The 57,671-nt window shown below is 58.6% G+C and carries 46 protein-coding genes (2 of these 46 only partly in view); 31 read left to right on the forward strand and 15 right to left on the reverse strand.

What is annotated here, in order from left to right; translation table 11 throughout:
* The 4 genes in view from gyrB to dnaA are tightly spaced (at most 40 nt apart) and all read right to left on the reverse strand, a layout consistent with a single transcriptional unit that may run on beyond the window.
* Positions 1–2,392, reverse strand: the 5' portion of a protein-coding gene (gene gyrB / locus RAC97_RS06525; RefSeq protein WP_375098449.1) for a DNA topoisomerase (ATP-hydrolyzing) subunit B. It extends 29 nt beyond the left edge of the window; 2,392 of the gene's 2,421 nt are visible here — the first part of the coding sequence; it begins with the start codon at positions 2,390–2,392; its stop codon lies off the left edge, out of view.
* 4 nt (positions 2,393–2,396) lie between these two features.
* Positions 2,397–3,503: a DNA replication/repair protein RecF gene (gene recF, locus RAC97_RS06530; protein ID WP_375098450.1), complete on the reverse strand. Its 1,107-nt coding sequence runs from the start codon at positions 3,501–3,503 to the stop codon at positions 2,397–2,399.
* A 15-nt stretch (positions 3,504–3,518) separates the two neighbouring features.
* Positions 3,519–4,622: a DNA polymerase III subunit beta gene (dnaN, locus tag RAC97_RS06535; protein ID WP_375098451.1), complete on the reverse strand. Its 1,104-nt coding sequence runs from the start codon at positions 4,620–4,622 to the stop codon at positions 3,519–3,521.
* 40 nt (positions 4,623–4,662) lie between these two features.
* A complete protein-coding gene (dnaA, locus tag RAC97_RS06540) occupies positions 4,663–6,195 on the reverse strand; it encodes a chromosomal replication initiator protein DnaA (RefSeq protein ID WP_375098452.1) in 1,533 nt (510 codons plus the stop codon).
* A gap of 583 nt (positions 6,196–6,778) precedes the next feature.
* On the opposite strand from dnaA, the gene rpmH reads away from it, so the two are divergent.
* The 25 genes from rpmH to RAC97_RS06665 all read left to right on the forward strand — a co-directional run bounded on the left by rpmH (position 6,779) and on the right by RAC97_RS06665 (position 33,503).
* Complete coding sequence (gene rpmH / locus RAC97_RS06545; RefSeq protein WP_003253163.1) at positions 6,779–6,913, forward strand: 50S ribosomal protein L34; 135 nt, start codon at positions 6,779–6,781, stop codon at positions 6,911–6,913.
* Between the two features lie 13 nt (positions 6,914–6,926).
* A complete protein-coding gene (gene rnpA, locus RAC97_RS06550; protein ID WP_375098453.1) occupies positions 6,927–7,331 on the forward strand; it encodes a ribonuclease P protein component in 405 nt (134 codons plus the stop codon).
* Complete coding sequence (yidD, locus tag RAC97_RS06555) at positions 7,324–7,569, forward strand: membrane protein insertion efficiency factor YidD (RefSeq protein ID WP_375098454.1); 246 nt, start codon at positions 7,324–7,326, stop codon at positions 7,567–7,569. The genes rnpA and yidD overlap by 8 nt, the downstream gene beginning before the upstream one ends.
* A gap of 2 nt (positions 7,570–7,571) precedes the next feature.
* Complete coding sequence (yidC, locus tag RAC97_RS06560) at positions 7,572–9,257, forward strand: membrane protein insertase YidC (RefSeq protein WP_375098455.1); 1,686 nt, start codon at positions 7,572–7,574, stop codon at positions 9,255–9,257.
* A gap of 87 nt (positions 9,258–9,344) precedes the next feature.
* Positions 9,345–10,715, forward strand: a complete 1,371-nt coding sequence (gene mnmE, locus RAC97_RS06565; RefSeq protein WP_375098456.1) for a tRNA uridine-5-carboxymethylaminomethyl(34) synthesis GTPase MnmE — start codon at positions 9,345–9,347, stop codon at positions 10,713–10,715.
* Between the two features lie 482 nt (positions 10,716–11,197).
* Complete coding sequence (gene mnmG / locus RAC97_RS06570; protein WP_375098457.1) at positions 11,198–13,090, forward strand: tRNA uridine-5-carboxymethylaminomethyl(34) synthesis enzyme MnmG; 1,893 nt, start codon at positions 11,198–11,200, stop codon at positions 13,088–13,090.
* Positions 13,087–13,737, forward strand: a complete 651-nt coding sequence (rsmG, locus tag RAC97_RS06575; protein WP_375098458.1) for a 16S rRNA (guanine(527)-N(7))-methyltransferase RsmG — start codon at positions 13,087–13,089, stop codon at positions 13,735–13,737. The genes mnmG and rsmG overlap by 4 nt, the downstream gene beginning before the upstream one ends.
* Positions 13,738–13,755: 18 nt before the next feature.
* Positions 13,756–14,547 (forward strand): ParA family protein, encoded by a 792-nt coding sequence (locus RAC97_RS06580; protein WP_375098459.1) that lies wholly within the window; start codon positions 13,756–13,758, stop codon positions 14,545–14,547.
* A gap of 9 nt (positions 14,548–14,556) precedes the next feature.
* Complete coding sequence (locus RAC97_RS06585) at positions 14,557–15,429, forward strand: ParB/RepB/Spo0J family partition protein (protein ID WP_375098460.1); 873 nt, start codon at positions 14,557–14,559, stop codon at positions 15,427–15,429.
* Between the two features lie 149 nt (positions 15,430–15,578).
* A complete protein-coding gene (locus RAC97_RS06590) occupies positions 15,579–15,986 on the forward strand; it encodes a F0F1 ATP synthase subunit I (protein ID WP_375098461.1) in 408 nt (135 codons plus the stop codon).
* Between the two features lie 16 nt (positions 15,987–16,002).
* On the forward strand, positions 16,003–16,872 hold the full coding sequence (gene atpB, locus RAC97_RS06595; RefSeq protein WP_375098462.1) for a F0F1 ATP synthase subunit A: 870 nt from the start codon (positions 16,003–16,005) through the stop codon (positions 16,870–16,872).
* Positions 16,873–17,017: 145 nt separating this feature from the next.
* Positions 17,018–17,275, forward strand: coding sequence for a F0F1 ATP synthase subunit C (atpE, locus tag RAC97_RS06600; protein ID WP_003097235.1), 258 nt, complete (start codon positions 17,018–17,020; stop codon positions 17,273–17,275).
* Between the two features lie 57 nt (positions 17,276–17,332).
* Positions 17,333–17,803, forward strand: coding sequence for a F0F1 ATP synthase subunit B (locus RAC97_RS06605; protein ID WP_375098463.1), 471 nt, complete (start codon positions 17,333–17,335; stop codon positions 17,801–17,803).
* Positions 17,804–17,815: 12 nt separating this feature from the next.
* Positions 17,816–18,352: a F0F1 ATP synthase subunit delta gene (locus tag RAC97_RS06610; protein WP_375098464.1), complete on the forward strand. Its 537-nt coding sequence runs from the start codon at positions 17,816–17,818 to the stop codon at positions 18,350–18,352.
* A gap of 21 nt (positions 18,353–18,373) precedes the next feature.
* On the forward strand, positions 18,374–19,918 hold the full coding sequence (gene atpA, locus RAC97_RS06615) for a F0F1 ATP synthase subunit alpha (RefSeq protein WP_375098465.1): 1,545 nt from the start codon (positions 18,374–18,376) through the stop codon (positions 19,916–19,918).
* Between the two features lie 48 nt (positions 19,919–19,966).
* Positions 19,967–20,827, forward strand: coding sequence for a F0F1 ATP synthase subunit gamma (gene atpG, locus RAC97_RS06620; protein WP_375098466.1), 861 nt, complete (start codon positions 19,967–19,969; stop codon positions 20,825–20,827).
* A gap of 27 nt (positions 20,828–20,854) precedes the next feature.
* Positions 20,855–22,231, forward strand: coding sequence for a F0F1 ATP synthase subunit beta (gene atpD / locus RAC97_RS06625; RefSeq protein WP_375098467.1), 1,377 nt, complete (start codon positions 20,855–20,857; stop codon positions 22,229–22,231).
* Between the two features lie 44 nt (positions 22,232–22,275).
* The gene (locus RAC97_RS06630) at positions 22,276–22,695 is read left to right on the forward strand and encodes a F0F1 ATP synthase subunit epsilon (RefSeq protein ID WP_375098468.1); all 420 of its coding nucleotides are present in this window, start codon (positions 22,276–22,278) and stop codon (positions 22,693–22,695) included.
* Between the two features lie 121 nt (positions 22,696–22,816).
* Positions 22,817–24,184, forward strand: coding sequence for a bifunctional UDP-N-acetylglucosamine diphosphorylase/glucosamine-1-phosphate N-acetyltransferase GlmU (gene glmU, locus RAC97_RS06635; protein ID WP_375098469.1), 1,368 nt, complete (start codon positions 22,817–22,819; stop codon positions 24,182–24,184).
* 255 nt (positions 24,185–24,439) lie between these two features.
* On the forward strand, positions 24,440–25,216 hold the full coding sequence (locus tag RAC97_RS06640; protein ID WP_375098470.1) for a DeoR/GlpR family DNA-binding transcription regulator: 777 nt from the start codon (positions 24,440–24,442) through the stop codon (positions 25,214–25,216).
* A 2-nt stretch (positions 25,217–25,218) separates the two neighbouring features.
* Positions 25,219–27,054, forward strand: coding sequence for a glutamine--fructose-6-phosphate transaminase (isomerizing) (glmS, locus tag RAC97_RS06645; RefSeq protein WP_375098471.1), 1,836 nt, complete (start codon positions 25,219–25,221; stop codon positions 27,052–27,054).
* A 283-nt stretch (positions 27,055–27,337) separates the two neighbouring features.
* The gene (locus RAC97_RS06650; protein WP_375098472.1) at positions 27,338–28,183 is read left to right on the forward strand and encodes a TnsA endonuclease N-terminal domain-containing protein; all 846 of its coding nucleotides are present in this window, start codon (positions 27,338–27,340) and stop codon (positions 28,181–28,183) included.
* Positions 28,180–30,345 (forward strand): Mu transposase C-terminal domain-containing protein, encoded by a 2,166-nt coding sequence (locus RAC97_RS06655; protein ID WP_375098473.1) that lies wholly within the window; start codon positions 28,180–28,182, stop codon positions 30,343–30,345. The genes RAC97_RS06650 and RAC97_RS06655 overlap by 4 nt, the downstream gene beginning before the upstream one ends.
* Positions 30,342–31,802, forward strand: a complete 1,461-nt coding sequence (locus tag RAC97_RS06660; RefSeq protein WP_375098474.1) for an ATP-binding protein — start codon at positions 30,342–30,344, stop codon at positions 31,800–31,802. The genes RAC97_RS06655 and RAC97_RS06660 overlap by 4 nt, the downstream gene beginning before the upstream one ends.
* An 18-nt stretch (positions 31,803–31,820) precedes the next feature.
* Positions 31,821–33,503: a TnsD family Tn7-like transposition protein gene (locus RAC97_RS06665; RefSeq protein ID WP_375098475.1), complete on the forward strand. Its 1,683-nt coding sequence runs from the start codon at positions 31,821–31,823 to the stop codon at positions 33,501–33,503.
* An 83-nt stretch (positions 33,504–33,586) separates the two neighbouring features.
* On the opposite strand, the gene RAC97_RS06670 is transcribed toward RAC97_RS06665, so the two are convergent.
* The 3 genes from RAC97_RS06670 to RAC97_RS06680 all read right to left on the reverse strand — a co-directional run bounded on the left by RAC97_RS06670 (position 33,587) and on the right by RAC97_RS06680 (position 37,865).
* Complete coding sequence (locus tag RAC97_RS06670; RefSeq protein WP_375098476.1) at positions 33,587–36,019, reverse strand: S8 family peptidase; 2,433 nt, start codon at positions 36,017–36,019, stop codon at positions 33,587–33,589.
* Between the two features lie 24 nt (positions 36,020–36,043).
* The gene (locus tag RAC97_RS06675; protein ID WP_375098477.1) at positions 36,044–37,030 is read right to left on the reverse strand and encodes an AAA family ATPase; all 987 of its coding nucleotides are present in this window, start codon (positions 37,028–37,030) and stop codon (positions 36,044–36,046) included.
* A 250-nt stretch (positions 37,031–37,280) separates the two neighbouring features.
* The gene (locus RAC97_RS06680; RefSeq protein ID WP_375098478.1) at positions 37,281–37,865 is read right to left on the reverse strand and encodes a DUF6088 family protein; all 585 of its coding nucleotides are present in this window, start codon (positions 37,863–37,865) and stop codon (positions 37,281–37,283) included.
* A gap of 654 nt (positions 37,866–38,519) precedes the next feature.
* Between RAC97_RS06680 and RAC97_RS06685 the strand changes: the two genes are divergently transcribed.
* The 3 genes from RAC97_RS06685 to RAC97_RS06695 all read left to right on the forward strand — a co-directional run bounded on the left by RAC97_RS06685 (position 38,520) and on the right by RAC97_RS06695 (position 41,839).
* Positions 38,520–39,341: a MarR family transcriptional regulator gene (locus tag RAC97_RS06685; protein ID WP_375098479.1), complete on the forward strand. Its 822-nt coding sequence runs from the start codon at positions 38,520–38,522 to the stop codon at positions 39,339–39,341.
* A gap of 304 nt (positions 39,342–39,645) precedes the next feature.
* Positions 39,646–41,211, forward strand: coding sequence for a TniQ family protein (locus RAC97_RS06690; RefSeq protein ID WP_375098480.1), 1,566 nt, complete (start codon positions 39,646–39,648; stop codon positions 41,209–41,211).
* Between the two features lie 226 nt (positions 41,212–41,437).
* Entirely contained in the window at positions 41,438–41,839 is a 402-nt protein-coding gene (locus RAC97_RS06695) for an antitoxin Xre-like helix-turn-helix domain-containing protein (RefSeq protein ID WP_375098481.1), read from the forward strand.
* A gap of 510 nt (positions 41,840–42,349) precedes the next feature.
* Here the strand turns inward: RAC97_RS06695 and RAC97_RS06700 are convergent.
* From RAC97_RS06700 to RAC97_RS06735, 8 genes are all read right to left on the reverse strand, one after another.
* Positions 42,350–44,563, reverse strand: coding sequence for a UvrD-helicase domain-containing protein (locus RAC97_RS06700; protein WP_375098482.1), 2,214 nt, complete (start codon positions 44,561–44,563; stop codon positions 42,350–42,352).
* Positions 44,564–44,565: 2 nt separating this feature from the next.
* On the reverse strand, positions 44,566–45,429 hold the full coding sequence (locus RAC97_RS06705; RefSeq protein WP_375098483.1) for a hypothetical protein: 864 nt from the start codon (positions 45,427–45,429) through the stop codon (positions 44,566–44,568).
* A gap of 525 nt (positions 45,430–45,954) precedes the next feature.
* Complete coding sequence (locus RAC97_RS06710) at positions 45,955–50,250, reverse strand: AAA family ATPase (RefSeq protein ID WP_375098484.1); 4,296 nt, start codon at positions 50,248–50,250, stop codon at positions 45,955–45,957.
* A gap of 6 nt (positions 50,251–50,256) precedes the next feature.
* Positions 50,257–51,837, reverse strand: coding sequence for a hypothetical protein (locus tag RAC97_RS06715; protein WP_375098485.1), 1,581 nt, complete (start codon positions 51,835–51,837; stop codon positions 50,257–50,259).
* A 17-nt stretch (positions 51,838–51,854) separates the two neighbouring features.
* Positions 51,855–52,727 (reverse strand): helix-turn-helix transcriptional regulator, encoded by an 873-nt coding sequence (locus RAC97_RS06720; RefSeq protein WP_375098486.1) that lies wholly within the window; start codon positions 52,725–52,727, stop codon positions 51,855–51,857.
* Positions 52,728–53,258: 531 nt separating this feature from the next.
* Entirely contained in the window at positions 53,259–53,573 is a 315-nt protein-coding gene (locus RAC97_RS06725) for a hypothetical protein (RefSeq protein ID WP_375098487.1), read from the reverse strand.
* Between the two features lie 141 nt (positions 53,574–53,714).
* Positions 53,715–54,155 carry a YqaA family protein gene (locus tag RAC97_RS06730; protein WP_375098488.1) on the reverse strand — a complete coding sequence of 147 codons (441 nt, stop codon included), beginning with the start codon at positions 54,153–54,155 and terminating at the stop codon, positions 53,715–53,717.
* 142 nt (positions 54,156–54,297) lie between these two features.
* The gene (locus RAC97_RS06735; protein ID WP_375098489.1) at positions 54,298–54,993 is read right to left on the reverse strand and encodes a glutathione S-transferase; all 696 of its coding nucleotides are present in this window, start codon (positions 54,991–54,993) and stop codon (positions 54,298–54,300) included.
* A 138-nt stretch (positions 54,994–55,131) separates the two neighbouring features.
* On the opposite strand from RAC97_RS06735, the gene RAC97_RS06740 reads away from it, so the two are divergent.
* From RAC97_RS06740 to RAC97_RS06750, 3 genes are all read left to right on the forward strand, one after another.
* Positions 55,132–55,695, forward strand: a complete 564-nt coding sequence (locus RAC97_RS06740; RefSeq protein WP_375098490.1) for a TetR/AcrR family transcriptional regulator — start codon at positions 55,132–55,134, stop codon at positions 55,693–55,695.
* A 105-nt stretch (positions 55,696–55,800) separates the two neighbouring features.
* Positions 55,801–56,775, forward strand: coding sequence for a quinone oxidoreductase (locus RAC97_RS06745; protein WP_375098491.1), 975 nt, complete (start codon positions 55,801–55,803; stop codon positions 56,773–56,775).
* A gap of 21 nt (positions 56,776–56,796) precedes the next feature.
* Positions 56,797–57,671: the 5' portion of a LysR family transcriptional regulator gene (locus tag RAC97_RS06750; RefSeq protein ID WP_375098492.1), read on the forward strand. Its footprint extends 55 nt past the window's final position; 875 of the gene's 930 nt are visible here — the first part of the coding sequence; the start codon lies at positions 56,797–56,799; the stop codon falls past the right edge of the window.

Below are 57,671 nucleotides of genomic sequence, written 5' to 3' on the forward strand. Positions count from 1 at the left end.
CATTGCTTTCGATGAAGTCGCGGCGAGGTTCCACCGCGTCGCCCATCAGGGTGTTGAAGATCTGGTCGGCAGCGATGGCATCTTCAATGGTCACTTTGAGCATGCGACGCACTGTAGGGTCCATTGTGGTTTCCCACAGCTGGTCCGGGTTCATCTCACCCAACCCTTTATAGCGCTGGATGGTATGACGTTTGGAGGTCTCGTTCATCAGCCAGTCCAGGGCTTCCTTGAACTCGGTAACAGCCTTGCGACGCTCGCCACGCTGCACGTAGGCACCTTCGCCGAGCAGGGTGCTCAGCTTGCTGCCCAAGGCCACGACGGTACGGTAGTCATTACTGCCGAAGAAATCGCGGTTGAAGGTGACGTAGCTGGCTAGGCCGTGAGAGGTAACTTCCACTTCCGGCAACCATACGTTGCGCTCTTTGTCTTCGCGCAGGCTGGCCTTGTACACCAGGCCGGACTTCTGGCTCTCGCTCAGGCGCGCCTGGAACTTCAACAACCAGGCCTGCATGACGGCGTGGTCTGCCAGTTGCTCGAGTGTAACCTCAGGCAGGTAGATAAAGTGCTCGGTCAGTTCCTGCGGATACAGACGCGACAGGCGCTTGAGGGTCTTCATCACCCCGCGGAACTCGTTCACCAGGCTCTCCAGTTGAACGCCAGAAACTGCCGGGGCCGACTCGTCCAGGTGCAGGCTGGCGTCTTCCAGGGCCGACTGCGTCATGTATTCTTCCATGGCGTCGTCATCCTTGATGTACTGCTCTTGCTTGCCTTTCTTGACCTTGTACAGCGGCGGCTGAGCGATGTAGATATAGCCACGCTCGACCAACTCCGGCAGCTGACGGAAGAAGAAGGTCAGCAGCAGGGTACGGATGTGCGAACCGTCAACGTCGGCATCGGTCATGATGATGATGTTGTGATAACGCAGTTTGTCGATGTTGTACTCTTCGCGGCCGATGCCACAGCCCAGAGCGGTGATCAGCGTACCGACCTCCTGGGACGAGATCATCTTGTCGAAGCGAGCTTTCTCGACGTTGAGGATCTTGCCCTTGAGCGGCAGGATCGCCTGGGTGCGACGGTTACGGCCTTGCTTGGCCGAACCACCTGCGGAGTCACCCTCCACCAGGTACAGTTCGGACAGAGCAGGGTCTTTCTCCTGGCAATCAGCGAGTTTGCCCGGCAGGCCAGCGATGTCCAGCGCACCTTTGCGGCGGGTCATTTCCCGCGCCTTGCGCGCAGCCTCGCGCGCCCGCGCGGCGTCGATCATCTTGCCGACAACGGCCTTGGCCTCGTTGGGGTTTTCCAACAGGAAATCGGCGAAGTACTTGTTCATCTCCTGTTCAACGGCGGTCTTCACCTCCGAGGAAACCAGCTTGTCCTTGGTCTGGGAGCTGAACTTCGGGTCTGGCACCTTGACCGAGATGATCGCGGTCAGGCCTTCACGGGCGTCGTCACCGGTGGTGGCAACCTTGTTCTTCTTGGCCAGGCCTTCCTGCTCGATGTAGCTGTTCAGGCTGCGGGTCAGCGAGGAACGGAAGCCCACCAGGTGGGTACCACCGTCACGCTGGGGAATGTTGTTGGTGAAACACAGCAGGTTCTCGTTGAAACTGTCATTCCATTGCAGTGCCACTTCCACGCCTACGCCATCGTCGCGCTGGACGTTGAAGTGGAATACCTGGGAGTTCACCGGGGTCTTGTTGGTGTTCAGGTATTCGACGAATGCGCGCAGGCCGCCTTCGTATTTGAAGAACTCTTCCTTGCCGGAGCGTTCGTCCTTGAGCAGGATGCCTACGCCCGAGTTGAGGAACGACAGCTCACGAATACGCTTGGCCAGGATGTCCCAGCTGAAGTGAATGTTCTTGAAGGTTTCAGCGGAAGGCTTGAAATGGATATGGGTGCCGGTGCTTTCGCTGTCACCCACCACGGCCATTGGTGCCTGTGGAACGCCGTGGACGTAGGTCTGTTCCCAGATCTTGCCGCTGCGGCGCACGGTCAGCACCAGTTGCTCGGAAAGGGCGTTCACCACGGAAACACCCACGCCGTGCAGGCCGCCGGATACCTTGTACGAGTTATCGTCGAACTTACCGCCGGCGTGCAGCACGGTCATGATGACCTCCGCTGCGGAAACGCCTTCTTCCTTATGCACGTCAACCGGAATGCCGCGACCATTGTCGCGCACACTGATGGACTCGTCCGGGTGAATGATGACGGTAATGTCGTCACAGTGGCCGGCGAGGGCCTCGTCGATCGAGTTGTCGACCACCTCGAAGACCATGTGGTGCAGGCCGCTACCATCATCGGTGTCGCCAATGTACATGCCGGGACGCTTGCGTACGGCATCCAGCCCTTTCAGCACCTTGATGCTGGAGGAGTCGTACGTTTGATTTTCGCTCATGCCTTCACTCCCGATGGTCGTGGGTCTGGGTGATACGGCCTTGTTCCACGTGGAACAAAGCAACTGGCGTATCCGTCTGCCAGCCTTCCCTCAGTAATTCGTGGTCTACACAGGTGATGAACACCTGGCAGCGTAATTCGTCAAGCAAGCGGCACAGTGCGCGGCGGTGCTGCTCGTCCAACTCGGACGGCAAATCATCCACTAGATAAATACATTGACCGCGGCGAACCTGGCTGACGAGATGCCCTTGGGCAATGCGCAGGGCGCATACAACAAGCTTCTGCTGACCCCGGGACAGGATATCGGCGGCATTGTTGGTACCCAATCGTAGGCGCAGGTCAGCTCTCTGCGGACCGGCTTGGGTATGTCCCATTTGCTGATCCCGGAGAAGGGAACCCGCCAGCACGTCAACGAGTTCGCGTTCTTTGTCCCAGCCCCGGTAATAGCTCAGGGTCAAACCTTCCAGCTCGACCAGTTCATTCAGGGTTCGCTCGAAGACAGGCTTCAAGGCCTTGATGTAATTGCGACGGTATTCATCTATTTCCGCGCTGGCCAGGCACAACTCCCGGTCCCAGGCGGCTTGCGAAGCGGCGTCAAGTGTACCATGCCGCAGCCACGAGTTCCGCTGCCGGAGGGCCTTCTGCAGGCGTTGCCAGGTCGCCATGAAACGAGGTTCCACGTGGAACACACCCCAGTCCAAAAATTGCCTACGGACTTTCGGCGCCCCTTCAAGCAAGCGGAAGCTATCGGGGTTGATCAGTTGCAGCGGGAGTAACTCCGCCAATTGCGCTGCGCTGCGGGCATTCTGACCGTCGATTCGAATGGTGAAATCACCCTGACGTTCCCGTGATATCCCAAGGTTGCTGGTCGCGCCGTCGTCACCGACCTCTACTTGGCCAAACACCGTGCAGGTAGGTTGTTCGTATTGAATCACCGGGTTGAGACGGGTACTGCGGAATGAGCGCGCCAAGCCGAGCAGATGCACAGCTTCGAGCACGCTGGTTTTTCCGCTGCCATTGGCACCGTAGAGGATATTGATGCGAGGAGAGGGGGAGAAGGTCACCGGGTGCAGATTGCGCACCGCGGTGACCGAAATACGTCGAAGGGACATTTGACCTGCTACGGATTACAGACGCATCGGCATGACAACATAGGAGGAGTCGTCATTGCCGGCTTCCTGCAGCAGGGCGCTGCTGTTGGAGTCGGACAGGATCAGGCGGACCTGCTCCGTGGTCATGACGCCCAGCACGTCCAGCAGGTAGCTGACGTTGAAGCCAATCTCCAACGAGCCACCTTCGTAGTCGACGCCAATTTCTTCTTCGGCTTCTTCCTGCTCAGGGTTGTTGGCCTGAATTTTCAATTGGCCAGAAGCCAATTGCAGGCGGATGCCGCGGTACTTTTCGTTGGACAGGATCGCAGTACGGCTGAACGCCTCACGCAGCGCCTGACGGTCGCCGAGCACCAGCTTGTCACCGCCCTTGGGCAGTACGCGCTCGTAATCGGGGAACTTGCCGTCCACCAGTTTGGAGGTGAAGGTGAACTCACCGGTGGTGGCGCGAATGTGGTGCTGGCCCAGGACAATGCTCACCATGCCTTCCGGGTCGGTCAGCAGGCGCGCGAGTTCGAGGATACCCTTGCGCGGAACGATTACCTGGTGACGCTCGGCCTGGCCGATGGGAGCCTGCATGGCGCAAAGCGCCAGGCGGTGGCCGTCGGTGGCGACTGCGCGCAGGGTGTCGGTGGAGACTTCCAGCAACATGCCGTTCAGGTAGTAGCGCACATCCTGCTGGGCCATGGCGAAGCTGGTGCGCTCGATGAGGCGGCGCAGCTTGCTTTGCTCAAGGTTGCAGGTCAGCGAACCCGGGCCCTCTTCCACGGTTGGGAAGTCGTTCGCCGGCAGGGTCGAAAGGGTGAAACGGCTACGACCGGCCTTGACCAGCAGCTTCTGGTCCTCGACCTTGACGTCGATCAGCACATCGCTGGGCAAGCTCTTGCAGATGTCCATCAGCTTGCGCGCTGGTACGGTGATCTCGCCTGGCTCAGCCGGCTCTTCCAGCTGCACGCGACCAACCAGCTCGACCTCCAGGTCGGTACCGGTCAGCGACAACTGCTGGCCCTGTACGACCAGCAGCACGTTGGACAGAACCGGCAAGGTCTGGCGGCGCTCGACGACGCCTGCGACCAGTTGCAGGGGTTTCAACAGGGCTTCGCGTTGAATGGTGAAATGCATGGTCTAGTCCCTTGCCTTCAATAAGCTGCACCGACCCCCTTCAGGTGGTCAGGGTCCGCAGCAGGTTCTTGTAGTCCTCGCGGATGTCCGCGTCGGATTCCTTCAATTCGTTGATCTTGCGGCACGCATGCAGCACGGTGGTGTGGTCGCGGCCGCCGAACATGTCGCCGATCTCCGGCAAGCTGTGGTTGGTCAGCTCTTTGGACAGCGCCATGGCTACCTGGCGCGGGCGAGCGACAGAACGCGAACGACGCTTGGACAGCAGGTCGGAGATCTTGATCTTGTAGTACTCGGCCACGGTGCGCTGGATGTTATCCACACTCACCAGTTTGTCTTGCAAGGCCAGCAAGTCCTTGAGCGACTCGCGAATCAGCTCGATGGTGATGTCGCGGCCCATGAAGTGCGAATGGGCGATCACCCGCTTCAGCGCGCCTTCGAGCTCACGGACGTTCGAACGAATGCGCTGTGCAATGAAGAATGCCGCGTCGTGTGGGAGCTCGACCTTGGCCTGGTCGGCCTTTTTCATCAGGATCGCTACGCGGGTTTCCAGCTCTGGCGGCTCCACGGCAACCGTCAGGCCCCAGCCGAAACGCGACTTGAGACGCTCTTCCAGGCCTTCGATCTCCTTCGGGTAGCGGTCGCTGGTGAGGATCACCTGCTGGCCGCCCTCGAGCAGGGCGTTGAACGTGTGGAAGAACTCTTCCTGGGAACGCTCCTTGCGGGCGAAGAACTGGATATCGTCGATCAGCAGCGCGTCGACGGAGCGATAGAAACGCTTGAACTCGTTGATGGCGTTCAGTTGCAGCGCCTTGACCATGTCGGCGACAAAACGCTCGGAATGCAGGTAGACAACCTTGGCATTCGGGTTCTTCTTCAGCAGGTGGTTGCCCACGGCATGCATGAGGTGAGTCTTACCCAGACCTACACCGCCATAAAGGAAGAGCGGGTTGTAGCCATGCTTCGGGTTATCGGCAACCTGCCAGGCTGCAGCGCGCGCCAATTGGTTGGACTTACCTTCGACAAAGGTTTCGAAAGTGAAGGTACGGTTCAGGTAACTGGTGTGCTTGAGCGCACCTTCGACCTGGACGGTGCGTTGTTCGGCACGACCTGTGGACGCGGGTGCAGACTCGCCCGTGGCGTCAAACCCATCCAGGGCGGACGGCTCCAACGCTTCGACTACCTGCTCGCTGGCCATTGCAGGCACGGTATTGGCCACCGGTTCGCTTGGCGCAACCACTTGTGCGGCTTTCTGCGCCTGGCTCTGTGCCAGCGACGCAGCCATCGCCGCGCTCACCGGTGCATTGGGAGCGGCCCGTGGCGCGGAGCTGCGACGACTACCAATAAGGAGAGAGAGTGCAGGGGCCAGGCCGTTGCCTCGCTCACCCAGCAACTCGAGCAGACGCCCAAGGTACTTTTCATTGACCCAATCAAGAACGAAGCGGTTGGGCGCATAGACGCGCAACTCGTCGCCTTCGGCTTCGACCTGTAGCGGACGGATCCAGGTGTTGAATTGCTGGGCAGGCAGTTCATCGCGCAGAAGCTCCACGCACTGCTGCCAAAGTTCCACTGACACGGATATCCCCTGAGTTGAAAGCCGGATGAGACAAAAACAATCCGCCATTGTACCGGGCGCGTGGCCACTTATCCACATGTGCGGGCAAGATGAGCCACGGTAAATCAGTCATTTAGCGGCACAAACGACATCCATCCCTTGTGAATAAACCCTGTGGATAACGACACATGAGGGGTATGCACAACCCCTGGGTCAGACCTGTGGATAAATCAGCTGTGGATAAGAGGCCTTTTGTTCCACAGCTTTTGACCATGCACAGCACAGTTGCAGCACCCCTTTCCTACACACTTATGATTCTCTGTACATACCGTATTTTCTGGCCTTGACACGCTTATCCACAGAAGGTTATCCACGTAAGAGCTATAAGATCTTCAGAAAAGCTTTCTATATGGTTTTCTTTTTTTTCAATTTCTAGCTCACGGCGAGTCTGCCCCACCTCCTACTGGACTGCCAGCGTGCAGACACCCACTCATAAAGGATCGGTTGGTTGGAAATTGACCTACGGCCTTGCTTTCTCTAGAATCGCCGGTCTCTTAAAAAGGGGGCCATCCCGGCCCGTTGTCGACAACCCAGGTAACACGCCATGAAACGTACTTTCCAACCAAGCACCATCAAGCGCGCGCGCACCCACGGTTTCCGTGCCCGTATGGCCACCAAGAACGGCCGCGCTGTTCTGTCGCGTCGTCGCGCCAAAGGCCGTAAGCGTCTGGCCATTTGATTTTCCGGCACAGGTGGTGAGTCAGGACTTCAGTCGGGATAAGCGACTGCTTACACCCCGGCATTTCAAAGCGGTCTTCGACTCCCCAACCGGCAAGGTTCCAGGGAAAAACCTGCTTATCCTTGCCCGCGAGAACGGCCTCGATCATCCGCGCCTCGGCCTGGTGATCGGCAAGAAGAGCGTCAAGCTCGCCGTTCAGCGCAATCGCCTGAAACGCCTGATGCGCGATTCCTTTCGCCTGAACCAGCAATCACTTGCCGGTTTGGACATCGTGATCGTCGCGCGCAAGGGGTTGGGCGAGGTAGAAAACCCAGAATTGCACCAACATTTTGGCAAACTCTGGAAGCGCCTGGCCCGTAGTCGGCCCTCTCCAGCGGTAACTGCCGACACCGCGGGGGTAGACAGTCACAATGCGTAAACTGGCGCTCGTTCCGATCCAGTTTTACCGTTACGCCATCAGTCCTCTGATGGCCAGTCACTGTCGTTTCTACCCTTCTTGCTCCTGCTACGCGTATGAAGCCATTGAAACCCATGGCCTCTTGCGTGGTGGGTGGCTGACCGTTCGTCGCCTGGGGCGCTGTCATCCGTGGAACGACGGCGGTTACGACCCTGTTCCACCCGCTCCTTCCTCCCGAACTTCTTCGATAGCCGAGTAACCATGGATATTAAACGCACGATCCTGATCGTCGCCCTGGCAATCGTGTCCTACGTGCTGGTCCTCAAGTGGAACCAGGACTACGGTCAGGCAGCCCTGCCGACTCAGAACACTGCTGCCAGCACTTCTGCTCCGGCACTGCCGGACACCGTGCCAGCGGGCAACAATGGCGCCAGCGCCGATGTGCCGAGCGCGAATGCTGAAACCAGCCCCGCCGTGGTGGCGCCGGTCGCGGTCAGCAAGGACCTGATCAGGGTCAAGACCGATGTCCTGGACCTGGCTATCGACCCGGTCGGTGGTGACATCGTCCAGCTGACCCTGCCCCAGTACCCACGTCGCCAGGACCATCCGGACATTCCGTTCCAGCTGTTCGACAACGGCAGCGAGCGCACTTACTTGGCACAAAGCGGCCTGACGGGTGCCAACGGCCCGGATGCCCGCTCAAGCGGTCGCCCGCTGTATGCCGCCGAGCAGAAGAGCTACCAGCTGGCCGATGGCCAGGAGCAACTGGTGGTCGACCTGAAGTTCAGCGAGAACGGCGTCAACTACATCAAGCGCTTCACCATCAAGCGCGGCGAGTACGACCTGACCGTCAGCTACCTGATCGACAACCAGAGCGGCCAGGCCTGGACCGGCAACATGTTTGCCCAGCTCAAGCGTGACGCCAGCTCGGACCCGTCCTCCAGCACTGCGACGGGTACTGCCACCTATCTGGGTGCTGCCCTGTGGACAAGTGCCGAGCCGTACAAGAAAGTGTCGATGAAGGACATCGACAAAGGTAGTTTGAAAGAAAATGTAACCGGCGGCTGGGTCGCTTGGCTGCAGCACTACTTCGTCACCGCGTGGATTCCACAAGGCGGCGAGAACAACGCCGTGCAAACCCGCAAGGACAGCCAGGGCAACTACATCATCGGCTACACCGGCCCGGCCCTTAACGTGGCTGCCGGCGCCAAGGCCGAAACCAGTGCCGTGCTCTACGCCGGTCCAAAGATCCAGTCCAAGCTCAAGGAGTTGTCCCCAGGCCTGGAACTGACCGTCGACTACGGCTTCCTGTGGTTCATCGCCCAACCGATCTTCTGGCTGCTGCAACATATCCACAGCCTGCTAGGTAACTGGGGCTGGTCGATCATCGTCCTGACCATGCTCATCAAGGGCCTGTTCTTCCCGCTGTCGGCTGCCAGCTACCGCTCGATGGCGCGCATGCGTGCCGTCTCGCCGAAACTGGCGCAGCTCAAGGAACGTTTCGGTGACGATCGCCAGAAGATGTCCCAGGCGATGATGGAACTGTACAAGAAAGAGAAGATCAACCCGCTGGGCGGTTGCTTGCCGATTCTGGTGCAGATGCCGGTGTTCCTGGCCCTCTACTGGGTACTGCTGGAAAGCGTCGAGATGCGCCAGGCGCCGTGGATGCTGTGGATCACCGACCTGTCGATCAAGGATCCGTTCTTCATCCTGCCGATCATCATGGGCGCAACCATGTTCATCCAGCAGCGCCTGAACCCGACGCCGCCGGATCCGATGCAGGCCAAGGTGATGAAAATGATGCCGATCATCTTCACCTTCTTCTTCCTGTGGTTCCCGGCTGGTCTGGTGCTGTACTGGGTTGTGAACAACTGCCTGTCGATCGCTCAGCAGTGGTACATCACTCGCAAGATCGAGGCAGCAACGGCCAACAACGCTGCTGCTTGACGGGCTGCTAACCTGGCCTGTGAATAAAAACGCCCCCCTGTGGGGCGTTTTTGCTATCTGTCGTATATGTCGCTAGAGGCTTCGAGCATGAATATTGTGCGTGAAACCATCGCTGCCATCGCTACCGCCCAAGGTCGTGGTGGCGTCGGTATCGTCAGGCTGTCCGGGCCATTGGCCGCCAAGGCCGGCCAGCTCATCACCGGGCGCACGCTCAAGCCCAGACATGCCCACTACGGCCCGTTTCGCGACGAAGACGGGTTGGTACTGGATGAAGGTATCGCGCTGTTCTTCCCTGGGCCGAATTCGTTCACTGGCGAAGATGTGCTCGAATTACAGGGGCACGGCGGGCCTGTGGTCCTCGACATGCTGCTGCAGCGCTGTGTACAAATCGGTTGCCGGCTGGCGCGGCCGGGTGAATTCAGCGAGCGCGCGTTCCTCAACGACAAGCTCGACCTGGCCCAGGCCGAGGCGATCGCCGACCTGATCGAGGCCAGCTCCAGCCAGGCGGCGCGCAATGCCTTGCGCTCGCTGCAAGGCGAGTTCTCCAAGCGTGTACACGGCCTTACGGAAGCGCTGATCGCCCTGCGTATCTACGTGGAAGCGGCCATCGACTTCCCCGAGGAGGAAATCGACTTCCTTGCCGATGGCCACGTGTTATCGATGCTCGATACGGTGCGTGCCACGTTATCCACAGTGCAGCGCGAAGCCGGGCAGGGCGCTTTGCTACGCGATGGCATGACCGTGGTCATTGCCGGCAGGCCAAACGCTGGCAAATCGAGCCTGCTGAACCAGCTGGCGGGGCGTGAGGCAGCGATCGTCACCGACATCGCCGGTACCACTCGGGACATCCTGCGCGAACATATCCACATCGATGGCATGCCGCTGCACGTGGTCGATACCGCCGGCTTGCGTGACACTGACGACCATGTGGAAAAGATCGGCGTGGAACGCGCGCTCAAGGCCATTGGCGAGGCCGATCGGGTGCTGTTGGTGGTGGACTCCACTGCGCCCGAAGCCAGCGACCCCTTTGCCCTGTGGCCGGAATTCCTGGACCTGCGGCCGGAGCCAGGCAAGGTCACCTTGATTCGTAACAAGGCCGACCTCAGTGGCGAGCCCGTGGGCCTGGAGCAGAGCGAGGATGGCCATGTGACCATCACCCTCAGTGCCAAAGGCGATGACCAGGGCCTGCAATTGCTTCGCGATCACCTCAAAGCCTGCATGGGTTACGAGCAGACTGCAGAAAGCGGCTTCAGCGCACGCAGGCGACACCTGGACGCCCTTCGCCAGGCAAGTGCACACCTGGAGCACGGGCATGCTCAACTCACCTTGGCGGGCGCTGGCGAGCTGCTGGCTGAAGACCTGCGCCAGGCTCAACAGGCCTTGGGGGAAATCACCGGGGCATTCAGCTCCGATGACTTGCTGGGCCGGATCTTCTCCAGCTTCTGCATCGGCAAGTAGCCCACAGGCAGACACCGTTAATGAGCCGCTCCAGCAGGAGCGGCTTTTTTTTGACTTGGCGAAAGCAGAAATTTCATCAACAGGAGCAAAAGCGTCGGCAGGAGGTCTGTGGAAAACTCGCCACCAGCCCCGTTGATAACCCGGCGTTTTTGTTGAGGACAAATGCACCTGTGGGTAAACGAGCATTTAATCCACAGGCTGAAATGACTTATCCATAGCCCTCAGGGGCACTTCACCCCAGGGTTTAATTTCCCTGTAAGCCAAACAAATAGAGGCCTACAGAGATTTATCCACAGAAAAACATGTGCATAAGAATAAACATAAAAACAAAGCTTTTTTAACTTTTTCCTTTTTGATTTCTGTTGTCTGCCATTCATCCACAGATTGGTCAAAATTTGCTCAGACGGTTTCACTCAAGGGGCTGAAGTCCCTATACTTGTCCGCTTACCTTCTCTATTTGCGAAACAGGCACGAGGTGCGTGGTGGATTTCCCTTCCCGTTTTGAAGTGATCGTCATCGGCGGCGGCCATGCCGGTACCGAGGCTGCGCTTGCGTCTGCACGCATGGGTGTGAAAACCCTGCTGCTGACCCATAACGTGGAAACCCTCGGCCACATGAGCTGCAACCCAGCCATCGGTGGCATCGGCAAGAGCCACCTGGTCAAGGAGATCGATGCGCTCGGCGGCGCCATGGCGCTGGCCACCGACAAGAGCGGCATCCAGTTCCGTATCCTGAACAACCGCAAAGGCCCGGCTGTGCGCGCAACCCGCGCTCAGGCAGACCGCGCCATCTACAAGGCGGTGGTGCGCGAGATCCTGGAAAACCAGCCGAACCTGTGGATATTCCAGCAGTCCTGCGACGACCTGATCGTCGAGCAGGACCAGGTCAAGGGTGTGGTCACGCAAATGGGCCTGCGTTTCTTCGCCGACTCCGTGGTCCTGACCAGCGGCACCTTCCTGGGCGGACTTATCCACATCGGTTTGCAGAACTACTCCGGTGGCCGCGCCGGCGACCCGCCTGCCAATGCCCTGGCCCAACGCATGCGTGAACTGCCGCTGCGCGTCGGCCGCCTGAAGACTGGCACCCCGCCACGTATCGACGGTCGCTCGGTGGACTTCTCGGTGATGGCCGAACAGCCAGGCGACACGCCGATCCCGGTCATGTCGTTCATGGGCAACGCGCAGATGCACCCGCGCCAGGTCAGCTGCTACATCACCCACACCAATGCCCGTACCCACGAGATCATCGCCTCGAACCTTGATCGTTCGCCGATGTATTCCGGAGTGATCGAAGGCGTTGGCCCGCGCTACTGCCCGTCGATCGAGGACAAGATCCACCGCTTCGCCGACAAGGAAAGCCACCAGGTGTTCATCGAGCCGGAAGGCCTGACCACCCATGAGCTCTACCCCAACGGTATCTCCACCTCGCTGCCGTTCGACGTGCAGCTGGAGATCGTGCGCTCGATCCGCGGCATGGAAAACGCCCACATCGTGCGCCCCGGCTACGCCATTGAGTACGACTACTTCGACCCTCGCGACCTGAAGTACAGCCTCGAGACCAAGGTCATCGGCGGCCTGTTCTTCGCCGGGCAGATCAACGGCACCACCGGCTACGAAGAAGCCGGCGCCCAGGGCCTGCTGGCCGGTACCAACGCGGCACTGCGTGCTCAGGGCCGCGAAAGCTGGTGCCCACGCCGCGACGAGGCGTACATCGGCGTGCTGGTCGACGACCTGATCACCCTCGGCACTCAGGAGCCGTACCGCATGTTTACCTCGCGTGCCGAATACCGGCTGATCTTGCGAGAAGACAACGCCGACCTGCGCCTGACCGAGAAGGGCCGCGAATTGGGCCTGGTCGACGACGCCCGCTGGGCCGCGTTCTGCGCCAAGCGCGAAGGCATCGAGCGTGAAGAACAGCGGCTGAAGTCGACCTGGGTACGCCCAGGTACACCGGAAGGCCAAGCGGTTGTGGATAAGTTCGGCACCCCGCTGGCTCACGAATACAACCTGCTGAACCTGCTGGCCCGACCGGAAATCGACTATGCCGGCCTGATCGAGGCCACCGGCGGCGCCGATATCGACCCGCAGGTCGCCGAGCAGGTCGAGATCAAGACCAAGTACGCCGGCTACATCGACCGTCAGCAGGAAGAAATCGCTCGTCTACGCGCCAGCGAAGACACCCGCCTGCCTGTGGATATCGACTACGCTTCGATCTCCGGGCTGTCCAAGGAAATCCAGGGCAAGCTCGGCCAGACCCGGCCGCAGACCCTTGGGCAGGCATCGCGTATCCCCGGTGTGACCCCGGCGGCGATTTCCCTGTTGCTGATTCATCTGAAAAAACGCGGCGCAGGCCGCGAACTGGAGCAAAGCGCTTGAGTGTCCTGGTCACCCCGCAACACGCCGAAGAGTTATCCACAGGTGCGCGCCAGCTCGGTGTCGAGTTGACCCCTCGGCAGCATGAACTGCTGCTGGGCTACCTGGCCCTGTTGATCAAGTGGAACAAGGCCTACAACCTCACAGCGGTGCGCGACCCGGATGAAATGGTTTCGCGCCACCTGCTCGACAGCCTCAGCGTCATGTCCTTCATCGGCGCCGACACCCAGCGTTGGCTCGACGTCGGCAGCGGTGGTGGCATGCCTGGCATCCCCCTGGCTATCCTGCACCCGCACAAGCAAGTGACGGTGCTGGACAGCAATGGCAAGAAAACCCGCTTCCTGACCCAGGTGAAGATGGAGCTGAAGCTCGACAACCTGCAAGTTATCAACAGCCGTGTCGAAGAATTCCAACCTGCGCAGCCCTTCAACGGCATCATCTCCCGGGCGTTCAGCAGCATGGAGAACTTCACCGGCTGGACCCGCCACCTGGGCGATGGCAACACGCAATGGCTTGCAATGAAGGGGCTGCATCCTGCCGATGAACTGGTAGCATTGCCCGCAGACTTCACAGTGGAAAGCGAGCAGGCCCTGACCGTTCCGGGTTGCCAGGGCCAGCGCCATCTGCTGATACTGCGCCGCAAGGCTTGACTGGGAACACACGCAACAATGGCTAAGGTATTCGCAATCGCGAACCAGAAGGGTGGTGTCGGCAAGACCACCACCTGCATCAATCTCGCCGCATCGCTGGCCGCGACCAAGCGTCGCGTGCTGCTGATCGACCTCGATCCGCAGGGCAACGCCACCATGGGCAGTGGTGTGGATAAGCACGAGCTCGAGCATTCGGTCTACGACGTGCTGATCGGTGAATGCGATTTGGCCCAGGCCATGCACTATTCCGAACATGGCGGTTTCCAGCTGCTGCCGGCCAACCGCGACCTCACCGCCGCGGAAGTGGTGCTGCTGGAGATGCAGATGAAAGAGAGCCGCCTGCGCAATGCGCTGGCGCCGATCCGGGACAACTACGACTACATCCTCATCGATTGCCCGCCCTCGCTGTCGATGCTCACGCTGAACGCGCTGGTCGCTTCCGACGGCGTCATCATCCCCATGCAGTGCGAGTACTACGCCCTCGAAGGCCTCAGCGACCTTGTGGATAACATCAAGCGCATCGCTGCCCGGCTGAACCCGGAGCTGAAGATCGAAGGCCTGCTGCGCACCATGTACGACCCGCGCCTGAGTTTGAACAACGATGTGTCGGAGCAGCTCAAGGTGCACTTCGGTGACCAACTGTACGACACCGTTATCCCGCGCAATATCCGCCTGGCCGAGGCGCCGAGTTTCGGCATGCCGGCCCTGGCCTACGACAAGCAATCGCGTGGCGCACTGTCCTACCTGGCTCTGGCCGGGGAACTGGTACGCCGTCAACGCCGACAAACGCGCACTGCACAGACAACTTAAGGAATCCGCATGGCCATCAAGAAACGCGGTCTCGGACGTGGGTTGGATGCACTGCTCAGTGGTCCGACCGTAAGCGCCCTCGAAGAGCAGGCCGTGAAGGTCGACCAGAAGGAACTGCAACACTTGCCGGTCGAGCTGATTCAGCGCGGCAAGTACCAGCCACGCCGCGACATGGACCCCGAGGCCCTGGAAGAACTGGCGCACTCGATCCGCAAGCAGGGCGTGATGCAACCGATCGTGGTGCGCCCGATCGGCGACAACCGCTACGAGATCATCGCCGGTGAACGCCGTTGGCGCGCCACCCAGCAAGCTGGCCTGGATACCATCCCGGCGATGGTCCGCGAGGTGCCCGACGAAGCGGCCATCGCGATGGCGCTGATCGAGAACATCCAGCGCGAAGACCTGAACCCGCTGGAAGAGGCTATCGCCCTGCAACGTTTGCAGCAGGAATTCGAGCTGACCCAGCAGCAGGTGGCCGATGCGGTGGGCAAGTCGCGGGTGACCGTGACCAACCTGCTGCGGCTGATCACCCTGCCCGAGGCCATCAAGACCATGCTCGCTCACGGCGACCTGGAGATGGGACACGCCCGTGCCTTGCTCGGTCTGGACGAGAGCCGGCAGGAGGAAGGGGCGCGACATGTTGTCGCACGCGGGCTCACCGTGCGCCAAACTGAGGCACTGGTGCGCCAGTGGCTGAGTGGCAAAACTGATCCGGTGCAAGAGAGCAAAGCTGATCCGGACATTGCTCGCCTGGAGCAGCGTCTGGCAGAGCGCCTGGGCTCTTCGGTGCAGATACGCCACGGCAACAAGGGCAAGGGCCAACTGGTTATTCGCTACAACTCGCTCGACGAGTTGCAAGGCGTCCTCGCTCACATTCGCTGAAACAATTCCCGTTGTAGCGCGCAGTCGGAAATCACTACCCGATAGTTGAATAGGGGTTAATCCCCCCCTATACTCTGCGCGCATTTTGTCGGCACAAATTATGCCAAGTCGTTGCTGGCTTGAGGGTCGACTTTCGAGGAGCAGTTCTGATGGAAATCCGCACGCCAAACCGCCTGCCTTTCCATCGTTGGCCGGTGTTCCCGGTGCTGCTGGCTCAATTTGGTGTGTTATTGCTGGCGACCTTGGTGTTGTGGCAGTGGCAGGGCAAGGTCAGCGGTTATTCAGGCCTCTGCGGAGGTTTGATCGCCTGGCTGCCCAACGTGTATTTCGCCTGGAAGGCATTTCGCTTCAGCGGAGCCCGGGCGGCGCAAGCCATCGTCAAGTCGTTCTACGCAGGCGAGGCTGGCAAATTGATTTTGACGGCAGTGCTGTTTGCACTGACCTTCGCAGGAGTGAAGCCATTGGCGCCGTTGGCAGTATTCGGCGTCTTCATGCTGACCCTTTCGGTCAGCTGGTTCACGCCCCTGCTGATGAATAAAAGACTTTCGAGACCTTAGGGCGTTTGAGGCAACCATGGCAGCAGAAACCGCTTCGGGCTATATCCAGCACCACTTGCAGAACCTGACCTACGGTCAACTACCAGACGGCAGCTGGGGCTTCGCCCATTCGGCTGCAGAAGCCAAGGCAATGGGCTTCTGGGCGTTCCACCTGGACACCCTGGGCTGGTCCGTCGGGCTGGGTCTGATCTTCCTGTTCATCTTCCGCATGGCCGCCAAGAAGGCCACTTCCGGCCAGCCGAGCGGTCTGCAGAACTTCGTCGAAGTGCTGGTGGACTTCGTCAATGGCAGCGTGAAGGACTCCTTCCACGGCCGCAGCCCGGTGATCGCCCCACTGGCGCTGACCATCTTCGTCTGGGTCTTCCTGATGAACGCCATCGACCTGGTTCCGGTCGACTGGATTCCTCAGCTGGCCATCCTGATTTCCGGTGATCCGCACATTCCGTTCCGCGCCGTGCCGACCACCGACCCGAACGCGACCCTGGCCATGGCCTTCAGTGTCTTCGCCCTGATCATCTTCTACAGCATCAAGGTCAAGGGCCTGGGCGGCTTCCTCGGCGAGCTCACCCTGCACCCGTTCGGCAGCAAGAACATCTTCGTTCAGATCCTGTTGATCCCGGTGAACTTCCTGCTGGAATTCGTCACCTTGATCGCCAAGCCGATCTCCCTGGCACTGCGACTGTTCGGCAACATGTATGCCGGCGAGCTGGTGTTCATCCTGATCGCCGTGATGTTCGGCGCCGGCATCCTCTGGCTGAGCGGCCTGGGTGTCGTGCTGCAGTGGGCGTGGGCTGTGTTCCACATCCTGATCATCACGCTGCAAGCGTTCATCTTCATGATGCTGACCATCGTCTACCTGTCGATGGCCCACGAAGATAACCATTAAGACCGCCTGGCGTGTCTGATAGTCTTCCCCGCCTGCCTGGGGGGAGGGCTTAAAAAGTCCGCAAGGGCAGCTGTACCAAAACGATTTGTTTTACCGCTTCAAACTAAAAAACCTAACCAATACGACGTAAAAGTCGGGAGGAAAGATGGAAACTGTAGTTGGTCTGACCGCTATCGCTGTTGCTCTGCTGATCGGCCTGGGTGCTCTGGGTACCGCCATTGGTTTCGGCCTGCTGGGCGGCAAGTTCCTGGAAGGCGCTGCTCGTCAGCCTGAGATGGTTCCGATGCTGCAGGTCAAAATGTTCATCGTTGCCGGTCTGCTCGACGCCGTAACCATGATCGGTGTTGGTATCGCTCTGTTCTTCACCTTCGCGAACCCCTTCGTTGGTCAGATCGCCGGCTAATCACTCGTTCCCACGAGTTGATTGGTGTGATGGACAAAGACCGAGCGAGGTATTGGCGTGAACATTAATGCAACCCTGATCGGCCAATCCGTTGCTTTTCTGATTTTTGTGCTGTTCTGCATGAAGTACGTATGGCCTCCGGTCATCACTGCCCTGCAAGAGCGCCAAAAGAAGATTGCCGACGGCCTGGATGCTGCCAACCGCGCAGCTCGCGATCTGGAACTGGCCCAAGAGAAAGCGGGTCAGCAACTGCGCGAAGCGAAGGCACAGGCAGCCGAAATCATTGAGCAAGCGAAGAAACGCGCTGCTCAGCTTGTCGAGGAAGCCCGTGATCAGGCCCGCGTCGAAGCTGACCGTGTGAAAGCTCAGGCTCAAGCCGAGATCGAACAGGAACTGAACGGCATCAAAGACGCCCTGCGTGCCCAAGTGGGTGCCCTGGCCGTTGGCGGTGCTGAAAAGATCCTTGGCGCCACAATCGATCAAAACGCGCATGCGGAGCTGGTTAACAAACTGGCCGCTGAAATTTAAGCGAGGGCGATCATGGCAGAACTGACCACGTTGGCCCGACCTTACGCTAAGGCTGCCTTCGAGCATGCCCAGGCCCATCAGCAACTGGCCAATTGGTCAGCCATGCTCGGCCTGGCTGCTGCGGTGTCGCAAGACGGCACCATGCAGCGCCTGCTCAAGGCCCCGCAACTGACTAGCGCAGACAAGGCCGCCGCATTCATTGAAGTGTGCGGTGACAAGTTTGACGCCCAGGCACAGAATTTCATTCATGTTGCCGCGGAAAACGACCGTCTCCTGCTTCTGCCGGAGATCGCGACTCTGTTCGACCTGTACAAGGCCGAGCAAGAGAAATCCGTGGACGTGGAAGTCACCAGTGCTTTTGCGTTGAACCAAGAACAGCAAGACAAACTCGCCAAGGTTCTCAGTGCACGGCTCAGCCGGGAAGTACGCCTGCACGCGACGGAGGATGCCAGCCTGATCGGTGGCGTCGTGATCCGCGCCGGCGACCTGGTAATCGATGGCTCGGTTCGCGGCAAGATCGCGAAACTGGCCGAAGCATTGAAATCTTGAGTTTGAAGGGGCAGCAGAGCAATGCAGCAACTCAATCCTTCCGAAATTAGTGAAATCATCAAGGGTCGCATCGAGAAACTCGATGTCGGCTCCCAAGCCCGCAACGAAGGTACCGTCGTCAGCGTTTCTGACGGTATCGTGCGGATCCACGGTCTGGCCGACGTCATGTACGGCGAAATGATCGAGTTCCCTGGCGGCGTCTACGGCATGGCACTGAACCTGGAGCAAGACTCCGTAGGTGCAGTTGTCCTGGGTGCGTACACCACCCTGGCCGAAGGCATGAGCGCCAAATGCACCGGTCGTATCCTGGAAGTTCCAGTCGGCAAAGGCCTGCTGGGCCGCGTCGTCGACGCTCTGGGTAACCCGATCGATGGCAAGGGTCCTCTGACCACCACCGAAACCGACGCAGTCGAAAAGGTTGCACCGGGCGTTATCTGGCGTAAGTCGGTAGACCAGCCTGTACAGACTGGCTACAAGTCGGTCGACGCCATGATCCCGGTTGGCCGTGGCCAGCGCGAGCTGATCATCGGTGACCGTCAGATCGGCAAGACCGCCATGGCGGTCGACGCGATCATCAACCAGAAGAACAGCGGTATCTTCTGCGTCTACGTCGCCGTTGGTCAGAAGCAGTCGACCATCGCCAACGTCGTGCGCAAGCTGGAAGAAGCCGGCGCCCTGGCCAACACCATCGTGGTAGCCGCCAGCGCCTCGGAATCCGCCGCACTGCAGTTCCTGGCACCTTATGCCGGCTGCACCATGGGCGAGTTCTTCCGTGACCGCGGTGAAGATGCCCTGATCGTCTACGATGACCTGTCCAAGCAGGCCGTTGCCTACCGTCAGATCTCCCTGCTGCTGCGCCGTCCACCAGGACGCGAAGCTTACCCAGGCGACGTGTTCTATCTCCACTCCCGTCTGCTGGAGCGTGCATCGCGCGTTTCGGAAGAGTACGTCGAGAAGTTCACCAACGGCGCAGTCACCGGCAAAACCGGTTCCCTGACCGCTCTGCCGATCATCGAAACCCAGGCTGGCGACGTTTCCGCGTTCGTTCCGACCAACGTGATCTCCATCACCGACGGTCAGATCTTCCTGGAATCGGCCATGTTCAACTCGGGCATCCGTCCTGCAGTGAACGCCGGTGTTTCGGTATCCCGCGTAGGTGGTGCCGCTCAGACCAAGATCATCAAGAAGCTCTCCGGTGGTATCCGTACCGCCCTGGCTCAGTACCGTGAACTGGCTGCATTCGCCCAGTTCGCGTCCGATCTGGACGAAGCGACCCGCAAGCAGCTGGAGCATGGTCAGCGCGTTACCGAGCTGATGAAGCAGAAGCAGTACGCGCCAATGTCGATCGCTGACATGGCCCTGTCGCTGTACGCCGCTGAGCGTGGCTTCCTGACTGACGTAGAAGTCTCCAAGGTCGGCAGCTTCGAGCAAGCGCTGATCGCCTTCTTCAACCGTGATCACGCCGAACTGATGGCCAAGATCAACGTGAAGGGTGACTTCAACGACGAAATCGACGCTGGCATGAAGGCCGGTATCGAGAAGTTCAAGGCCACCCAGACCTGGTAAGCCGCAGCGGGGGCCCCGGCCCCCGCTTGCTAACCTGATAGGTGATACATGGCAGGCGCAAAAGAGATTCGCAGTAAGATTGCGAGCATCAAAAGCACGCAAAAAATTACCAGCGCCATGGAGAAAGTGGCGGTCAGCAAAATGCGCAAGGCACAACTGCGCATGGCTGCTAGCCGTCCTTACGCGGAGCGTATCCGCCAGGTGATCGGTCATCTGGCCAACGCCAACCCGGAATACCGCCACCCGTTCATGATCGAGCGCCCTGTAAAGCGCGCCGGTTATGTCGTGGTGACGAGTGACCGTGGTCTGTGCGGTGGCTTGAATACCAACCTGTTCAAGGCCCTGGTCAAGGACATGAACGAAAACCGCGAACAGGGCGTGGAAATCGACCTGTGCGTAATCGGCAGCAAGGGTGCGACTTTCTTCCGCATCTTTGGCGGCAACGTCGTAGCCGCGATCAGCCACCTGGGCGAAGAGCCATCGATCAACGACTTGATCGGCTCCGTCAAAGTGATGCTGGACGCCTACCTCGATGGCCGTATCGATCGCCTCTCGGTGGTTTCGAACAAGTTCATCAACACCATGACCCAAAAACCGACGGTCGAGCAGTTGGTACCGTTGGTGGCAACCCCGGATCAGGAACTCAAGCACCACTGGGACTACCTGTACGAACCCGACGCAAAAGAGCTGCTGGACGGCTTGATGGTGCGTTACGTGGAGTCGCAGGTGTACCAGGCGGTGGTCGAGAACAACGCTGCTGAACAAGCGGCCCGGATGATCGCCATGAAGAACGCCACAGACAACGCCGGTGACCTGATCAGCGAACTCCAGCTGATCTACAACAAGGCGCGTCAGGCTGCGATCACCCAGGAGATCTCGGAAATCGTCGGCGGCGCTGCCGCGGTTTAACGGTTCACATATTCAGAGGATCCAGCTATGAGTAGCGGACGTATCGTTCAAATCATCGGCGCCGTCATCGACGTGGAATTCCCACGTGACGTCGTGCCGAGTGTTTACAACGCGCTGAAAGTTCAAGGCGCGGAAACCACCCTGGAAGTTCAGCAGCAGCTGGGCGACGGCGTGGTTCGTACCATCGCGATGGGCTCGACCGAAGGTCTGAAGCGCGGTCTGGACGTCGTCGACACCGGCGCGGCCATCTCCGTCCCCGTCGGCAAGGCCACCCTGGGCCGTATCATGGACGTCCTGGGCAACCCAATCGACGAAGCCGGCCCGATCGGTGAAGAAGAGCGTCGCGGCATTCACCGCGCTGCCCCTTCGTTCGCTGAGCAGGCAGGCGGCAACGACCTGCTGGAAACCGGCATCAAGGTTATCGACCTGGTCTGCCCGTTCGCCAAAGGCGGTAAGGTTGGCCTGTTCGGTGGCGCCGGCGTCGGCAAGACCGTAAACATGATGGAACTGATCCGTAACATCGCCATTGAGCACAGCGGTTATTCCGTGTTCGCCGGTGTGGGTGAGCGTACTCGTGAGGGTAACGACTTCTACCACGAGATGAAGGACTCCAACGTTCTCGACAAAGTAGCGCTGGTCTACGGTCAGATGAACGAGCCACCAGGAAACCGTCTGCGCGTAGCGCTGACCGGCCTGACCATGGCCGAGAAGTTCCGTGACGAAGGTAACGACGTTCTGCTGTTCGTCGACAACATCTATCGTTACACCCTGGCCGGTACCGAAGTATCCGCACTGCTGGGCCGTATGCCTTCGGCAGTAGGCTACCAGCCGACCCTGGCCGAAGAGATGGGCGTTCTGCAAGAGCGTATTACTTCGACCAAGGAAGGTTCGATCACCTCGATCCAGGCCGTATACGTACCTGCGGACGACCTGACCGACCCGTCGCCAGCCACCACCTTCGCCCACCTCGACGCCACCGTCGTTCTGTCCCGTGACATCGCCTCCCTGGGTATCTACCCAGCGGTCGACCCACTGGACTCGACCTCGCGCCAGCTGGACCCGAACGTGATCGGTACCGAGCACTACGAAACTGCCCGTCAGGTCCAGTATGTTCTGCAGCGCTACAAAGAGCTGAAGGACATCATCGCGATCCTGGGTATGGACGAACTGTCCGAGACCGACAAGCAGCTGGTTGCTCGCGCTCGTAAGATCCAGCGCTTCCTGTCGCAGCCGTTCTTCGTGGCCGAAGTCTTCACCGGTTCGCCAGGCAAGTACGTTTCGCTCAAGGACACCATCGCTGGCTTCAGCGGCATCCTCAAAGGTGACTACGACCACCTGCCAGAACAAGCGTTCTACATGGTCGGCGGCATCGACGAAGCGATCGAGAAAGCCAAGAAACTGTAATCCCGGCGCCCCGCGAGGGGCGCTAATCAGGTTGAGGCAAGCAGATGGCTATGACAGTCCATTGCGATATCGTCAGCGCGGAAGGAGAGATCTTCTCCGGTCTGGTCGAGATGGTAGTAGCGCACGGCAACCTGGGCGATCTGGGTATCGCTCCAGGCCACGCGCCGCTGATCACCAATCTCAAGCCAGGCCCGATCACGCTGACCAAGCAGGGTGGCACTCAGGAGGTGTACTACATCTCCGGTGGCTTCCTCGAAGTGCAGCCGAACATGGTCAAGGTTCTTGCCGACACCGTGCAGCGCGCTGCCGACCTGGACGAAGCACAGGCTCAGGAAGCCCTCAGGGCTGCCGAGAACGCGTTGAACGCTAAAGGCTCGGACTTCGACTACGGCGCTGCTGCCGCACGTCTGGCCGAGGCTGCAGCCCAGCTGCGTACTGTCCAGCAATTGCGCAAAGGCAAGTAATTCGGCTTTGGCCGGACACTTTCGCTGCGATTGAGTTAAAGGGTAGCCTCGGCTACCCTTTTTCTTTTCTGAATTTCTCTTTTGGTCAAGTCCCTGACCGCCCAGGATTGGTAGCCAGTCAATGTCCCTCGATATCGTCATTCTCGCCGCAGGCCAAGGTACCCGCATGCGCTCCGCGCTGCCGAAGGTGCTGCACCCGGTCGCCGGCAACTCCATGCTCGGCCATGTTATCCACAGCGCGCGCCAGCTGCAGCCCAAGGGAATCCACGTGGTCATTGGCCATGGTGCCGAGCAGGTGCGCGAGCGCCTGGCTGCCGACGACCTGAACTTCGTCATGCAGGACAAACAGCTCGGCACCGGCCACGCTGTCGCCCAGGCGCTGCCGGCGATCACTGCCGACACCGTGCTGGTGCTCTACGGGGACGTGCCGCTGATCGAGGTGGAAACCTTGCAACGCCTGCTGGCCAAGGCCAACGCCCGGCAACTCGGCCTGCTGACCGTGAATCTGGCTGACCCGACCGGCTATGGCCGTATTGTTCGAGACGCCCAGGGCCAGGTCGCGGCGATCGTCGAGCACAAGGATGCCAGCGACGCGCAGAAGGCGATAAAGGAAGGCAATACCGGCATCCTGGCGCTGCCAGCCAGCCGTTTGGCGGACTGGATGGGCCGCTTGTCCAACAACAACGCCCAGGGCGAGTACTACCTCACCGACGTAATCGCCATGGCTGTGTCCGACGGCCTGGTGGTGGCCACCGAGCAACCGCACGACCCAATGGAAGTGCAGGGCGCCAACGACCGTCGCCAGTTGTCCGAGCTCGAGCGCCATTACCAACTGCGCGAAGGCCGCCGTCTGATGGCCCAGGGTGTGACCCTGCGCGACCCGGCGCGTTTCGACGTGCGTGGCGAGGTGACCGTTGGCCGGGACGTGCTGATCGACATCAATGTGATCCTCGAAGGCAAGGTGGTCATCGAAGACGACGTGCAGATCGGCCCGAACTGCGTCATCAAGGACAGCACCCTGCGCAAGGGTGTCGTGGTCAAGGCCAACAGCCACCTCGAAGGCGCCGTGCTGGGCGAGGGCAGCGATGCCGGCCCGTTCGCTCGCCTGCGTCCGGGCAGCGTGCTGGAGGCCAAGGCCCATGTGGGTAACTTCGTCGAGCTGAAGAATGCGCACCTGGGCGAAGGTGCCAAGGCGGGTCACCTCACCTACCTGGGCGATGCCGAAGTGGGTGCCCGCACCAACATTGGTGCGGGCACCATCACCTGCAATTATGACGGCGCCAACAAATTCAAGACGGTGATGGGCGAAGACGTATTCATTGGCTCGAACAACTCGCTGGTGGCGCCTGTGGATATCCAGGCAGGGGCCACTACTGCCGCGGGTTCGACCATTACCCAGGGTGTCGAGGCCGGGCAACTGGCGGTAGCACGGGCGCGTCAGCGCAATATCGATGGCTGGAAGCGGCCAGAGAAAATTAAGAAAAGCTGACTATCCACAGGCCGTTCGATCGAAAGCCGACTTATGTGAATAAGTCGGCTTTTTCGTTTGAGAGGAATGCGTTGGTGTAGGTCTCTTCGCCGGCAGGTCCACTCCTACAAGTGGTCTGCTGTCTCGACAGCTGCAAGAGCGGGCTTGCCGGTGGAAGGGCCATACCCCTAAAAAGACTTATCCACAGCTTGACTAAGCGTTCATCTTAGGTTTTGATTGCCACTATTATCTTTCGAATCGAAACTTAAACCTGTCATGTCGAAACGAAACACGCCTCTGCGCCGTCACAACATCCTCGCCTTCCTCAGTGAGCAGGGCGAGGTAAGCGTGGACGCCCTGGCCAAGCATTTCGAAACGTCGGAAGTCACCATTCGCAAAGACCTCGCCGCCCTTGAAGCCAATGGCCTGCTGTTGAGGCGCTACGGCGGCGCAGTGCCAGTCCCGCAAGAAATGCTGGGCGAAACCCAGCAACCGGTGTCTTCCTACAAGAAGGCCATCGCCCGCGCCGCTGTAGGCCGTATTCGCGAACACGCACGGATCATCATCGACAGCGGCAGCACCACCGCCGCGATGATCCCCGAGCTGGGCCGTCAGCCAGGCCTGGTGGTGATGACCAACTCGTTGAACGTGGCTCGCGCCATCAGCGAGCAGGAGCACGAACCCGTGCTGCTGATGACCGGCGGCACCTGGGACCCGCATTCCGAGTCGTTCCAGGGCCAGGTCGCCGAGCAGGTACTACGCTCTTACGATTTCGACCAGCTTTTCATCGGCGCCGATGGCATCGACCTGGCCCGCGGTACCACCACCTTCAACGAACTGCTGGGCCTGAGCCGTGTCATGGCCGAGGTCGCCCGGGAAGTGATCGTGATGGTCGAGTCCGACAAGGTCGGGCGCAAGATCCCCAACCTCGAGCTGCCTTGGGGCAGCGTAAACACCCTTATTACGGATGATCGCCTGCCCAGCGCGGCACGCGAACAGATACAAGCACGCGGCATCAACCTGATCTGTGCCGCGATCAGCCAGGAGCAATGACCATGTGTGGAATCGTCGGTGCAGTCGCCGAGCGCAACATCACCTCCATCCTCATCGAAGGCCTCAAGCGCCTGGAATACCGTGGCTATGACAGCGCGGGCCTGGCGGTATGCACCCAGCAGGGCCAGCTCGAGCGACGTCGCCGTATCGGCAAGGTCAGCGAGCTGGAGGCGGCCGTCGCCGCCGACCCGCTGCTCGGCCAGCTAGGCATCGCCCACACACGCTGGGCCACCCATGGCGCCCCGACCGAACACAACGCCCACCCGCATTTCTCCGGTAACGAAGTGGCGGTGGTGCACAACGGCATCATCGAGAACCATGAAGAGCTGCGCGAAGAACTCAAGGGCCTGGGCTACGTATTCACCTCGCAGACCGATACCGAGGTGATCGTTCACCTGATCCACCACCTGCTCAAGACCCAGCCGAACCTGGTCGACGCCCTCAAGGCCGCAGTCAAGCGCCTGCAGGGTGCCTATGGCCTGTCGGTCATCAGCACCGGTCAGCCTGACCGCCTGGTTGCCGCGCGCAGCGGCAGCCCGCTGGTGATCGGCCTGGGCCACGGTGAGAACTTCCTGGCCTCCGACCAGTTGGCCCTGCGTCAGGTCACCGACCGCTTCATGTACCTGGAAGAAGGCGACATCGCCGAGATCCGCCGCGACCAGGTGAGTGTCTGGGACCAGGCCGGCCAGCCGGTACAGCGCGAGACCGTGCAGTACCACGAAGGCGCCGAGGCCGCCGATAAGGGTACCTACCGCCATTTCATGCTCAAGGAAATCCACGAACAGCCCACCGTGGTGCAGCGCACGCTCGAAGGCCGCCTGGGCAAGGACCATGTCATGGTTCAGGCCTTCGGCCCACAGGCCGCCGAGCTGTTCGCCAAGGTGCGCAATGTGCAGATCGTCGCCTGTGGCACCAGCTACCACGCCGGCATGGTCGCGCGTTACTGGCTGGAAAGCCTGGCCGGTATTCCTTGCCAGGTGGAAGTGGCCAGCGAGTTCCGCTACCGCAAGGTGGTAGTGCAGCCTGACACCTTGTTCGTGTCGATTTCCCAGTCCGGCGAAACCGCCGACACCCTGGCCGCGCTGCGCAATGCCAAGGAACTGGGCTTCCTCGGTAGTCTGGCGATCTGCAACGTGGGTATCAGCTCGCTGGTGCGCGAGTCCGACCTGACCCTGCTAACCCTGGCCGGCCCGGAAATCGGCGTGGCCTCGACCAAGGCGTTTACCACCCAACTGGTGTCGCTGATGCTGCTGACCCTGGCCCTGGGCCAGGTACGCGGCACTCTGGAAGCCGGCGTTGAAGCCGAGCTGGTGGATGAGCTGCGCCGCCTGCCTACACGCCTGGGCGAAGCCCTGGCGATGGACAGCGTGGTGGAGAAGACCGCCGAGCTGTTCGCCGACAAGCACCACACCCTGTTCCTCGGGCGTGGTGCGCAATACCCGGTGGCGATGGAAGGCGCGCTCAAGCTCAAGGAAATCTCGTATATCCACGCCGAAGCCTACCCGGCCGGCGAGCTCAAGCACGGCCCGTTGGCCCTGGTGGATGCCGACATGCCGGTGGTGACCGTTGCGCCGAACAACGAGCTGCTGGAGAAGTTGAAGTCCAACCTGCAGGAAGTACGTGCCCGTGGCGGTGAGCTGGTGGTGTTCGCCGACGAGCAGGCCGGCATGAGCAACGGTGAAGGCACCCATGTGATCAAGGTGCCGCACGTTATCGATGCGCTGACGCCGATTCTCTACACCATTCCGCTGCAACTGCTGTCGTACTACGTCGCTGTGCTCAAAGGCACTGATGTCGACCAGCCGCGTAACTTGGCCAAGTCGGTGACGGTAGAGTAAGCCTTCCGCGAGCGCGGTATGGCACTGGCTGCGCGGATTAAAGATTGACACAAAAGGTTAAAGTTTGACACAAGCTATTAAAGTTTGACACAACGCGCAAACCCCCGTATTTACGGGGGTTTGCCGTTTCTGGGCTAAGCCGTTGGTCCGGATTCACCGCTTCGCTTGGCTGCGAGAGTAGTCTGGAAATCCCTTCGACGATGCCGCCGAATGGAGCATATTTTCCTATGACGATTTTTTGAGTATCAGGTGAAGCACTCCGGTTGGACTGAGGAGGTAGGGGTTGCGCGGTCGTAGGTTTGCTTCAAAGCAGGATATTGAACGGCACATTGCCAACGGATTTGGGTCCGGCGCCGGGGTCGGTTACGTGCCTTGGTTGCGTGTCCAGGATGTCCCTTCGATGGGGCGCTCCCACAAAATTCCAGGCGTTAAAGTCGAGCGCATACATCATCTTTTGTCCGATCTCGAACGAGCCTACCTCTTGGTCTGCGAGTTTTCTGAAGACGTAGTGGACATCCGGGAGCAATACCCGTTGCTGCCTGAGGAGAGCACACAAGCCATCGCAAAGGCGATTGGCGTCCGTTATCCCAGATACAAATCTACTGCCCTGCCGCTGGTAATGACGACAGACTTCTTACTAACCGTTAGGCAGCCAAACGGAGACTTTAAGTCCGTAGCTAGGACAATTAAGTATCAGCAAGACCTCAATTCGCTTCGCACACTGGAAAAGTTAGAGATCGAGAGACGATTCTGGATGAGCCAGGGAGTGGACTGGGCCATTGTGACTGAGGAAATGTTTACGCCAGACCTGATTAAAAATCTTGGACTTCTCAGGCGGTATACGCAACTTCCCCGTGCGCTGGCGAGCTCGGAACTTCATGCTGAATTCCTTGAATTTCTAGAATCTAGCAAAGCTTACCCTTGGGCCACGTCTGAATGTCTAAGAAGAATTGCTACACGGTTAGGGATAGCGTACGGCGATGCTAGGGATATTTTCTTCAATCTGATCTGGCGCAAGGTAATTTTGATTGATTTAAGTAATGCCCCATTGCATCTCAAGTCTCCTCTGCCAGAGTTCAAGATTGTTTACTCTTCAGCCCTGAGCGCATTGAATGAGAGATCGTTATGAATATTTCAGTCAATGACATATTCGAGCCCGTCACAGAATTCTCGGTTTTCACTACCTTAACCAGAGTCCTTCATCTTGATGATGAGCATGACGCAGCGATCGTAATAGATCTGGTCGAGCCGCCAAGAAAGCCCTACCCCGTAGGAATTGAGGAACTCAGGCTCTCGCTGGAGACCGGCGACACCAAATCCGTCGTCACAGGAGTTCCCGAGTTCCTGCTGGTCTTGGAAGATGATCTTGATGAAAGCTCCAAGCGTGACAGGGATGAAAAGTGGGCGGTGATTGCGCCGCTTCTGGATCCGGCCTACCCAGGACAGATCTTCGTTCGTGGCGAGATGGGTCGCCTTGTTGGAAACCGGGCTGCTGAGCTTGGCATGCATCGAAAGTCTATTTATCGTCTCTTGTATAGATATTGGTTCTATGGCCAAGTAAGAAACGCGCTTCTCAAAAATTATTCAGCGGTGGGTGTTGCCAACAGAAATTACACTCAGGATAAACGACCCGGCCCTAAGCCTAAGTTTCAGGGTGACCTGGTCACACCCTCCAAGTTGCTCACTGTTGTCGATAAACGGTGTATTCGAGTAGGTTATGCACTATATGTTAACGATAAAGCGCCCTCGATACGCATTGCTTATGACAAGATGCTTAATAGATTCTACTCTGTAAAAGATATTTCTAAAAGTGCAGAGAATCGAATTCGTTTACTTCCAGATGCCGATATACCAAATTACAATCAGTTCGATTATTGGGGCAAAATATTCTTTGACGAGATCGAGACTGATCGCGGGCGTAAGGGTTTGACGAAGTGGCTCAAGGATTGTCGTCCGCTGTCCGGCACCGTTCGCGATTGGCTCCGGGGCCCTTGTCACCAATTCGAGATTGACGCAACGATCGCAGACATTTACTTGGTCAACAGTTATTCCCGGCGGATGCTGATTGGCAGGCCTGTGGTCTACATCGTGGTGGACAGCTACTCGGGGATGATTGTTGGTCTGTATATTGGTCTAGAGGGGCCGAGCTGGAATGGTGCGCGGCAGGCATTGTTCAATGCATTCACCTCCAAGGTGGATTTTTGCGCGCAGAACGGCGTCGCTATCACTTCCAAGGATTGGGACTGTCATCACCTGCCACAGAACGTTTACGCCGATCGAGGTGAGATGTTGTCTTTGGCAGCGGAAGGGCTGGCAACTGGTTTGGGCATAGAGATGGGTACGGCACCTCCGTACCGTCCAGATTGGAAGCCTATGGTCGAAAGCCGGTTCGGGATCCTCAATGATTTAACCGGTATCAGGTGGTTACCGGGCGGTGTGGCCGCGCGGGATAAGGAGCGGGGCGAGCGAGATTATCGACTCGACGCCACTTTAAACCTGAAGGAGTTTACCCAGGTCGTCATCGAGTGCGTCTTGCACTACAACCGTTATCATCGACAGCCTGAACGTCTTACCCAAGCGATGATGCATGATGGCGTCGAGCCTACTCCGCTGGGCATATGGTCCTGGGCCTCGGAGAATGACCTGATCCAGCCCAACAACCGGCCTGACGATTTGATCTATCTCCACCTGTTGCCTCGTGAACGAGCCACGGTGCAGAAGGGCGGCGTGATGTTTCGCGGGATGCACTATGTATGTGAGTTTGCGATCCAAGAAAACTGGTTTGCCAAAGCTCGCCGCAATGGCGTCTGGTCGATCGATTGCCGGTTCGATCCGAACTCTGCCGCCCATATTTGGATCCAGGGTGAGAACAAGCAGTTTCTGCGCTGCGATCTTCGACATTCGGATGCGAAGTACGCCGGTTATCGCTCGGACGAGATCTACGATCTGCTGGAAGCGTATCGGCAAACACCACCCGCTCATAAGCGCGCGGAGCTGGAGAGTCGTGTGGGATTGGTCGACACCGTGGAGCAGATCATCAGCACTGCTAGGGCCGAGCGCAAGCTTGAGCCTCCTGCGAATAGCAAGTCTGAAGCGGTGGCCAACATCCGCGAGAATCGTTCTGAGGAACGCCAGCGGGAGCGTGAAAACGCCACTGTCCCAGAGGGTGTTCGAGCAGAGCCCGAACCCGCAGTGGAAGCCCCCATCATTGCACACGACTCGTATGCGGGCCCACGCAGCGCGCAGGTCATCGATCTGCTCAGAAGACTTCGTCCGGGACAGAGTAAATGAAAGGCGCACGGATTTTCGCGAGCTACACCAAGCAGGCCATATCTGAATATGCGGGAAACCCGTTGATCGAGGCCCTGCCGCCAATCCTTGGGGAAGCGACGGCCATCGAGTTGATATCGAATTTCCCCCAGCCAGTAACACCTGAAGAGCTTGAGCTCGACGGAGCGACTCGGATCCACTGCATTGAACGGCTGAGGACAGTCGTGCAGCCGTTCCTGTTGCATTTGGAGCTGGAGTCCATGTTCTCCCTATTGGTCCGCCGCGGATACGTCGGACGCAATCCAACCTCACCCGACACGGTCAGGCACCTGCATTCGTTGTCGGGGGCCCAGCGTTATCATGACTCCTTCAAATCGACGGCTGATTCCTTCAGCGTTGTAGGCCTGAGTGGTATTGGGAAGTCGACAGCGCTCCACGCCATTCTGAGCCTCTACCCGCAGACGATTCGACATGAGCGCTATGAGGGCAACCAATTTGTCCACACCCAGATCACCTGGCTCAAATTGGATTGCCCGCGCGATGGATCGCTGGCTGGATTTTGCCAGCAGTTTTTCCACGCCGTCGGTCAAGCGCTCGGCGACCAGGATTATCACAAGCGGCACCGGCACCGGAATATCAACGATGCGCTGCAGCAGATGGAGCAGGTAGCCAGTACGTTCTTCATTGGCGCCTTACTGGTCGATGAGCTGCAAAACCTCCACCTGGCGAAAACGGGAGGTAAGGAAAGCATGCTGAACTTCTTCCTCCACCTAGTGAACAACATTGGCATCCCCGTCGTGTTCATAGGCACGAATTCGATGATCAGCTTGTTCTCGGACGTCATGCGCGTTGCACGACGCAGTGGCAGTACCGTCGAGTTCAAGCGGTTCGAAAAGGATGATGAGGAGTGGCAGTTTCTGGTTGAAAATCTCTGGAGTTACCAGTGGTGTAGGCAGAGGACTGAACTGACGCCCGAGATCTTTGACGTGTTGTACGAGCACACCCAAGGCGTAACAGACTTTCTGGTGAAGCTACTCGTGCTCTGCCAGCGCTACGCCATTCAAAGTGGCTCCGAATGCCTTACTGCGGAGGCGATCGGCAAGGTGAGCAATGCCAAGATGCAAATTCTCAAGCCAGCGCTTTCAGCTCTGCGCAGCCGGGATCCTGCTCGTATGCGGCAGTTCGATGACCTGCTTCCCATTGAGGAGCAGTTAATCGACATGATGTCGTTTGATGGGCTTCCACGAGCAGACCGGCTTGCGCTGCTCCGTGGTGTGAGGTCGCATACGAAGCCAGTGGGCCCATCTTCAGCACTGGCTCCAAGTAAACCCATAGCTCCCGCTGCACCTGCAGTTGTCGCAGTGGAGGCATCGCAAGCAAAGGCACTGAGTGAGCAGCCTGACACCATCGCAGCGCTCAAGTCAGCGGATTGGATAGCCAAGGATCTTTTTGAGTTTTCCCCGGCTTACCGCAAATGATGATTCGAAGGTGGCGAAATGGAGCTGAAATTCCATTTCTTCCCAACGGCTTTTCCTGACGAGACACTTCACAGTGTCCTTTCTCGCTATGCCCGGCTTTGCGGTGGAAGTAGTCGCAAAGCCGCGTTCATTGGGGAGAGAGCTGCTGCCTCGTTCACCCAGAACGTAGCGTTTCCAAGTCGATTGGGTAGTTTGGTCGAGGCTCTTCCTTGTGGCGCTCGCCTCTCGGTGGCTCAGATCATTGCGCGCCATACCCTGCTGCCTTATTACGCCCCCTTTCTGACCCGCACTCAGTTGCAGCAGGCCAAAGCTTCGATGGCCGGCGAGGGCAAAGGGCTAATGTTAAAGTTAGGCATAAATGCCAGCCGTATTGAGTGGGCTTCGAGAGCTCGGCTCTGTTGTAAGTGCCTTGAAGAAGACATCCGCCTAGTTGGTGCAGCTTACTGGCACCGAGCTCACCAGCTTCCTGGTGTGTTGGTATGTCCCCAGCATGGCACTCTTCTCATGGTTGTGGACCCTGGTTGGAACAGCCGCAATTCACGTCAACTCAATCTTCCTGACGATGACGGCGTGCAAGCTCATTCGATCCTGCTCGATGCTGCCAATCAAACCCTACCGGGGCTGCGGCAGATCGCATTGTGTTCACAGCGGTTGCTGGGATTGCAGCCTTGCTCTCTTCAAGCTGATGTAGTGCGAGCTAACCTTCTGCAAGGCGCTGCATCCCTGGAACTGACCACTGGTTCACGGCATCGGTTGGACTTGCGCCGCTTGGGTATGCACATGGTCAGTTTTTTTAAAACGCTCCCGGCCGCCTCGGAGTACTTGATTCTTCGCGAATGCTCAGCAGTTTTTCCCGCGACCTGGGTCACCAAGCTGCTTCGTCGACCAAGAGGCACCCACCATCCACTCAAATACGTCGTTCTGGCCAGCGCTTTGGAAGTAGACCTGACGCGCATCCCCTGTATCGACAAGTCATCAGAACCTGCTCGTGAGCGACCATCGCCATTTGTTGCCTGGTCTTCACAAACGATGCGATCTCAGTCCGTAGCCGAGGGATTGGATGGTTTACCGGCTGAGATTTGGAAGCTGGCTCTTGAGGGGAGCGAAGCACGGCAGATCGCCGATGCATTGGGTGTATCTCAGGTTTATGTGTACCGGGTCATTCGCGCAGAAAACCTTGGCCCTAACACATGGAAAGAAGCCAGATTGCTAAGGCAATGCCGGCAGCGCCGGACATCCTTTGAGGATGAGTATCGGCATCTGCCAGCACACCAATGCCGGGATTATGCATGGCTGTATCGATGTGACCGGGCCTGGCTTTCGGACTGCATAGCGAAAAACGAAAATCTCCATGCACGCAGGCCGGACAGCGCAGGAAGATTCACTGCAATTGACGCGCAACTCGCCGAGCAGATCTGGTGTTGTGCACAACGGCTTCGTGCTTTACCAGGAAGGCCTGTATGGGTCTCGCGGACAAGAGTTGGGCGAGATCTGCATGTCCAGGCTCGCTTCGAGAAACAGCTTTCAAAGCTGCCCCTTTGCCGGATTGCGTTGGACCAAGCTTGTGAGTCCGTCGAGCAATTTCGCGCTCGGCGCCTGTTATGGGCGGAGGCGAAGCTGTTGGATGAGCAGAGAAACGTCACCCGATCAGCGTTGTACCGTACTGCTTGCATCAGGCCGGAGATGATTCGTGAGGAATAATAGTGGTCTGATTGTTGGAAGCACCCTAATGCCAGATCAAGGTAGAAGAGCGCATCCTTTCCAGAACATACAGGCGGGGGTCTTTATCCTCGGTACTGCACGCGAGCTGCCTCTAGCCGAGCCTGTTGCTGCTCCCTCACCACAGCCTGCTCAGCTAACAATGCCTGCATCTGGGTGTAGAGTTGAGCATGCTCATTGTCCCTGTCGGCCACGCTGACCACCAGCGAGTATGCTTCTTTCTCTGCTGCTGATGGGTTCCAGTCACGATCCTGGCGCACAACGACCACAAACCACTTTTCCCCAGGCGTGCACTGTTTGACAGTCCAGCGGGATGACTGCACCGTGCCGTGGTTTCTCAACTGGGCGGTGATATCCCGGTTGGTGGACCTCGCCTCCTTGAGTACTTCAGTCTTTGCTTTCAGCTCTTGGTTGAAGTGTTTCTGAACTTCATCTAGAGAAGCCCCCGTCACCAAGCGGTAGTTGATCTGCGTGGCTAGGTACTCGATCCGTGTAGTGCGCACGACTGGAGAATAGGCCAGCGTGATGGAAAGCTCACGGGTGCCTCTGGAGGAGCGAAGGAAATTTTCCGGCAGTGGGAGCTCGAAGAACTGACAACCATCGTTCTCGATAGTCTCCTCTGACATCAACACCACGCAGTGGTCGGAGGATCTGAACAAATCAGCCTCATTCACGGCGCCATAGCCTGCCACATCCCTTGCGACGTCGCGATTGAGCGTGGCTTTGGCCTCCTTGTAGCTCTTTCTGAAGTCCTCGGAGAATGAGGTCGTGACTTCTTCTGGAAGATAGGCTTGGTTCACTAGCATGGCGCGAAGCATGTTCGCTGAGGCCGTTGGATAGTCGTTTAACAAACGCCCGGCCAGGTGAGTGATGTAAGGCGCCGCAAAGCTCGTGCCGCTGACCTCCTTGAAGACGGTCGCACCGACCACTTGGTGGTTAAGCGTCAGCACACCCAGTCCCTTCATGTGGGGCGCCCACTGCGCATTCGCCTGTCGCATAGGGCTGGCATAGTTACCTCCTGCAGCGACGAGCTCCGGCTTGAGTGCTCCCTTTACCGATGGTCCGTGGCGAGTGAATGGCGAAGGCTGGTTCTCCGATGCCGGCGAGAGCTGATAGATTTCTGGGAAGCGCTGGCTGTCGAAAGTTGCGTTGTGCCGGGATATGCTCCCCACAGTTAGCACGGTCATGGCCGGGGCAGGATCAATGATCGCGCTCTGCGCAGAGACCAGGTACTCGGGGTATTCATCACGCCAGCTGTTGATGGGTACCGGTGGGTTATCGGAACCGCAGAAGTTACCTGTCGAAACCACGAACAGGATGTTGTGGCGCCTGGATAGGACATCCAGGATATAGGCAAGGCCTCTGATATGAGATCCGTCGTAGGGTGCATTGTTGTTGCCCAGCGAGAGATTGAAGATCCTGCAGCCCAGCTCGACGAAGTGCGCCACAGCCTTCGTCAGTGAGGCCTCAAGCGAAAGTTCGTCATAGACGGCATTGCCGGTATGAGGGCACTTCTTCATAACCTTGCCGTTGAAAATCCAGAGCTCAGGCCGCCAAAAATTTGAGCTGTTGCAGGCCTCTACGTCGCCGTACAAGGCTATACCGGCCACCGCAGTACCGTGACCCGCTTCGTCGGCCTCTCCCTCTTCATCCACAAAGGACGCGCTTTCGCCCATCGCCGGTCGAAGCAGTGGGTGGTTAGCGTTGATGCCACTGTCGAGAATACAGATGCGTGCGGCATCTGCTGCTGGAGAGGGAATATCTCTGGGAAGCTCATTGATGTCCCGGTTTAGCTGCTGAATGCTGATACCGGTGGAGGGGATAAGGTCCACCAAGCGTACATCGCGGTGGTTCAGCAGCAGTTGTGCCTGTTCAACACTTACCTCCACACGGTACATGAGCAGGCTGTCCAAGTTGATTTTGTCGAGCTGATGGATGCGCTCCGCAGCCAACCAGGCCTCGAACGCATTCGTGAGCAGGATGCGGGTAGGATGGTTCGCAACGTAGATGGGCCACAGCTCAACGTCGAGCTTGAACGTCGGCGTATTAGGGAACCCAATGTCATTGAGCGCCCAGCTCATCCGATCTTCCGGTGACCATGCCTCAACCCCGGCGATGGCTTCCAGGATCTGTCGGTACGTCAGTGCGGCGTCCATCACGCCCAGCTTTCTAAGGTGGTCGGCAAATTGGGCCAGCCCCGCCTCTGTCGCGAATACCACACAGAGCTGCTTACCCTCTTGGCTGACGAATTCCAAACCATGGGTTGAGAGGTGCGCAAAGGTGAGTGCACCGTCGTATTGCAGCTTGAGGACATAGGGGGAGTTTGCGGAAGAGCCGATCTGCTTTCTGGCTTGCCCTTCAGCAGTAGCAAAATAGCCGTTTAGCTTCTGACCATGCCCGCGACGATCTTCACGTGTTACGAAGTGGGGCGGGTTCTTGGTCCGACGAGAGTTGTCGAGAACTGCCCGCGCAATGCTCAGATGCTTGTAGGTAGCCACTGCTTCTTCCTTGAGAGCCCATTTTTATGTCTTCCTAAGGTCTTCCCGCGCAAGGGCGCTTTTCAGCTCCTTGATGGTCAGAAATTCCTGCCCCCTCAGGATCATTCTTTTCGCAGCGCGGCGTATTACTCGCTCGATATCCGCTCCGCTCTTACCTTTAAATTCCTTCAATACTTCCTTGTCGTCAATCTCAAATTGACGCCGGATGCCTCTCAACTTCAGCGACAAAATGTCCTTCAGTTGCTTCTCGTCCGGAAGCGGAAACTCAATGGATTCATCGAATCGCCGCCAAATGGCAGAGTCAAGGATGGTCTCATGGTTCGTAGCAGCCAAAATCAAACTACGACCTTCGTAGGAGTCCATCATCTGCAGTACTGCGTTCACGACGCGGCGAAGCTCACCATGGTCGCCGCTATCGCCACGCTCTTTACCTATGGCATCGAATTCATCAAAGAGAACCACGAATGGGTGTTGGGCAATGAAATCGAAGACCTTTCGAAGGTTGGCAGCTGTCTCCCCTAGGAAGGAAGAGACCAGTGCGTCGAGGCGGACAATAGCCAAGGGCCTATCCAGCTCAAACGCCACAACCTCAGCAGCCAACGTCTTTCCGCAGCCAGGTGGGCCAAAGAAAATCACCTTGCCCGAGGGCTTCATGCCGTAACTGCGCAGGACATCATCACGGCGATTTTCCTCAAGAATCTCCTCCAGTGCTGCGGAACTACTCGGAGGGAGAATTACCTCATCGAGCGAGCGCTTAGGCGTTCTTATATCAAGCAGTGGTAAGCCACGCTCTTTATCGACAGGAACATCATAGTGAACGCGGGGCGCGCTGCTGGACGCTCGTAGATTCAAATCGCTGCCGTAAAGAATCTGCTCTAGGTCATTAGCCAGAAGGTGGTGTTGTTTCTGCCGCTCTTCTTCGATCACCGCTTTGGAGGCAAGGCGAAACGCATCGGCATCGCCCGCTGTACCTGCTCGGAACAGCTGACGGAGAATCTTTCCATTGGCCATAGTCACCACCCTCTGAATTATTGCGTACTGCTGTTTTTGATAGGCATCGACAAACCTGTCGTGACTACAAGGCTTGCAATAACTCGTGTCGCATTTTGATTTGCATAGTCAAGGACTCCGTTCCCATCGTTTACATGTACACCTTGGAGCTAACACTGTGAAGCAGGGTAGCTGGCATGGAGGCGTAGCCTAGTCCACTTTCAGGCAGCCTTAAACGGCTATCTTAGAAAATCCGCCGAGCTGCAGACGATCAAACCACCTCCCGACCGATCGCTACCGCCATCCATGAGGGAAGGAGCGATCGGGCCGAACTCAAAGCTTGCCAGTCGGGCGGCGTCAGTTGCTTTCGCAGTCTCCCCATCGCCACGCTTACCTGAGTCTCTCCCAGCCAAGCCAAGGCTCGAATCACAGCGCCGGCAGTCGTATCACCAAGGGATAGCAACCAACGGGGGGCGTGTCTGATCTCGGCCTGAACATCCCCCACATTAAGATTCCGAGCTCGCCCGCTAGTGAGAAAAACGTATCCATTAGGGATTTGATTGGTCAGGCCCAACATTTTTGCGGAGCCGGCGCCATCAAGGGCGATCATTTCTTGAGTCTTCGAGGCCAGCCCGCTGACAACCCTTTCCATCGAGGGCACACCCTGGCGATCAATTGTTCTAGCCACGTAAAGACCACGAGCCGCTCGGATGATTTGTCCTGCCTTCGCCAACCGCGAAAACGCCTGATCCACGGCCGCGCGACTACCCAGGTGCAGAAACTCCTTGGGGGTGAGCATTCCCCCCTCAGGTAGCTGCCTGCTGTGCTCCAGGATCGATTCGGGAAGGGTCTTCATATGCCTCGACCAACAATGATTGCATTTATGTCAGAAACATTATCTATTTTCTGACATTCGTCAAGATTTCATCGACCGCCAGTCGGCCCGAGGTAATGAATGCGACACAGTCTCAGCACGCAATAGGGCGTGAGCTTCGTTTTCAGTGAGGGCAACTCAGCAACCTGGTCGAGTGGCAACACCAGGTCATAAACCAGCCCTGGGTTAATCACCCGCCGCCAGACCAGATCGATCAGCTCAGGGAGGAACTGGCGTAGAAGGCCCAGGGGCATTCAACAGGGCGTCGGCAGTGGATGAGGCAGCTATCGCCGGCTGCGGTCTTTTTGACTCAGCAGGAGGTCGGCCCTCAACTGGGCTCCAACCCAACTTTTAGCCACCTCGAAGCCACGCTCAAATGAACTATAAAATTTTCCCGAAGGCCCTGTAATCCGCCGGCTGCGAGGGTAAATTGAGATCGCCTCCATCTAGATAAGGCGTCGCTGGTTCTTCACTGTTGAGGCCTGATTAGTTTTCGGAGCTTGCAAAGGTGAAAAGCCTCATTAGTTTTTTGGAAAAGGCTCTCTCTTCCAATCCAGTTAACCTTGCGTTGTGTTGCGTAATGCTCAGCCTTTCGCTGGCGTTCTTCGTCGTCTGGCTTGCATGGGGGAAGGTGTGATGGTGGCTAAGAGTGAATGGGCCAAGATGCCGATCCGGTGGGTCCACGAAGAGGGACTTGTGGCCTTCCGAGGGCGGTCGACGAAGCTAAAGCTAACAACTGACTCATTTCTGCCGGCCTGGCCGCCAGAAGCAGATAACTCGCAGTTGCGTAACGAGAGCCTGGCGGCACTCAAGCTCTATCTGGTGTTGTGCTGCCGCGCGGACTTCTCGACCGGAATGGCAAAGGTCACCTACACAGAGCTGTGTAAGCTCGGTGTGATGTCTAGGGCGGTGGTAGCGCGGTCTCTTCAGCGCTTAGAAGTGGCTGGTTTGATCAAGCGTGAAACGGGCGCCCTAAAGAGCGGATCGCTGATTCGTATTGAGAACTGGAACGATGCCTATGGATGGGGAAAAATTCCGAAGTTATGGCTCTACGACGGTAACCACGGACGCATGCTGCTACTGAGCGAGTTCAACTTCACTCAGCTCTCGTTCCACGCCATCAAGATCTTCATCGCCATCCTGGCGTCCAGGGATCGCCGAGGCATCGCAACCATCAGCTACGATCGCCTATCGGCTTGCACGGGTGTACCCAGGCACCATATCGCCGATGCGGTCACGCGACTCTATGACATGCGGCTGATTTCGTTCCGTCCTGGAGAATTCCATAGTGAACATGAGTTCGATCGCACCAACCGATATCTGGTACGCGGCTTTGGTACACGTTGGTCAGCATTGGAGGAAGAAAAACCAGGCCCCCGAAGTGGTTCCGCGCGCAAGCGGCCATCGCCAGTCGACGTGGCCAGCACCCTCGCATTCGTCAAACCAGCTGGAAATTGAGCTTGATGCATTCGCGAATTATTGTACGTTTCTACAGGCGTAATTTTGCGTAAAGGTGTGGGAGCATATTGGACGATGAGCTCTCGTGTCCCCCCCCCGGTAATTACTGATGTATACGTGATTTGTATCGGATAGATACTGCCGGGATAGCCTGCAAATGTGTCAAAGTGCGAGGGATAATTTACGTCGTGCTCTGTGTAAATTTTCAAAAGTCCTGACCCCGATACAGGATTTCGTGTGTTACAAGTATGCGGATCAATGGATGTGCGACCTTTCCGAACCCTATCTTGTAAGTCGGTAACTGATGACTGATCTACTATTTTTTCCTATGTCGATGCCGGACGAGATGCTGCACTCTCGTATCACGCGCTACCACTTCCTTTCAGGTAACAGAACCGTAGGGGAGACTTTCCGGGATCTGTTTGGCTCGAATCCCTTCAACGTCGGTATGCTCCCGAAGAAGATTGAGGTGCTTGCTGCCAGGCTTCCAGGTGTCACAGCAAGCAATCTTGACGAGCTGATCTGCGCCAACACTACCTTTCCCGCTTACCGACCATTTTTGGGGATCAGTGAAGGGGCGGAAGGGCCTTCGGCAGGTTATAGCTTCACTGGAGTAGCCCGAATTCCCCGCAGGGAGGGGACGGTCCACTGCAAGGCAAAACTCTGTCCAACCTGCGTTCAGCAGGACCTTCTGGAATTGGGTTATGCGTACTGGCATCGCTCGCATCACTTGCCTGGTGTCTCCGTCTGTTGGCGTCACGGTGACCTCTTGATGCAAGCATGCCCGAGATGCTCTCACCCATTTTTCAGAAAAAATCGGATGCTACCGAGCCTTTCTGAGCCGTGTGTATGCGGTTGGAGCACGCTCACCCCTGCGCCGGCGAGTCAGGGTACTCAGCTTGAAAAGAAATTTGCCCAATTCGCACACGAGCTGCTACAGCGCAATTTACCACCGATGAGTAGTGATGCTTTGTGCTCCAGCTATTTACGACAATGCAGAAAACGGGGCTTCATACACGGAAGGTTTGCTGGAACAGCAAAACTGTTCGACAGCATTCGTGATACATATGGCGATCAAGCCTTGTCGCAGATGTGCAGCGCCTACGCCGCGGGAAAGCATGAGCAATGGATAAGGTTTACTTCTCACAATGGGCAGATGGATATGCCCCTTGCACGGCATATGATTATCGCGCTGCACTTGTTCGGCGGTGTTGATGCGTTTGAAAGTGCCTTGAAGAAAGAAAGCGTACTTCAAAGTATCGCAGGTGCCAGACTGCGCGGGCTGCAGGGTAAACCACTGGTGGGCAAAGAGGCCCAGTTCCGTCAGAAAATTGAAACTCTCCTGGCGGTGCGGGCTGACGTCAGCTTGGAATATCTCTGGCTGAATGCCTACAAAGCGACACGGTGGCTTTACGAGAACGACAAATCGTGGCTGATGGCGAAGCTCAGCCAGCCAAAGCCAAAGCCAAAGTCGAAGCCTGTTGAGTATGAAAGCGCCACTGATCCTCGTGACAAAGAGTTTGCTGCCATCTTGATTGAGGGGGCTGAGGAGATGTATCGGATTTCGAGAGGGCAGAAGCGAGTCAACATTACCAATTTACAGAGTCTACTACCGATCAATCTGCCAAGGCATTGCGCAACCCGTAAGCACAAATTTCCTCTAGCTCTAGAGCAGGTTGATCTCCTCTTGGAATCGGTCTGGCACTTCCGATTGAGGAGATTGATATGTGCTGTTGACGATATGGTTAGACTTAACCTGCCGATTAACACTGGCAGCCTCCACGTGGTTTCTAGCGTTGCAAACCCGGTATTTCATGTCTTAGTGAGCTTCTTCGAATGGGATTTGGAAGGCTTCGCAAAAATGGCGTAGATCCGGAAGCTCTACTCAGATCAACCGGCGTATCGCGAGATTGGCAGGGACCTCCCGGCTTCAACGTTGTTCTCGGTGGAAACGCTTACTACCGCAGTAGACCAGCGAGTGGATTCTTGGAAAATGCGAATGGTTAGGAGTGATCGACTGCGGTCCAAGGATGGCATCAGCTTTGATCACCCGCTTGCTCCGCGGTAAGCTCATCAAAAGCGTAGGAGTCGAAATCATGATCAGCGGACAGCGCCTCACTGGGGAGCAGTGTTCGGTCGGCCTGAAGGTCGCGCTTCGAATCATCGATGCCTGGCGAGCAACACCGGCACAAGCTTGCAGCATCCTGCGGATCTCTCTATCGACGTATCGGCGCGCTGCGCGGGGTCTGGAATGTGGGCAAAGACTCGATCTAGATCAGCAGCAGCGGATTGGCTTGGTGATAAGTATCCACGGATTTTTGAGAGCTGCATTCAGCAACCAGGATAATGTGAAAGGCTTTCCAGGCTTCAAGAACGACAATTCATTTTTTGAGGGTCGCACGCCTTTGGAGATCATGGCCCAAGGAGGCCTGATCTCTCTGTACGAGACGTATCGCCGTATTGAACAGCTTCACTGCGGCGAAATCATCGCTGCTTGACGATCAGCCACAGTGTTATTGACAGCTGAGCGTGTAGGCTGTCGTTGATTGTAGCCCAGTGCTATCACGCTATGGGACCTGCATTCGCTCGAAAGAGCTGATAACGCTGCAAATGGAGGCCTTTATCTGTCCAGCCTACATTCGAAAACCCTTGTGATGTCTTGGGCTCGCCCTGCGGCGGCATCGGGCGTGTAAGCCACTTTTTTTCACTGTAAACCACTATGGTTAACAGTGAAAAAAGTGGTTTACAGAGGTCGTGGCATCGAGCGGTTGTATCCACAACGTTGAGATTGAAAATCTCCAGGTGCATCTCTCGAAGGTCTGGCACGCCGGGTAAGGACAGAGATTACGCGGCAATCTCCTAGCTGGTGCTTAGCATCTAAAGGTGGATTCAGCTGATTTCAGCAATTGAGAAAGAGGACAGTTCTTGCTCAAGCGGCACCGCCGCGAGAGAAAACAAAAAGGGCCGAGCGGGCCCTTTTGCTTGTCAGCTATACACCAACAGGACCATCAGTTGACACGCTGCAACGTTCCGTTGGCCAGCGGAGTGGCCAATAACTGGCTGTGCCCACCGTGTTCCTTGGAGCTCGATATCAGGACCTGGCGCGCTGCCCGGCTAGCCCCGAGGTAGACGCGCGACACGTAACGACGGCGCGAACCCTGACCCTGGTCTTCGTCATAGTCCGCGCTATCCGCATGAATGAGAAATACAGTGTCGAACTGCAAGCCTGCCACGAATTCTGGCATGCTGAAGACGCACTTGTTCTTTGCGTTGCGTAGCTCCTTGAAGTCTTCGCGGCTGGTGATCGCAACGATTCTTTCGCGTACCCGCCCGGCAACACGAATCTTGTCGAATAGACCTTCGTTCAGGCAGAGCACTGCCACCTGGCTACCGCCGCCATCAATGCTACGCCCCCTGCGGATGGCCTGGTCAAGGACGCCGTCGATCAAGTTGATGTCGGTATCGTATATGGTCAAGGTCGGCGTTTCGCCATTTTCCTGCTGCGACTCGGCCACGTAAGTCGCGTACTCGCCCTCCAAGTCCATGGCTGGGAAAGAGGCGTCTAGGTCGCGCAAGAGCGCAGTGATCTGCGGCGTTGACCGGTAGACTTGTTTGAGCTCAGTGACGACGGACTCCCCAACGCCCGGGTTGCGGAATCTCTCCATCCCACCGCTGATGGGGACGTCATTCGTGGCCTGCTTTATGTCGTAAGCCATGAGTAAGGGCCATCGCCCGGAGACCTGCGCTCGCGTCTTGAACAAGTTGTGCAACAACATGGCCTCGGCGCGGGTAAAGTAGTGGTACTCGTCGACGAACACGAGGTCAAATCCGTCGCGTTCGCGCAGAGCCCCCCACTCATGAGTGCCAATGTAGCGATCGAAGTCGGCGATCATTTGGTCCATGCTCAGCATCTGCTCTTTACGTAGTAGCGCCCGGTAATTGTCATGAATTTCCAGCACCACGCGCCGGTGCGCTTCTGTGGGCAGAACCATCTGCCAGAGCTCCCTGGAGACGCCACGCGCATAGCGATTGCCTTCGGTGGTGTCCTTCTTGATCGACTCCAAATCCAGCACACAGGCAAACTCGTTCATGAGTTCGTCGATGAGCGTGGCGTCGTCGCCGCGATTCACCAAACGCTTCTGGAAGTCAGGACAGCCGGGGAACAGGTCAAACACGATACGAGCGTCTTTTACAACCTGGTCGATCGCCTGCTCAATAAGCATCCCCTGGTATTCGCGACCTTCACGACCATCTAGGGACAATGGCCTCAGTCCCTTTTTCTCGTAACCCAGCTTCTCCTGCGCCAGCTCGTAGATCGTACCGATCCATAGCCTTGGCTGCTCGTTAGGGCACTTCAACGATGTCCAGCGTTCAGTGGGGTCAAGTGCATGGAGCATGCCCCGCACGACTGTGTGGGCCAATGCCGAGCTGTGGGTGAGGAAAGCGAAGGTTTTAGTGCCGTCTGCGTCAGCGTAAAGATCGCGCAGGCACTTCACGACCATCGATTGTGTCTTGCCGGTACCGGCTGCACCGCGCAAGCGCACCGGCCGGTCATGCGGCCGATCGACAAATTCGCGTTGCTCTCGATTCAACCGGTTCTCATACCACTCTTCAAGAGTACCCGAACTCGCCAGCCGGACGCCTAGGGTCTCCGACAGCAAGACGCCGAAGTTACCAACTTGGGGAGGCGGTGGCGCATCAGCGAGCAGAGCATCGGGGATACCCTCTATTGCCCGCTGATAAAGCGCATCGTCTTCTGGTACTCCGTCCAGATCTGCTGGGTTAGCGGTAACAGCAAAGGCGTAGAGATTCCCGGTGCCGTCCGGCGATTGATCGAAGTAAATTCGCTGCAAAGCTGTTCGGGAGGCCTGCGCGAAAACCGAAAGTCGGGAGCCGGCGTGATAAGGCTGCCACTGGATAGGAATAGCTATGCTCCGATCGAAGTGGCGCAAAGCGACACGGATCACCCGCTCAAAGGCGGTGCGTGGCCTGGCAAGGCCGGCAGCAGGGCCGAAAATACCAGTGTTGATCACCAGGTAGCCGTCTTCAAGTTCGGCATTTTCGGACAGTAGGTAAACGGTGCCATTCGCCTCCACACGGCGAAGGCCATCGGAGTTCTGTGGCACTTCGAACTTTTCCAGCCAAGCATCCTCAACGAACGCTCGGTCCAGAATACTGATCGCCTTCTGGTCAACGACAAGAGCGGATACGGTGGTCGTCATGGTCATGCCTCCTGCACTTGTTTCTTGAAGAAATCCTCGACCGTAAGCTCAGCTGCCGTCTCGCAGGCCGACTCAAATGTCGTTGGCATGCCGATACGGGAAAACAGAAATGCCAGCTTTTGCGTTATAGAGAAACGGATGCCATCGTTCAGGCGGCCCAGGCGATGAAACGCATCTGGGCGGTCATTGATGCGTGCATCTTGCTCGGTGAGGTACAACTCGTTGGCCATGAGGGACCACATGGATCGCAGCATCACCACAAAACCGAGGCCGGTCTCCCGGGGCAGCTCTGGGAGCACGAAATAATCCTGGAAACCGCCGCTGTCTTTGAAGGCATTGCGCACATTGTCCTGTTGAGATTTTTCGTCTGTACCGTAAAGGGTCCATGCACCTTTCAACCGGCTGAACGCACTCTGAGTTTCGTCGGAGTTCACCGTGAGGGCGAAGGCTTGGAGATCGCGTAGCTGCTTGTCACCTGCGCCAGGGGATTTGCCGGTGGTGCTCGCCAGGATTTCTTCGGCAGACTTGCTGCGTAGCCACAGCACCAGCGCCTCATGGGTGAGTGCTGTGAGGCTAGGGTCCCGTTTGCGGATCTGACCATTGAGATACTCAAGCACTCCCTTGGAACGCTTTTCTGAGAGCTTTCGCAGCTGTTCCTGAGCCCAGGGGCCTTCGACATAGGCAGCCATGGGCACGATTTCCAACCAGGTGTAACGCTCCCCGTTTTTCTTCTGGGCTATGTCGCAGTCGGCCGTGATTACTATCCCTAGCCTCTCGGTCAACCCGTTCTTGGGGTTTAGCTGGCGAATGATGTCGCCTTGGCGCACCTCTTCCGTGTCTTCGATCTGCGTGAAAAAGCCCTGCATGTAAACGCGCCTCGGGAAGGATCAATGATCCATTCTGACAAGCCCTGTTACATGCTGGCAAATTGCTCGGCATTCTAGCTAGGCCTCGAGCCTGAAAGCTGGGCAAACCGAGTCATCTCGCTTTTTGCCAATGGCGATGCCCTTCGGCGTGACCTATTGGCCTTCCGGCATGATCAACCAGATCACCTACGCCAACGGCACCACCTCCAGTTATACCCAGACCCCGCGCCTGTGGCCGGCCACCGTCACCACCGCCAAGACCGGTGGCGCCACCTACCTCAACAGTGCCTACACCTACGACGGAACCGGCAACCTGGCAACCATCCGCAGCTCGGTCGACAGCAGCTTCAACCGTACCCTTGGCTACGACGGCATCAATCGCCTGACCAACGCTGCCGGTTTTGGGGTGCAGGCAGCATCAGCTATGACAGTGTCGACGTCATCAGCAGGCTCCCACAAGCTGCAGCTGCAGCTGAAGCCGCAACCCGTGGGGACCATCGCTATAAACCGACGCTGTTCAAACGCTCAGTCTTCCTCGCTACTATCAAGCATCTCCTCGACGGTTTCGCGGATGTCCTCATCCAGTCCTTCGAGCAGTTGCTCCCTTACGGCATCGCTCAGGCGCGTATTGCCAAAGCGTAAGGATCTGATAATCGCGTGCTTGACCTCCATGCTCTGATCGCTGGCCAGGGCCAACTGCACATCCTCGTCACACGGTATGGCGAGCATGGCAAACAGTTTGCTGGCTAATATCTGGCGGATTTCGCTGTTCGGGTCCTTGGCCAATACCCGCAGGGTTTGCGCTGTGAGTTGGCGCCAGTAGCTGGAGGCCTCAACCAGCTTCAGCCTTACGCTGACCAAGGCGTCCTGGGCTAGTAGCAGTTGGGCGGCCGGGTGAAGATGGCTGTTTTCGGCCAGGGCTAGGCGCACGGTTTTTTCCTGGTCGCGGGCAAGGTGCAACTGTGCCTCTTCGCACAGCTGTTCACCGAAGTGTTCATCGTGCCCTTTGGCCAGCGCCTTGCGCACGCCGATCTTTTCGTCCTTGGCCAACAGTATCTGCGCAGATGGCTTCAGCAGGGGAGATGCCGCCAGCAGTTCGCGGATGGGCTGGTTCTTGTCGCGTGCCAGCGCCTCCTGAGCTAGGGGATGCAGGGTGGACATGAAGGAGCTGTCGCGTTTCAGCAGGCTGGTCCGGACGGCTTGGTCAGGGTCATTGGCCAGCAACAGTTGCGTGGTTTTGCGGGGGCGGTCCAGGCTGGCGACGGCCATGCGCACGCTCACATCCTTGTCGCGGGCCAGTTCAAGCTCCATGGTGGGATCCATCCACCAGTCGCGTAGCAGTGCCGCGCGTACTTCGGCGGCGGGGTCGGCAATCAGCGAGTGCAAAATGTCGTCATCCGCAGACTCGTTGGCGGCAAGGGTCGCCCTGACTTTGGCACTTTTGTGCTCGGCCAGGCATTGTTGAACAGCCTTGGACAGCGATCGATTCTTCGCCAGCGCCTCCAGCAATGCCTCTGACTGAGCGCCTTCAGCCAGCAAGGCGGACTGGAGCGATTCAGGCAAGTTGCCGCGTGCCGCTACTTTCAGTTTTTCTGCCAGCCCGGACGTAACGGGTTTTTGCGTCCCCATGTAGCCAGAGACCAGGGCACCGATGTCCAAGCCTGGCAGTTCACCGGGTTTCGTGAGTACGTTGACTTGGCAGATATGGCCCACCAGGGTTTCGCCAATGTTTGTGTTTCCGGCCAGCTCCTCGCGTACCTTGCTGCTACCTAGCTTGTACAGACGCATGTACTGCGCCTCGCTCAGGTAATGGTTGGCGGCCAGCACTTCCTGTACTGCTTCCACATCGTCGATCATTTTCTCGGCGACGGGGCCGGCCAGCGCCTGATTGCGCGCAAGCTCGCAGCGCACCTCGAGATTGCTATCATCGGCAAGCCTGGCTTGCAGCGGTGGGGCTAGGGCTTTGTTGCCGGCGAGTTCACGCAGCAGTTCTGCACCGCCTCTCTCCAGCAGGCGCTGCTGCACTTCAGTGACAAGGGCGGCGTTGCCCGCCAGTGCCTCCTGCACTTCGGGCTGGTCACTAGCCAGCAGAAGCTGCACATCATCCAGCAGGTTCTCGGCCCGTGCCAGGTACCTGCGGATGGCAACTTTGGGGTCTGTGGCCAGATGCCGCTGTACGCTCGGCGCGACCGCATCGCGCCAGCGTACCAGGCGCTCGCGCACGTCGTCGTCCTCATCCTGCATCAGGGTTTCAAGCAGGCTTTCGTCGAGGTTTTTATTGCCTGCCAGGGCTTCGCGCACCTTGGCGCTGGGGTCCTTGACCAGCCGTGCCTGGACCTTGGCATTGAGCGAAGTGTTGCCTGCCAAGGCGATGCGCACCGGCTCGGACGGGTGCCGGCAGAGATCCATCTGCACCAAGGCAGATCCCAGATGTTCATTGCCAGCCAGGCTGGACTGCACGGTGTCCTCGTCCGAAGTCAGGCATTGCAGCGCGGCGCTGGTGAGGTTCGGCTGTGCGGCCAGCACACGCCGTACTTCGGCACTGGAGTCGCGGGCCAGCAGCAACTGGGCGGGGGCACCGAGGTTGCCGTTACGGGCCAGGCACTCGCGCACCTCGGCATTGCATTTCACCAGTTCCAGCTGCACCGGGTCGGGCAGGGCGGTGGTGCCCGAGCGGCCAGCCAGGGCTTCGAGCACGTCCTGGTCTTCATCACGGGTCAGCAGCATCAGCACGGCTTCGCTCAAGTTATCCCGACGGGCGAGGCTTTCGCGCACTTCGTAGGATGTGTCGCGCGCCAGCAGTTCCTGTGCCTCGGGGTGGAGATTGTCATTGCTGATAAGGTAGTCGCGCACCGTCACGTCGGAGTCTTTGGCCAACTGCAACTGCAGGGCCTTGCCTACCGCCTTGTTGATCGCCAGCGCCCGGCGTACCCGTGGCTCCTGGTCGGCGTACAGGCGTTGCTGCAGCGACTCGTCGTCGGTCTTTCTCGCCAGCTGACGGCGCTGGTCGGCGTCCAGTTTCAGGCGTTCGAACTGCGCCGCGATGAGGTCGTGGGGCGCGTGGGCATGCAGGCAGGCCAGGTGCAGCAGCGCCAGGTCGAAGCCGGGCTGGCCTTCCTCGATGTTGATGCGCAGGGTCAGCAGCTTCTCCGGGCAATTGGGGTTGCCGTAGGCCGCCGTGCGCACCTTGCCGTCGGTGTCGCCGACCAGTTTGGCCAGCACATCGTCCGGGCAGTCTTCATGGCGGGCAACCTCCTCGCGGCGCAGGGCGTTGTGGCTGTCGGCCATCTGGATCATCTGCGCCACGCTCAGGCCGTCGCTGGCTGACGCTGGCTTGAGCTTGAGCTTTTCGAACAGCTCTTCGTACTTGGCCACCTGCTCGCGCAGGGTCTCGCGCAGCGGCACGGTCAGCTCGATGGCGGACTCAAGGTCTTCGAACTTGAGTGCGCGGTTGTCCAGGAAGGCCGCTTCCCGCGCTTCGTTGATCGCGTTCTGGATATCGGCGCCTGCGTAGTCACGGCACTGGGTGACCAGTTTGCTGCGCTGCGAGGTTTCCAGCTCCGCCTCGCCCTTGAGGTGGATGTCGAGGATGGCCGCGCGCTCCACGGCATTGGGGAAACCGACATAGAACACTTCGTCGAAGCGCCCCTTGCGCAGCAGTTCCGGGGGCAGGGCAGTGATGTTGTTGGCGGTGGCGATGACGAACACGGCGCCGGTCTTTTCCTGCATCCAGGTCAGGAAGTAGCCGAACAGCCGCGACGACACTTCCGAGCCGCTGCCGCTGTTCATGCCGACAAAGGCCTTTTCCAGTTCGTCGATCCACAGGATGCACGGGCTGACCGACTCGGCCATGTTCAGGGCGCGGCGCATGTTGTGCTCGCTTTCGCCGACGTACTTGCCCAGCAGTGAGCCGATGTCCAGGCGCAGCAGCGGGAGCTGGAACAGGCCGGCGGCGGCCTTGGCCGTCAGCGACTTGCCGCAGCCTGGCATGCCGGCGATGAGCACACCTTTGGGCGCTTGCACTCGGGCTTCACGGGCTTCGCCAAGGCGCCGGAAGATCTGCGCGCGGCGGCCCAACCAAGCCTTGAGGTTTTCCAGCCCGCCGATGTCGGTGGCGTTTTCGTTGACTCGGAGCATTTCCAGGACGCCGCTCTTGGCGATGATCTGCTCCTTCTCGTGCTGGATCAGCGCAAGGGCGGCATCACTGATCTGCTCGTGCTGCTGGCGCACCATCGCCAGCGCCGAGCGGATCTCTTCCTGGGTCAGGCCGCTGCAAGCTGCGTGCAGGCGCTGGCGCAGCGCTTCCGGCACCAGCAGGTCGAGCGCCTGGCAGACCGCGTCGAGCTGGTTGCTGATTTCCTCGCCGCGAGGCAGCGGCAGGGGCAGCAGGGTAATCTGTGCTTCGATTTGAGCCGGTATATGCAAGGTCTCGGACACCAGCACCACGGCGGCCTTGCCGCGATGATGGCGCTGGATACGATTGAGCAACTGCTTCAGGCGGGCCACTGCCAGGGGCTGGTTTTCCAGCGCGCTGCGGGCATCCTTGATGATGAACAGCTTGTGGTCCAGGTCGTCGTCCAGCAGCGACGGCAGGCTGTCGGCCAGGTCGGTCTTGCCTGGCTGGCTGTCACGGGGTTGCTTGTGGAAGAAATCGACCCAGCCGTAGCCGAGGTTCCATTCCTTGGGGTGCAGCTCCAACTGTGCGGCCACATCCTGGAGCATGGCATCGACCCGTGCTTCTTCGGCCGACTGGATGAACAGCCCCGGGTAGCCGGCGCTGAGGTGGGATTTGATCTTGTCCTTGAGTTCGAGCAGGTTCATGGTCACTTACCACAATGAAAGCAGGCTGGAGGCGAAGTTGCTGATGCCGCGGCCGATCGACTCGACCGCGCCCCCCACGCCCTGTGCAACGTAGGCGACTGCCTTGACGGCGGTCTTGGCCACCGATTTGCCGGCCTCGTACACCACTTCACCAATCTGCCCGCCGGCGATACCGCCCGCCACGCCGCCGACAAAGCCACCGATCACCGTGCCCACCGGGCCGAATACCGTCCCGATCGCGGCCCCCAGCGTGGCACCTTCAGTTGCGCCGGCGATGGCCATGGTGGTGGTCACCGTGGTGTTGCCGATGGCATCGAGGGCTTCCTCGCCGGTCAGTTCGCCCTTGCCGAACTTGTACAGTACCTTGGCGTTCTGCAGCCCGACGCAGGCGATATTGGTGATCAGCCCGGCGGGGGTGTTGCGCAGTGCCGCGCCGAGCCAGCCGTTTTTCACCGCCACCACCACGGCGCCGGACACGGCCACCTGCGCGGCGGTATTGGCACCGGCATGCAGCGCGCTTTCGAAGAACTCCTTGAGGTCGTCGTTGACGCTAGGGTTTTCACGGCCCTTGAGTTTGTTCCAGAAGCGCCGGGCCAGAATTCGCGTGCCCTGCATGCCCACCGCGATGCACGCGCCGATCACGGCCTGCTTGCCGATCTGCCGGGCGATGGTGGCGCGGTTGGTGTCGTTCCAGTCGTATTGGCGCGACTCGGCTTCCTGCTGAGCCTTGTCCTGGAGCCGCTTGGCCTCTTCCTTGGTCAGGGGGCGGGATTTCACCCCATCGGCTTCGATGACTTCCGCGCTGCCGGGCACGTCGGCGCCTTGCCCTTCGGGTACCAGCGGCTTCTGCCCTTGGTAATCGCCCTGTTTGAGCTGGCCGTTGGTGGCCTCGGCATCGGCACCGTATTTTGACTGGTACTGGCCGACCACCTTGCCGTTGCCGTCGACGATCTCGATATCCACCGAGTTTGCTTCCCGGGAGCCGACCACCCGTGCCCGATACGGGCTGCCCTTGCTGGCGGCGTCGATGTTGAATGTGTCGACATGGTGCTGTTCGGCGATCAGGCCGTCGAGGTTCGGGTTACGGTTGATGTCACCGTCGAGTCTGGTGACCATCTTTTGTGCGTTGCGCGTGGCATCGGCCAAAGCCTGGTCGATGCCGCCAGCATATTGTCCAACGTGTACCGAGCCGCTAAGCGCTGCGTTCTTCTCGATTTCCCTGGCCAGCCACGAGGCCTTACTGCGCCCCGTGTCCATGTAGGCTTGCAGCGATTCTCGGGACTGGTTGAAGGCACCCGTGGAGGCCATCACTTGCTGGGTAGCCTCCAGCAACTCCTCTTCGCCGCTCCAAAGATCCGGATACTTGCGGAACTCGTCGCCCAGCCATTGCTCCAGCGGTTTGTCACCCCGTGCGTTGCAGGATTCGACGAAGGAGGCGACTACCGCCGTGGTCTTTTCGGCGTTGTTCTGGTCGCCGTCGAACAACTCGGCTTCGAAATACTCCGCCTGCTCTTTGCTGATTTGCTCGAAGTCGATGCTTTCGTTCTTGTCGTATTCGTCGCCCAGGGGCTTTTCCATTTCAGTCATGGCAGTCGTCCGGATGCTCAGTGCAGATAGTCGGTAAGTTCATCGCGCAGTCTCTGCCGCAACCAGGCAGGCTCAAGAATGCGGACATGGGGAATCCAGTAGCGGATGATCGGTAACAGCTGGTTCGGGTGGTTCGCCTGGCAGCGCAGCAGCAGGCTGCCGTCGGCCTGATGCTCGATCAGCTGTTGTTGCGGGAGTACATTACGTCGCAGGAAGTAATACGCATTGCAGGCGGCGACCTGGACGGTTGCCCCGAGCCGCTCTGCCCCAAACCAGATGTCATCGTCGTTCTCGATCTGCGCCCGGATCATGGCGTCGGGGACAAACGCTTCATCCAGTACGCGCAGGGCCGAGACGCGCGGCAAGGCAAAACTCTTCAGGCGGCTATCCTCGGTCGCGGCGAGGTACCAGATGCCCTTGTTGTGTATTAGCTGATAGGGTTCGATACGGCGTTGTTTGCCGGTGTAGTCGAACTGGCAGCGCAGGCTTTGTCCGATGGCCCTGCCCAGCTCATTGAAGTCGCGGCTGTGCGGGCGTTCGGTGGCGAAATGCCCATCGCGGATCAGGAAACGGTTCGGGCCGGTGTACAGCAAGTCCAGCCAGGAGCGGCGATCGCTGACCGGGAACAACCGCTCGACGCCGCAGAGGCGAGCAAAGTTTTGGAGGTCGGCGGGGGACAGTTTGCTGCGATATTGGCTGGCTAGCTGATAGGTTCCATCAACACCTGGTTCGACTACATCGCCAAGGCGGTTGAGGTCGCGGTAGATGGTACGTTCGCTGACCTTGAAGCGCTCGGCTAGCTGCAATCTCGTGGGGCTCTCGCCGTGTTGTAACACGCGCAGGATATCGGCCAGGCGCAGGGCTAGGGTGTCGTGGTCGTTGGCCGCCATGGCGGTTCCTTGTCAGTGGGCTTGGAGGCGACTCTAGCGAGGACGACTGACAGGGTGTGTCAGTGGCACTGACAAGGGTTCCAGCGTCCTGCCGAAAATGGCGACAATACCTTGAGTGGTGGCGTTAGGCCATAATTTCTATGCCTTTACTAGTTCAGTCAACCTGCTGCGACAACGCCTCGATCAGCGCCCAACGGTGCGACACTACCCACAAGTGTGATGCAAAGGATATTTGCCTACCTGTTGGCCACCCTGGACACCTGGAAGCAGATGACCTTGAGTACTTACGAGGTCGCGTTGAGCGGGTTTGTCGCTGCTTGTGTCAAACTATATTGCGTGCAGCGAAGTGCTTTATTCGATGAGATATCTGCTTGTGTCAAACTATGATTCGTCCCCAGCGATAGGTCTCAGCGCTGGAGGCCGCGAATTACAAGGGGCTCTGTGTCAAACTATGTTGTGAGCACCCAGGCACAGATGAAAAGGGAGCCTTGATGGCTCCCTATTCACAACTGCACGAAAGCATTCGCCGCACTAGTCGCGTTTTGGAATCGCCCGCTCTGCGGCTTCGCTGAAGAGCTGGCGCAGTTTTTCAGCCGTTGCAGGGCTGACTGCCTTTGCCAGGACAAGACCATGCACCAGGCCCAAACCCAGGTTCTTCGCCGCCAGCAGCTGCTGGACATCTTCGGCGTCGGCAATATCGGCGAGATACAGACCGAGCGGCTGCTCGTAGCGGTCCTGCAGGCCCTCGGCGCGCAGCGCCGCGAGGGACCGTTCGAATTGTTCGATGGCGGCGTCCGAGAGGCTCAGGTGTTCGAATTGAAGTAGGTTCAAGCGATCAGTTGTCATGGAGAAATTCCGTTTCACGATCAAAGCGTAGATCGGAGGTTACCAGAAGGGAGCAGCTGGCAGGGCTGCAGCCGACGTATTGAGCCGGAACTTCTCTGTTTGGCGAGTCTTGACCGATACGCCGAGGTCCCCCTGGGCCAATCACGCCAGGCCCCCGAGCACCAGAACCGTCAGCAGCAGGTATCGACCGCCCTTGGCCAGAGTGACCAACAGCAGGAAGCGCCAGAACGGTTCACGCATCACCCCGGCCACCAGTGTGATGGGGTCCCCGATGAGGGGCACCCAGCTCAGCAGCAGCGACCAGTAGCCATAGCGCTGATAGGTGACTTGGGCTTTCTCGAGTTTCGCCTCGCTGACCGGGAACCAGCGTTTGTGCTTGAAATGCTCGACCCCGAGCCCCAGCCCCCAGTTGGCGACCGAACCAAGCACATTGCCAGAAGTGGCCACGGCCAGGAGAACCGCAGGAACGTAGCGCTCCGAAACGAGCATCGCGACCAGCGCGGCCTCCGACTGCATGGGCAGCAGCGTTGCTGCGGCGAATGCCGCCAGGAACAGGCCGGCATAGCTGGTGATTTCAAACATCGTCCTGCTTACCGCCTTGCATGATCGGCAACTGGGAAACGCGCATGATCGCATGAACGGCCTGAATAAATGCAAAACCCCCATAAACGGGGATTTTGCGTTGTTGCAGCGGGTGGTTGGCCGGCAAGCCCTCTGCTGCGTATCAGCTTTTTGGAGCCCCTTGCGCAACCATCTCGCGCCACGCCTGGACGCTTGGCCGTTGCTGTACCTTCGCATGCCATTCGCGCAGCGCGACAAGCTCTTCGGGGACCGGCAGTTTCACCAGCGAAGCGAAGATCATGCCGCCTAGCACGGCGATATCGGCCATCGAGAACTTATCGCCGGCAACAAAAGGCTGGTGCTTGAGCAAGGTGTCGAAGTAGCGCATGCCGCGAGTCGCTTTTTCGCCCATCTTTGCGCCCCACTCGGGGTTCTGGTAGAGCTCGACCTTAGGCCCGAGGCCTGGGGTGGCGTGGTGAAAATAGACGCTCACTGCATCGAGGAATTCGATCTCGGCGCGCTTGGTCATCATGTGGATCAGGCCCTTTTCGACTGGGGTTTCGCCCGTCAGTGTCGGGGTGCCATCGAGAAGGTCCAGGTACTGGGTGATCGCCGTGCATTCTGCGATCAGGGTGCCGTCTTCCAGCTCCAGCACCGGAAGCGTGCCCGAGTAGTTGATGGCCAGGAACTCAGGTTCCTTGTGTTCGCCGGTCCAGAGGTTCACCGAGACGAACTCGACCTTGGGCAGCAGGCCTTTTTCAGCCAGTGCAATGCGCACGCGTGCTGGGTATGGGCCGTCGAACCAGTCATAGATTTTCAATGGAGCGATAGCGGGAACGTCGGTGTGTGAAGTAGCCATGGTAGTCACCTGTCTGTCAGTTGGTAGGTAAAAGAGTGGGCCTGAGTTTTGCGCCTGTCAACCCCTACCTGTCAATTGGCAGGTAAACGCTGCCGTAGTACCATCGCCTGACAAACGGGCACCAGCGAGGGCTACAACATGAGCGAGAACGCTCGAGAGGCCATCTTGGCTGCGGCGAAATCGGCCGCGCAGCTGCACGGTTACAGCGGTATCAATTTCCGTAGCATTGCCGAAGAGGTCGGCATCAAGAACGCCAGCATCTATTACCACTTCCCCAGCAAGGCAGACCTCGGGGCGGCGGTCGCAGAGCGTTATTGGCAGGACGCGTTGGCAGCGCTCGAGGAAATCCGCCGCGCCAACCCCGACCTGGCCATGCGACTGCAGCTCTACCCCTCGATCTTCCGCAAGTCGCTGCTGGACGGTAACAGGCTCTGCATGTCCAGCTTCATGGCTGCCGAATATGAAGACCTGCCTGAGCAGGTTTCCAGGGAGGTCAGGGCATTCGCGGACGTTAATGTCAGGTGGCTGGCGCAGGTATTGGCGGAGGGCACCAACCGTGAGGTGCAGGACTGCGAGCGTCGAGCACGCTCGATCTATACCGCCATTGCAGGTGCGCAATTGATCGCCCGTACTCGAGCGGATATCGAACTGTTCGATGACCTGGTCTTGAGTTATCGGGAAGCGGGCTTGATTCCGGTTTGATCGTTATTTGTGCGTCATATGCAGATAAGTAGTGCATGAAACATGGCTTGTTGCACCTGATGCAAGGTGCGACCTTGGTTGCAGTGCAATCACTGGAGGTGGGTCATGTTTGATGTCGTGCGTTTGGAAAACCATGGCGGTGCTGAGCAGCTTCAATTCGACAGCATCGAGGTCGCAGAGCCCGCCGAAGGGCAGGTGCGGCTCAAACAATATGCCGTGGGTGTGAACCCCTTGGACATCAGCCAACGCCGGGGCGAGGTGAAGATCCCGCTGCCCTCTGGCATGGGTCTCGAGGGAGCCGGCGTCGTAGAGGCCATCGGTGCTAACGTGACGAACGTCCAGGTCGGTGATCGCGTCGCCTACGCCACCGGCCCGATTGGCAGCTATGCAGCTGTCAGGCATTACCCGGCAGAGCGCTTGGTGAAGCTGCCAGAGGACGTGAGTTTCGAAGAAGCCGCGGCTGTGCTGTTCAAGGGCATCACCGCTCAATATCTGCTCAAGACCACCTATCCGGTGACCCAGGGCACCAACGTCCTGCTCTATGGGGCAGCGGGTGGCGTGGGGCAACTGATGGCGGCTTGGGCGAAGCACCTGGGGGCTAATGTCATCGGTGTGGTTTCAAAGCAGGCCAGTGTCGAGCGGGCGCGGGCTGCTGGATGCGATCACGTCTTCGTTTTCGACAGTGCGACGCTGGCGGCCAATGTCCAGGCAGCCACCGATGGCAAGAAAGCCGATGTGGTGTACGACCCGATCGGCAAGCAAACCTTCGAAACCTCATTGGACTGCCTGAAGGTCCGTGGTCTGATGGTTACCTACGGCATTTCCAGCGGCGTACCGGACCCTGTTGCGGTAGGTACCCTCAATGCCAAAGGCTCGCTGTACCTCACCCGGCCCTCCCTGGTGGCCCACACAGCCACTGCCGAGGCCTACCAGGAGCGCGCTGGCGACGTGCTGGATGCCGTCGCCAAGGGGATCATCAAGGCCCATGTCGCGAAAACCTACCCGCTGAAGGATGCCGACAAGGCCCAGCAGGACATCGAGCAGGGCCGTTCCAAAGGCGCGATCGTACTGATTCCCTGATTTCCACTGCCGAGGTGATTGATGGACCCGTTCGACAGTCGTCATGCCGATGAGCTTTCGGCAATTCTTGCGCTAGCGGACCACCGAACGTTTGCAGCGGCGGCGAAGGTGCTCGAACGGCATCCCTCGATCCTGTCCAAGCGTATCTCTGCGCTGGAATTGAGGCTGGGTGTTCGGCTGGTCGAGAGAACTACCCGCGCGGTGCGTTTCACAGACGTCGGCGCTCGTTTCGTCGAGAACATCCGCGCGGCGGCGCGGCTGATCGGCGAGGCCCAGTCCGAAGCGCTGCAAGATTCCTCCAGTATCCAAGGCACGCTCAGGCTGTCGTTGCCATCCGCCATGGGGCGCATGTGGCTGAGCCCCTTGATAGCGGAGTTCGCCAAGCTGCATCCGCACCTGTCGTTGGAGCTCGAGTATTCGGACAATTTTGTGGATATCGTCTCGAAGGGCTATGACCTGGCCATCCGTATCGGTGACCTGCCGGACAGCCGGCTGATTGCGCGCAAGCTGTGCGATCAAACGCGCATCCTGTGCGCTTCGCCGGACTACCTGGAGCAGTGGGGAACACCCGCGCAGCCCCACGACCTGATGAATCACCAGTGTCTTTCCTACACCGGGTTCAGCGATTTCCCTGATTGGCGCCTGGTCTCCCACGGCAGGGCCGTCACCCTGCGACCGAAGGGTTCGATCAAAAGCAACGACAATGAGGGCTTGCTGATCGCGGCCATGCACGGTCTGGGCATCGTCGCGGGCAGCACCTGGCTGATGGCCAGGGCCCTGGAGAGTGGCAGGCTTGTCCGGGTACTGCCGGAGTGGACCTTCAGTACCGATGTAGGCGTTTACCTGGTCAGGCCTTCAGCCGCCTATACCGCCGCGAAAGTCGAGGCGTTCAAAAC

This window comes from Pseudomonas sp. LS_2, assembly GCF_042709235.1.
GTDB lineage: Bacteria > Pseudomonadota > Gammaproteobacteria > Pseudomonadales > Pseudomonadaceae > Aquipseudomonas.

Excerpts from the sequence above, each read along its gene's own strand:
- recF (WP_375098450.1), bottom strand. The coding sequence starts at position 3,503 with ATGTCCCTTCGACGTATTTCGGTCACCGCGGTGCGCAATCTGCACCCG.
- dnaN (WP_375098451.1), bottom strand. The coding sequence starts at position 4,622 with ATGCATTTCACCATTCAACGCGAAGCCCTGTTGAAACCCCTGCAACTG.
- rpmH (WP_003253163.1), top strand. The coding sequence starts at position 6,779 with ATGAAACGTACTTTCCAACCAAGCACCATCAAGCGCGCGCGCACCCAC.
- yidD (WP_375098454.1), top strand. The coding sequence starts at position 7,324 with ATGCGTAAACTGGCGCTCGTTCCGATCCAGTTTTACCGTTACGCCATC.
- yidC (WP_375098455.1), top strand. The coding sequence starts at position 7,572 with ATGGATATTAAACGCACGATCCTGATCGTCGCCCTGGCAATCGTGTCC.
- mnmE (WP_375098456.1), top strand. The coding sequence starts at position 9,345 with ATGAATATTGTGCGTGAAACCATCGCTGCCATCGCTACCGCCCAAGGT.
- RAC97_RS06580 (WP_375098459.1), top strand. The coding sequence starts at position 13,756 with ATGGCTAAGGTATTCGCAATCGCGAACCAGAAGGGTGGTGTCGGCAAG.
- RAC97_RS06585 (WP_375098460.1), top strand. The coding sequence starts at position 14,557 with ATGGCCATCAAGAAACGCGGTCTCGGACGTGGGTTGGATGCACTGCTC.
- RAC97_RS06590 (WP_375098461.1), top strand. The coding sequence starts at position 15,579 with ATGGAAATCCGCACGCCAAACCGCCTGCCTTTCCATCGTTGGCCGGTG.
- atpB (WP_375098462.1), top strand. The coding sequence starts at position 16,003 with ATGGCAGCAGAAACCGCTTCGGGCTATATCCAGCACCACTTGCAGAAC.
- atpE (WP_003097235.1), top strand. The coding sequence starts at position 17,018 with ATGGAAACTGTAGTTGGTCTGACCGCTATCGCTGTTGCTCTGCTGATC.
- RAC97_RS06610 (WP_375098464.1), top strand. The coding sequence starts at position 17,816 with ATGGCAGAACTGACCACGTTGGCCCGACCTTACGCTAAGGCTGCCTTC.
- atpA (WP_375098465.1), top strand. The coding sequence starts at position 18,374 with ATGCAGCAACTCAATCCTTCCGAAATTAGTGAAATCATCAAGGGTCGC.
- atpG (WP_375098466.1), top strand. The coding sequence starts at position 19,967 with ATGGCAGGCGCAAAAGAGATTCGCAGTAAGATTGCGAGCATCAAAAGC.
- atpD (WP_375098467.1), top strand. The coding sequence starts at position 20,855 with ATGAGTAGCGGACGTATCGTTCAAATCATCGGCGCCGTCATCGACGTG.
- RAC97_RS06630 (WP_375098468.1), top strand. The coding sequence starts at position 22,276 with ATGGCTATGACAGTCCATTGCGATATCGTCAGCGCGGAAGGAGAGATC.
- glmU (WP_375098469.1), top strand. The coding sequence starts at position 22,817 with ATGTCCCTCGATATCGTCATTCTCGCCGCAGGCCAAGGTACCCGCATG.
- RAC97_RS06640 (WP_375098470.1), top strand. The coding sequence starts at position 24,440 with ATGTCGAAACGAAACACGCCTCTGCGCCGTCACAACATCCTCGCCTTC.
- glmS (WP_375098471.1), top strand. The coding sequence starts at position 25,219 with ATGTGTGGAATCGTCGGTGCAGTCGCCGAGCGCAACATCACCTCCATC.
- RAC97_RS06655 (WP_375098473.1), top strand. The coding sequence starts at position 28,180 with ATGAATATTTCAGTCAATGACATATTCGAGCCCGTCACAGAATTCTCG.
- RAC97_RS06660 (WP_375098474.1), top strand. The coding sequence starts at position 30,342 with ATGAAAGGCGCACGGATTTTCGCGAGCTACACCAAGCAGGCCATATCT.
- RAC97_RS06665 (WP_375098475.1), top strand. The coding sequence starts at position 31,821 with ATGGAGCTGAAATTCCATTTCTTCCCAACGGCTTTTCCTGACGAGACA.
- RAC97_RS06675 (WP_375098477.1), bottom strand. The coding sequence starts at position 37,030 with ATGGCCAATGGAAAGATTCTCCGTCAGCTGTTCCGAGCAGGTACAGCG.
- RAC97_RS06680 (WP_375098478.1), bottom strand. The coding sequence starts at position 37,865 with ATGAAGACCCTTCCCGAATCGATCCTGGAGCACAGCAGGCAGCTACCT.
- RAC97_RS06685 (WP_375098479.1), top strand. The coding sequence starts at position 38,520 with ATGGTGGCTAAGAGTGAATGGGCCAAGATGCCGATCCGGTGGGTCCAC.
- RAC97_RS06690 (WP_375098480.1), top strand. The coding sequence starts at position 39,646 with ATGACTGATCTACTATTTTTTCCTATGTCGATGCCGGACGAGATGCTG.
- RAC97_RS06695 (WP_375098481.1), top strand. The coding sequence starts at position 41,438 with ATGATCAGCGGACAGCGCCTCACTGGGGAGCAGTGTTCGGTCGGCCTG.
- RAC97_RS06700 (WP_375098482.1), bottom strand. The coding sequence starts at position 44,563 with ATGACGACCACCGTATCCGCTCTTGTCGTTGACCAGAAGGCGATCAGT.
- RAC97_RS06705 (WP_375098483.1), bottom strand. The coding sequence starts at position 45,429 with ATGCAGGGCTTTTTCACGCAGATCGAAGACACGGAAGAGGTGCGCCAA.
- RAC97_RS06710 (WP_375098484.1), bottom strand. The coding sequence starts at position 50,250 with ATGAACCTGCTCGAACTCAAGGACAAGATCAAATCCCACCTCAGCGCC.
- RAC97_RS06715 (WP_375098485.1), bottom strand. The coding sequence starts at position 51,837 with ATGACTGAAATGGAAAAGCCCCTGGGCGACGAATACGACAAGAACGAA.
- RAC97_RS06720 (WP_375098486.1), bottom strand. The coding sequence starts at position 52,727 with ATGGCGGCCAACGACCACGACACCCTAGCCCTGCGCCTGGCCGATATC.
- RAC97_RS06725 (WP_375098487.1), bottom strand. The coding sequence starts at position 53,573 with ATGACAACTGATCGCTTGAACCTACTTCAATTCGAACACCTGAGCCTC.
- RAC97_RS06730 (WP_375098488.1), bottom strand. The coding sequence starts at position 54,155 with ATGTTTGAAATCACCAGCTATGCCGGCCTGTTCCTGGCGGCATTCGCC.
- RAC97_RS06735 (WP_375098489.1), bottom strand. The coding sequence starts at position 54,993 with ATGGCTACTTCACACACCGACGTTCCCGCTATCGCTCCATTGAAAATC.
- RAC97_RS06740 (WP_375098490.1), top strand. The coding sequence starts at position 55,132 with ATGAGCGAGAACGCTCGAGAGGCCATCTTGGCTGCGGCGAAATCGGCC.
- RAC97_RS06745 (WP_375098491.1), top strand. The coding sequence starts at position 55,801 with ATGTTTGATGTCGTGCGTTTGGAAAACCATGGCGGTGCTGAGCAGCTT.